This is a genomic window from Paraburkholderia steynii (assembly GCF_900100565.1).
Classification (GTDB): Bacteria; Pseudomonadota; Gammaproteobacteria; order Burkholderiales; family Burkholderiaceae; genus Paraburkholderia; species Paraburkholderia terrae.
This window is the reverse complement of sequence record NZ_FNDI01000005.1, coordinates 57672-113938: the sequence shown is the minus strand read 5'-3', so window position 1 is coordinate 113938 and position 56267 is coordinate 57672. Positions and strand designations below refer to the sequence as shown.

Sequence of the window (56267 nt, the reverse complement as noted above, 5' to 3'; positions counted from 1 at the left end):
CTCGGCGTGACCGAACTGTCCGTTGACCCCGTATCCGTGCCCGGCATCAAGGCGCGCGTACGCAAACTCGATTATCAGTTGTGCCGTCAGCGCGCCCAGGACGCTCTGGCGCTCGAATCGGCACAAGCGGTAAGAGCCCTGAGCCGCGAAATCTGGCCGCAAGACTGATGGCGCTTGCGTCGCAACCAGTCTGAAAAGCCAGATCCGTCAGCTCGACATTTCAACCAGCATGTAAAGCAATTACGCAACTACACGAGACAAAGGAGTGGAGGTATCAATGGATGGAAATCCGTTTCTGAAGATTCAGCGCCTTGGCCGCGCACTGATGCTGCCGATCGCGGTTTTGCCCGTCGCCGGCCTGTTGCTGCGCCTCGGCCAGCCCGATGTGTTCAACATCAAGATGATCGCCGACGCGGGCGGCGCGATCTTCGACAACCTGCCGCTCCTGTTCGCGATCGGCGTCGCTGTCGGCTTTGCGAAGGACAATAACGGCGTTGCGGCGCTGGCGGGCGCGATCGGTTATCTGATCGAAGTGGCCGTGATGAAGGACATCAACGACAAGCTCAACATGGGCGTGCTGTCCGGGATCATCGCCGGTATTGTCGCGGGGATGCTGTACAACAAGTACAAGGACATCAAGCTTCCCGATTACCTCGCGTTCTTCGGAGGGAAACGCTTCGTGCCGATTGTCACGGGGGTGGCGTGTCTGGTGTTAGGCATCGTGTTCGGCTACGCGTGGGCGCCCGTTCAGGCGGCCATCGACGCAGCCGGCCACTGGCTGACGACGGCGGGCGCAGTCGGCGCGTTCGTGTTCGGTCTGCTGAACCGTCTGCTGCTGGTGACGGGCCTGCATCACATCCTGAACTCGCTCGCGTGGTTCGTGTTCGGCTCGTTCACGCCGCCGGGCGGCGCCGCTGTAACGGGCGATCTGCACCGCTTCTTCGCGGGCGATCCGACGGCGGGCACGTTCATGACGGGCTTCTTCCCGGTCATGATGTTCGGTCTCCCCGCAGCGTGTCTTGCGATGTTCCACGAAGCGCCGAAGGAGCGCCGCGCGATGGTCGGCGGCCTGCTGTTCTCGATGGCGCTGACGTCGTTCCTGACGGGCGTGACGGAGCCGATCGAATTCAGCTTCATGTTCCTCGCGCCTGTGCTGTACGCGATCCACGCGGTGCTGACGGGTCTGTCGCTCGCGATCTGCTCGGCGCTCGGCATCAAGCTCGGCTTCACGTTCTCGGCGGGCGCGATCGACTACGTACTGAACTACGGCCTGTCGACGAAGGGCTGGGAAGCGATTCCCATCGGCATTGCGTATTCCATCGTCTACTACGGTCTGTTCCGCTTCTTCATCCGCAAGTTCAACATGGCAACGCCTGGCCGTGAGGCGGAAACGCCGGAAGTGGCCAATGAGTCGTACGCGTCTGCTGGTTATGTAGCACCTGTCGAAGGTGCGGCGGCAGCGTCGGGCACGCGCGCGCAGCGTTATATCGCGGCGCTGGGCGGTGCGGCGAATCTGTCGGTGGTTGATGCTTGCACGACGCGTCTGCGTCTGTCGGTGGTGGATTCGGAGAAGGTGTCGGAGAACGAGCTGAAGTCGATCGGCGCGCGTGGTGTGTTGAAGCGCGGTGGCGGCAACGTGCAGGTGATCATCGGACCGGAAGCGGACATGATCGCCGATGAAATCCGTACGACGATCGCGAGCGGCGGTGCGGTGGCGGCTGTTTCGCCTGCTGCTGTGTCGGCCAAGCCGGCTGCTGCTGCCGCTTCGACTCCCGCTGCGGCAACGGGCAACGGCCCGCTCGATCCGGACCCGCTGCGTTGGCTCGCCGTGTTCGGCGGCGCGACGAATGTCGTTTCGCTCGAAGCCGTCGCGGCGACGCGTCTGCGTATCGTCGTGCGCGATGCGTCGGCCGTCGATCGCCAGCGTCTCGACACGCTGAGCGTCGCGTGGGTGTCGACGGATACGTTCCACATCGTCGTCGGCGACGATGCGCAGCGTTACGCGCAGCAGTTGTCGACGCGCCTGACGGCAACGGCGTGACGTTCGTCTAAGCCTGAGCCTTTGGCAAAGGAAATCGGCGCCCCGCGGGGCGCCGATTTTCGTTTACCCGCCTACCGTTTATCCGGATCGGCGTCCGGGTCGACGGCGTTGTTCGCTTCGAGCCACATCACGTTGATGATGCCGAGCGCGAGCGCAAGTCCAATACCGAGAATCCAGCTGAAGTACCACATGGTTCGTTCCCTCTTGCGCGCGGCGTGTCAGTACATCGAATGATGGTTCTGTTCGATCGTGTCGGCCGTCACTTTGCCGCGCATCACGCGATACACCCAGCTCGTGTAGATGAGTATCAGCGGCAGAAAGATGATCACCGCGATCAGCATGATCTGCAGCGTCATCCGGCTCGACGTCGAATCCCAGACGGTGAGGCTGCTGCGTCCATCGAGCGACGACGGCATGATGAACGGAAACATTGAAAAGCCCGCCGTCAGGATCACGCCGATCACCATCAGCGACGTCGATAGAAACGCGCTGCGCTCGAAACGCGAACTCGCCAGCAGGAGCGCGAGCACACCGCCCACGACGCCCGCAATGGGCGCGGCGACCATCCACGGATACATCGCATAGTTCGTGAGCCACAGGCCCGGCGCACCGATCACGTTTTTCAGCAGCGGATTCGCGACGGTATCGAATGGCGCGGGTTCGGTGATCTGATAGCCGCCGACCAGCGTCGCGACCAGCACGCCGCCGATCAGAAACAGCGCGACCGCGACCAGCGACGCAATGCGCAGCGCAATCGATGCGCGCCGCGCGACGACGCCATCCGCCTTCATCTTGACGAACGCCGCGCCGTGCGCGACCAGCATCGACACGCTCAAGACGCCGCACAGCAAGGCGAACGGATTGAGCAATTCGAAGAAGCTGCCTTGATAGGTGACTCGCAGATCCTGATCGAACTGGAACGGCACGCCTTGCAGCAGATTGCCGAACGCGACGCCGAACACCAGCGCCGGCACGAAGCCGCCGACGAACAGCGCCCAGTCCCACGCAGTGCGCCAGCGCGGATCATCGCGCTTGCCGCGATAGTCGAAGCCGACCGGGCGGAAGAACAGCGCGAACAGCACGAGCAGCATCGCGAAGTAAAAGCCCGAGAACGACGCGGCGTAAACAAGCGGCCACGCGGCGAACATCGCGCCGCCCGCGGTGATCAGCCAGACCTGATTGCCTTCCCACGTCGCGCCGACGGTGTTGACGACAATGCGCCGCTCCGCATCCGTTTTGCCGATGAACGGCAGCAGGATTGCTGCGCCCATGTCGAAGCCGTCGGTGAGCGCGAAGCCGATCAGCAGCACGCCGATGAGCACCCACCAGATCACTTTGAGGGTTGCGTAATCCATAGCGATGTTTCCTCGTGTTTTCCTGCGACGGCAAGGGTGTCACTGTCGATGCTGCTCATGCCGCCGTGTTCGCGCCGACCGCCGGCTTCGCGGTCTGCTCGTGGTGGTAACGCCCTGTATGCAGCGACGAAGGCCCGAGCCGCGCGTACTTGAACATCAGCGTGATCTCGATGATGAAAAGCGCGGTGTAGAACACGACGAAGCCCGCGAGGCTCAGATACAGATCGCCCGCTGTCAGGCTCGACGCCGATAGCGAAGTCGGCAGAATGCCCGCGATAGTCCACGGCTGGCGCCCGACTTCCGCGACGATCCAGCCGAACTCCGCCGCGAGCCACGGCAGTGGAATCGCCCACACGGCCCAGCGCAGGAACCAGCGACGGTTGTCGCGCAGCAGCGAGCGTTGCGCGCAGAAGAAGAACGCGAGCACGAAGGTCGCGAGGAACAGGATGCCAAGGCCGACCATCAACCGGAACGACCAGAACACGGGCAGAACGGGCGGCACGGTTTTCTTTGCGGCCTGTTTGATCTGTTCGGCGGAGGCGTCGGTGACGTTCGGCGTGAACTGCTTGAGCAACAGGCCGTAGCCGAGGTCCTGCTTGTGCTGGTCGAAGGCGGCGTGTGTTGCGTCGCTGGCGTCGCCTTGCTTGATCTTTTGCAGCGCGTCGTACGCGAGCATGCCGTTGCGGATGCGTGTCTCGTTGCGCGCCATCAGTTCTTTCAGACCAATGACAGGCTCGTCGAGCGAACGCGTCGCGATGATGCCGAGCGCGTACGGCACGCGCAACGCGTAGTCGGTGCGCTCTGCCTGCTGGTTCGGAATGCCGACAATCGTGAACGGCGCGGGCGGCGGCGCGGTTTCCCATTCGGATTCGATCGCGGCGAGCTTCATCCGCTGCACTTCGCCCGTGGTGTAGCCCGATTCGTCCCCGAGCACGATCACGCATAACGTGGACGCCAGCCCGAAGCCGGCCGCGACGGCGAACGAGCGCAGCGCGAAGTCGATGTCGCGGCGCTTGAGCAGATACCACGACGACAGCCCGAGCACGAACATCGACGCCGTCACATAGCCCGCCGACACCGTATGCACGAACTTCACCTGCGCGACGGGATTGAAGATCACGGCGAACAGGCTCGACAGCTCCATGCGCATCGTTTCGTAGTTGAACTCCGCGCCGACCGGGTTGTTCATCCAGCCGTTCGCGATCAGGATCCACAGCGCGGACAGGTTCGAGCCGAGCGCGACGAGAAACGTGACCATCAGATGCTGGATGCGCGACAGCCGGTTCCAGCCGAAGAAGAACAGCCCGACGAAGGTCGATTCGAGAAAGAACGCCATCAGCCCTTCGACGGCCAGCGGCACGCCGAAAATATCGCCGACATAGTGCGAGTAGTACGACCAGTTGGTGCCGAACTGGAACTCCAGCGTGAGACCCGTGGTGACGCCCATCGCGAAGTTGATGCCGAACAGCTTGCCCCAGAACTGCGTCATGTCCTTGTAGATCGGCTTGCCCGTCATCACGTAGACGCTTTCCATGATGACGAGCAGCCACGACAGCCCGAGCGTCAGCGGCACGAATAGAAAGTGATACAGCGCCGTGACGGCGAATTGCAGGCGAGAGAGATCGACGACGTCGCTAGCGGGCATGGTTGGCACCTTGATTCGAAGGCGGCGCTGGGACGGATACGGGCACCGACAGCAGCGCCTGGGCGACCTGCGCAGGCGGTAGCGACATGTTCTGCGCCTGCGGGTGATTGAAGAACGCGAACTTGAGCGCGAACAGAAGCGCGAATTTGATCGCGAGCACGATCACGATGTCGCGGGCGAAGGTCGGACCGCGAGCCCACGCGACGATGCGGCTGGCGAGCGTGCGGCGGGTGGCATTCCTGTGATTGAGCGTTATGGCCATGTTTTATGGGCAACGACATCGCGCCGGTTGACCCGGCAGGACACAGTGCGCATCACTCGCGGCACTGGCGCATGCACAACCATTGTAGGAATGGGATGGCGGACGGGGCCGCGTCATCGTGTCGCGAGGTGGTCCGTCTCTATCACTAATAATTTACGTACTGCGCGAGGTCAAGGCAATGTCTCGACAATGACGCGTATCTGCGCAATATTTGACGACGCGCAAGAAAAAGCCCCGCCTTCGTGCGAAGAGCGGGGCTCTGTTTCGAAACGGGGGCGGCCGGTAACTGGCGCGCGCCCGCTGCTTCTCTGAGGTTACGCGTACTCGGCCAGCGCGGTGCGCATTTTCTTCATCGCGCTTGCTTCGATCTGGCGAATCCGCTCCGCCGATACGCCGAACTCGTCGGCCAGTTCGTGCAGCGTCGAGCCGCCCGAACCGTCGTCTTCCACCTGCAGCCAGCGTGCTTCGATGATGCGGCGGCTGCGCGGATCGAGCGATTCCAGCGCGCTTGCGATGCCGTCGCTATGCAGACGGTCACGCTGACGCGCGGCCAGCACGGCTGTCGGCTCGCTGTGCGAATCGGCGAGATAGGCGATCGGGGCGAATGCTTCTTCGCCGTCTTCGACCTGGCCTTCGAGCGCGATATCGCCGCCCGACAGCCGCGTTTCCATCTCGGACACTTCCTCGCGCTTCACGTTCAGCTCTTTGGCCAGGCCCTCGATCTCGTCCGGCGTGAAGGACTGCAACCCTTGCTTGTGGCTGCGCAGGTTGAAGAACAGCTTGCGTTGCGCCTTGGTCGTCGCCACTTTCACCATGCGCCAGTTGCGCAGGATGTACTCGTGGATTTCGGCCTTGATCCAATGCATTGCATAGGACACGAGGCGCACGTTCTGCGTCGGGTCGAAGCGCTTCACGGCCTTCATCAGGCCGATGTTGCCTTCCTGGATCAGGTCGGCATGCGGCAGACCATAACCGAGGTAATTACGCGCGATCGACACGACCAGTCGCAGGTGCGACAGGACTAGCTTGCGCGCCGAGCCGAGATTGTTTTGCTCGCGGTACTCGGTGGCGTACTGGCGCTCTTCCGCCGGCGTCAGCATCGGAATCCGGTTTACGGCCTGGATGTAGGCGTCGATGTTGCCCAGCTGGCCGGGCAGAAGAGAAGCGTGCGAGAGCGCCAGTGCACCTGCCGGAGCGGCCTTAGCCGACGACGGGCTCAGAGTACTCGGGAGGGTCAATGTGTTGCTCACGTAGCAGACTCCTTTATTCAGACAAATGTCCGCCAAAGCGGACCACGATGGATGTTAGCACTCTCATTTACCGAGTGCTAATACTTAGAAGCCATAGGGGCATGCAAGTTCCCTCTTTCCTATCGAAAATGCACGTTCAATAGCATCGTACCTCATCTGCGGGTTTGGCACCGAACGCTTAGCATTCCTCGGCTGCGGCATGATTCTGAAATCGTCGGTAAGATTTTTTCGGAAACAGAAGCAGTGATTTGTGAGTTTTCAGTTGTTATTAAAGGGTCAGATAGTTGCTTCTGTCTCTAGAATGTCGCTGCACGTTGCCCCTGCTAAACCTCGTACTCGGTGGACGCACGATGGAAAAAAAGAACAATTCCTCGTCTAATCTGGCACTTAAATGTGCCGTCGCTGCAGCGCTTTTCGGCGTATCGGGTCTGGCTTCGGCGGACCAGTTCGGCGTTCAGATCGCGGGCGGTCTCGCCGAGCACCACGTTCGAAAGCTCGACCTGGGCTTCGTCTGGGACCCTAATCTGACCTGGTGGGAAATCGGCGACTGGCATTTCGCGCTGATCGGCGAGGCGCACGCCGCGTGGTGGCATACGGACGAAGGCAACGATCACGACAATATCGGTGAATTCGGCGTGACGCCGGTCGTGCGGTTCATCAAGGGCTCGGGCGCGATCCGTCCATTCATCGAGGCGGGCATTGGTGTACGGGTTTTGACCCATCCGAGTATCGCGTCGAGTTACACGCTCAGTTCCGCATTCCAGTTCGCCGACATGGTGGGCGTCGGAGCGCAATTCGGCTCGCGTCAGCAGTACCAATTTGGCTACCGCTTTCAGCACATCTCCAATGCAAGTATCAAAGAGCCGAATCCTGGTATAAATTTCCAGCAGATTTACGTGCAGTACAACTTCTGACGACCGCTGCCGTTGTCGGCGCCGTCGTCGATAGGGGCGAACGCGATGCCGGCAAAAGTGATTGAAGCGATTCGCGGGCTCGAGCGCGATCGCTTTCGCGCGATGGTGGAAGGAAACGGACAGCAGCTCGACGCGCTGCTGTCGGATAGCGTCATTTACGTCCACACGAACGGCAAGCGCGAGTCGAAGCAGCAGTTCATCGACGCCATCACGGCCGGGCGCCGCCGCTACCGCCAGATCGAGGTGCAGTCGCAGGACGTGCTGCCTGTCGGCCGCGAGACTTGCGTCGTCACGGGGCGCGCGCTGATCGAGATGGAAGCGAATAGCGGCGCGCTGCTCTTTCCGATCGCCTACATGGCGATTCAGGCGCAGGAAGACGGCAAATGGCAACTGATCGCGTGGCAGGCGACGCGTTGCGCAATCGAGTGAAGCGGATCGCACCATCACTCTTTATCTGACGGAAGCCGCCTCGTGAGCGGTCCGTGCGTGCCGGCGACGGTTGAATCGCCGGCGTTTGCGCTTCTGCGGTCTTGTCTGTTCGTTTTTGCCTTGCCTCGGTTCGCCGTTACGTGACTGCTTGCCGTTACGCCGCGACGCGCCGGTCGACAGCCGCCCAACCCGCGCGATTGACGCCGCTGACTACGGCATCGACGACAGCCGTCATTTCATCCTCCGCTACGCCGATGCCGTGACGCATCGGCTGCTCGCCCACGCGGCTGGCGACGAACACGACCGTGCGGCCGTCCGTGGTGCGCGCCGTCTCGAACGATGTAATTTCGATGGTTTGCTTCGAAGCCGTCGCCATTTCTTGCGCAACGGCCTTCGCATACGCTTCATGACCGTCGACGCTCGCCGCCGCCGTCGCGGGCACGGCAATCTCGCGCTTGTTCCAGCGCACCGTCGATCCGCTGACGCGCTGCGCCGGACCGTCCGCCTCGAAATATTCGCGGGTAAAGAGCGCGCAGATCGCGTCGCCCGTCACTTCCTCGCCTGACTGATCCGCCACCGTCTGCACCGCGTGGCTGAATTCGATCTGCACGCGCCGCGGCAACACGAAGCCCATGCCGCGCTCGACCAGATACGTCGCGCCTCCTTTGCCCGACTGGCTGTTCACGCGGATCACGGCGTCGTAGCTGCGGCCGACGTCGGCGGGATCGATGGGCAGATACGGCACTTCCCAGACGGCATCGGGCTGTTGCTGCGCGAAGCCCTTGCGGATCGCGTCCTGATGCGAGCCGGAGAACGCCGTGTAGACGAGATCGCCCGCATACGGATGACGCGGATGCACGGGTATCTGGTTGCAGCACTCGACCACGCGGCGCACGGCATCGATGTCCGAGAAATCGAGGCCGGGATCGATGCCCTGCGTATAGAGATTCATCGCAAGCGTCACGATATCGACGTTGCCCGTGCGCTCGCCGTTGCCGAACAGACACCCTTCGATACGGTCCGCGCCCGCCATCAACGCGAGTTCGGCTGCGGCGACGGCCGTGCCGCGGTCGTTATGCGGATGCACCGACAACACGATGCTGTCGCGATAGCCGAGATTGCGGTCCATCCACTCGATCTGGTCGGCGTACACGTTCGGCGTCGCGGCTTCGACGGTGGCGGGCAGGTTCACGATCATCTTGTGATCGCGCGTCGGGCGCCACGTCTGCGCGACGGCGTCGCAGACTTCGCGCGCGAACGGCAACTCGGTCATGCTGAAGGTTTCGGGCGAATACTGGTAGGTCCAGTGCGTCTGCGGACGGGCGTCGGCATGTTCGCGGATGATCCGCGTGCCTTCCACTGCCAGCGCCTTCACCTCTTCCTGCGACAGCCCGAACACGATCTTGCGGAACGACGGCGCGATCGCGTTGTACAGATGGACGATCGCGCGCGGCACGCCTTCGAGCGCCTCGAACGTGCGCGCGATCAGGTCGGCGCGCGACTGCACGAGCACTTCGATGGTCACGTCGTCAGGAATGCGCTTTTCGTCGATCAGCTTGCGGACGAAATCGAAGTCGGTTTGCGACGCCGACGGAAAACCGACTTCGATCTCCTTGAAACCGATCGCGACGAGCATCTCGAAGAACTCCGTCTTCTGCGCGATGCTCAACGGCTCGATCAGCGACTGGTTGCCGTCGCGCAGATCGGTGCTCATCCAGATCGGCGCGTGCTCGATCGTACGGGTGGGCCACTTGCGGCCGGTCAAACGGACGGTGGGGAAAGGGCGGTACTTCTCGGCAGGGTTGCGCAACATGTTGAGGCCTCGTTCGATTCGTCTAGTCGTGTGCTGGGTGAGGTGGCGTCGAGCGGCTGGCGGGATGCCACAGATGCACGTCCCGCAAGCCGGGCGCTAGCGGGAGCAACGAACGGGCGCGAACAAACAGCGTCGTCTGAACGACGACGAAAGCAACGATCGGAACGGACGCCCATGCAACGTGCATTTGACCCTCGCGATTCGTCCGAGTGGTAAACGGACGAATACGGACGACTACAGGTTTTGAAGGAACTACGGATTGGGGTGAAACTGGAACTGCTTTTGAGGACCGCCGCGAGCCGCTGTGGCGACTGCGTGCGGCGCTACGCCTTGCTTACGCTAGACGTAGCGATAGGGGCCGCGCTAGGCGGCCGAGGGTAATTCGGAGGGTGTTCGGAATGGAACGCATTTTTACAAGATAAGCGAGGCGGTGGGGGGCTGTCAACCCGCCATTCGCTGCGATGCGTTCCCGGGAGCGTTCGCCGAGGAGAGCGGAAGGCTGTCAGCCCTTGTCAGGCGGCCTTCCGCGCGATGTCGACAATCAGTTCGACCTGACGCGTGATCGCGGCCGGCACGGGCGCTTCACCGTTCAGCGCGGCTGCGATCCAGGCAGCCGTGGTCGGCGCGTCGCGACCTTCGGGCAAGTCGACCTCGGGCGCATCCGGCGACGAGCGCTCGGCCGAAACGCGTGTCTCGCAGATGCCGTCATGCAGCCAGTCGATCTGCACCTGGCGGCGTGTGTCGGCGACAGCCTCGCCTTCGGTGCCGCGCGCGAGCAGCGCGCCGCCGACAGCCATGTCCGGATGCGAGACGAACAGCTGGGTCAGGCTCTCGCGATACGGCGGGTGCGTGTAGTTCACGAGCCGCAGGCCCGCCGGCGCGAAGGGTTGAAGAATCTTCACGAGCGTGTGGGTCGAATTGCGCACGCCCATCCGCCGGCGTAGCGATAGAAGCCGCGCCAGCTTCGGCGCGAGTGTTCCGATGGGTGCGAACGCGACCTGCTGGTTTGCGAGGCTCGTTTCGATATCCGCGTGCGTCTGCGCGGGCGCGACGTTCAGATGCGCAAAAATTTCGGCGCTCGTCACGCGGCCCGGATCTTCCGTCACGCCATGCACCAGTACGGGCACGCCTTCGCGTGCGAGCAGCAACGCCAGCAGCGGCACGAGGTTCGGCTGCTTGCGCGCGCCGTTGTAGCTCGGAATCGACACGGCCTGATACGCACCGTGCTTCACGTTGACGGGCGCGAACGAAGCGTGGGCGGCCGCGAGCATCGCGGCCAGCTCGTCGGCGGATTCGCCTTTCACACGGTACGCCAGCAGGATCGCGCCCAGTTCCAGGTCGGAGACGCGGCCGTCGAGCATCGCGCTGTACAGCGCGTGCGTGTCCTCCGGCGTGAGCGCGCGCGCGCCGTTGGGGCCGCGGCCGATTTCCTTGATGAATCGGGCGCAGGGAAAGGGAGTGGTGTCGGTGAGATCGGTCATCGGGCAAATCGGTATGTGGGGGACGGCGGGCAACGACGCTTTGCACGCGCCGCGAGCGCTGCTACGGCGCGCTACGTTTCCTTTCGAGTATCGCACGCCGGGTGTACCTGCAGAATGCGAGCAAATTCATGGCCTGCCATGAACCTTACGGGACGGCTTCAGCGCGCGCCACCTGGCCGTTCGGCCAGGCTACGCGGGAATCGGCGCCGCGTTACACTCAATGCTTCGCCGCGTCGGAGCGGCTCAACAAAAGACGGAGAACGGAATGGGTTACGTGTTTGCGCCAGCGCCGGTGACGGCAGTGCCAGTCGTCGGATCGGACGATCAATTCGCGGTGCGACGCATTTACTGCGTCGGTCGCAATTACGAGGCGCACGCGCGCGAAATGGGCCATGATCCCGATCGCGAACCGCCGTTCTTCTTCGCCAAGCCCGCCGATGCCGTGCTGTATGTCGCTCCCGGAGCAACGGGCGAATTTCCGTATCCCGCGCAGTCGAAGAACGTTCACTTTGAGATGGAACTCGTCGCGGCAATCGGCAAGGCAGGCAAGAACATCTCGGCGGACAACGCGCTTGATCACGTCTACGGCTACGCGCTCGGTCTCGACATGACCCGCCGCGACCTGCAGGCGGAAGCGAAGAAGCTGGGCCGTCCGTGGGACACCGCAAAGGGCTTCGACCATTCGGCGCCGCTCGGCCCGATCCATCCCGTTTCGAAAGTCGGTCAGGTCGGCAAGGGCGCGATCTGGCTGACCGTCAACGGTGAGGAAAAGCAGCGTTCGGACGTGTCGCAACTGATCTGGTCCGTCGCCGAGACAATCGCTTATCTGTCGACGCTGTTTGAACTGCAACCGGGCGACCTGATTTTCACGGGCACGCCGGAAGGTGTCGGCGCGGTCGTTCAGGGCGATCTGATGAAGGGTGGCGTGGACGGGCTGGGCGAGTTCAGCGTGCGCGTTGTCTGATATCGCCAGCGCCATTCAGGGGGAGTACAAGACAATGAAGCTGTACAGTTATTTTCGCAGTTCAGCGTCGTATCGCGTGCGGATCGCGCTGAACCTGAAGAACCTGCCTTACGAGTACCTGCCCGTGCACCTGTTGCGCGACGGCGGCGAGCAGTTCAAGCCCGAATACCGCAAGCTCAATCACGATGCCATCGTTCCCACGCTGGTGGACGGCGACCAGGTGATCACGCAGTCGCTCGCGATCATCGAGTATCTCGAAGAGACGCATCCCGAGCCGCCGCTGCTGCCGTCGAAGCCCGTCGATCGTGCGTATGTCCGCTCGATCGTTCAGCAGCTCGCGTGCGAGATTCATCCGTTGAACAATCTGCGCGTGCTGAAGTATCTGAAGCGCACCGTGGGCGTGAACGACGAGGTAAAGGACGCGTGGTATCTCCATTGGATCAGCTCGGGCTTTGCCGCGCTCGAAGAATATCTCGTCGCGGATGGCCGCGCGGGCAAGCTGTGCTTCGGCGATACGCCCACCATCGCCGATATCTGCCTCGTGCCGCAGGTGTTCAACGCGAACCGCTTCAATGTCGATATGAGTCCGTATCCGACCATCCGGCGCATCTGCGAGCACGCGAACACACTCGACGGGTTCGCGCGCGCGGAACCCGGCGTGCAGCCTGATGCCGAGTGAAGCGCTGAAGCAATGAAAAAAGGGCGTCATGCGGATGCATGACGCCCTTTTTATTTCACCCGCTGTCAGCCCTAAAAGGGCAAGACATCAACCCAGCAACGCATCCGAAAACTCTTCGGCGCTGAACGGCTGCAAATCTTCGACCTTCTCGCCTACGCCGATAAAGTACACAGGCACGGGACGTTGCCGCGCGATCGCCGCGAGAATGCCACCCTTCGCCGTGCCGTCGAGCTTCGTCACGATCAGGCCAGTCAGGCCGAGCGCATCGTCGAAAGCCTTCACTTGCGCGAGCGCGTTCTGACCAGTGTTGGCATCGATCACGAGCAGCACTTCATGCGGCGCGCCGTCCATCGCCTTGCCGACCACGCGCTTCACCTTGCGCAGTTCTTCCATCAGATGAAGCTGCGTCGGCAGACGGCCGGCCGTGTCCGCCATCACCACGTTGATCTTGCGGGCGCGCGCGGCACCGACGGCGTCGAAAATCACCGCGGCGGGGTCGCCGCTTTCCTGCTGCACGACCGTCACGTTGTTGCGCTGGCCCCAGATCGCGAGCTGTTCGCGCGCGGCGGCGCGGAACGTGTCGCCCGCAGCCAGCAGCACCGACTGGTTGAAGTGCTGCATATGCTTCGCGAGCTTGCCGATGCTGGTGGTTTTGCCCGCGCCGTTGACGCCCGCGATCATCATCACGGTCGGCTGGTAGTGGCCGAGCGTCAGCGACTTTTCCAGCGGTTTCAGCAGATCGACCAGCAGCGTGCGCAGCGCGCCCTTGACCTGCTGCGGATCGGTGAGTCGCTCGGCGCGCACTTTCTCGCGCAGTGCTTCGAGCAGAAACTCGGTCGCGTCGACGCCCGCGTCGGACATCAGCAGCGCCGTTTCCAGTTCTTCGTACAGGTCTTCGTCGATCTTCGCGCCGACGAAGATGCCCGTGATGCTCGAACTGGTTTTCGACAGGCCGCTGCGAAGGCGCGTCAGCCACGAACGCTTTTCGGCTGCTTCGGGCACCGGCGGCGGGATGATTTCGGCGGCTTCGTCGTCCGCATCTTCGAAGTCGGCGGCGTCAGGGACGTAATTGGGATCGAATTCAGGCGCATCGGCCGAGTCAGGGACGGCTTGCGAGCGCGCGGCGGCGGGTGCTTCCGGCTCAGCCACGTCCTGCATGTCGACGTCGGCGCCGGAATCGGCCTGCGGCGCTTCAGGCGTGTCGTCGGGCGCCTTGGAACCCTTGAATCGTTTGAAAAAGCTGAACATGGTCTGGACTGGAGTGAGATTGCGCCGGATTCCTGCTTTGGCCCGGCAACGCGTGGCGACGAACGGCGGCGAGCCACGCGACAGTTCGGCGGCGTCCGCATGGCAGCGAATGATGCGAAGCGCTGGAAGCCGCACATTTTATCAGGCGCGTCAGGCGGCGTCGTGAGCGCCGGCACGAGTACACAGCCGTAGTGAACTTTGGCGAAGGCGGCTGCGCGCGTGTGGTAACGTTGGCGCTCCGGCCCCCCGATCGATGTATTTATCGACGATCGGCGGGCGCACGCTCAATACACGAATCGCATGTCCCGTACTTCCCCTTCACGCGCGAAGCCCGCTGCAAAAACCGGCGCAAAAAGCGCGCCTTCCGGCCGTGGCCAACCGCACACTATCCGCATTATCGGCGGCGACTGGAAGCGTACGCCGCTGCCCGTGATCGATCTCGACGGGCTGCGGCCGACACCCGATCGCGTCCGCGAAACGCTGTTCAACTGGCTCGGCCAGCGGCTCGACGGCCAGCGCTGTCTCGATCTTTTCGCCGGGAGCGGCGCGCTTGGCTTCGAGGCCGCGTCGCGCGGCGCGGCGCGCGTACTGATGGTCGAGCGCAATGCGCGCGCGGCGGCGCAACTGCGGGCGAATCAGGCCAAACTGGCGGCGGGCGCAATCGAAGTTGCCGAAGCCGATGGGTTGCGTCTTGCGGCGAGCCTCGCGCCCGGCTCGTTCGACGTCGTGTTCCTCGATCCGCCGTTCGACGAAGATCTGCTCGACCGCGCCCTCGAACTCGCCACGCCGCTGATCAGCGCGGATGGCTTCCTGTATGTCGAGTCGGGCGAATTGCTCGATGCCGCCGGACATGCGGCGTTGGAAGGCTGGTCCGTGGTACGGCAGGGCAAGGCAGGCGCCGTCCACTATCATTTGCTGCAGCGCGAAAATGAGGAATAATGCGCGTTCCATAACAAGCGCCGGGCGGCTCGCCGTTACGCGCGCGGTATCGTCGTCAGACGAGTCCTGCGGGGCGTGTTCCGGCACGCCTTCTAGTCTGTAGAGAGGAGAAATCCCATGGTTGTCGCCGTGTATCCGGGTACGTTCGATCCGCTCACGCGCGGTCACGAAGACCTCGTGCGTCGCGCATCGAGCATTTTCGACACGCTGGTGGTGGGGGTAGCGGATAGCCGCAACAAGCGGCCATTCTTTAACCTCGAAGAGCGGCTCGAGATTGCGAACGAAGTGCTCGGCCACTATCCGAACGTTCAGGTGATGAGCTTCAAGGGGCTATTGAAGGATTTCGTCCGCGTCAACAACGCGCGCGTGATCGTGCGCGGGCTACGCGCCGTGTCGGACTTCGAGTACGAGTTTCAGATGGCCGGCATGAACCGCTATCTGCTGCCCGACGTCGAGACCATGTTCATGACGCCGTCGGATCAATATCAGTTCATCTCGGGCACGATCGTCCGCGAAATCGCGCAACTCGGTGGGGACGTGAGCAAGTTCGTGTTCCCGTCCGTCGAAAAGCGGCTGCAGGACAAAGTCGCCGTGCTAGAAGAGGCGCGAGCCGCCGCCAAACCGTGATCCTGGCCACGCCTGACGGCGTGGTACGTACGTTGTCCGCGATAACCGGATGCTCAACGTGGTCTATCCGTCAGGCGTAAAATTGCGGATTACGGAACGTTAGCCGGCATGCAGAGCACGCGTGCCGGCATGAAGTGAGAACAGCATGGCCCTGATGATTACCGACGAGTGTATCAATTGCGACGTTTGCGAGCCCGAGTGCCCGAACGACGCGATTTCGATGGGCCCGGAAATCTATGTGATCGACCCGAAGAAGTGTACCGAATGCGTTGGCCATTTCGATGAGCCGCAATGCGTGCAGGTGTGTCCCGTCGAATGTATTCCGCGCAATCCGGAACATCTGGAGACGCCGGACCAGTTGATGGAGAAGTACAACGGGTTGCAGGCTGCGAAGGGCGACTGATTCATCTGAAGGCGGCGCGCCGTACGTGTCATTCACGGCGCGCCGTTTGTATCGTTGCCGGCGCTTTAGCCGACGTACCCGCCGAGAATATCCTTCAATGCATCCAGCAGCGTGTTGCACTCGGCATCGGTGCCGATCGAGATGCGCAGATGCTGATCAATGCGCGGCAGCTTGAAGTGCCGCACGAAGATTTCCCTTTCCCTGAGCTGCGCGGCCAACGTTGCTGCGTCATAGCCCTCGTGACGCGCGAACACGAAATTCGCCGCCGACGGCACCACTTCGAAGCCCAGCGCCGTCAGTTGCGCCGTCATTCGTTCGCGGCTCGCGATGACCTTTTCGGTGCATTCGCGGAACCACACGTCGTCCTTGTATGCCGCGGTCGCAGCGGCCTGCGCGAGACGGTCTAGCGGATACGAATTGAAGCTGTCCTTCACGCGGTTCAACGCATCGATCAACGCGGCATCGCCGAACGCAAAGCCCACACGCATCCCGGCAAGCGAGCGCGACTTCGACGTCGTATGCACGACGAGAAGATTCGGATACTTGCCGATCAGTGAGATCGCAGATTGCGCGCCGAAGTCCACATACGCCTCGTCGATAACGACGACTGAATTCGGATTCGATGCGACAAGTCGTTCGATATCCGAAAGTGGCAGTGCATGACCCGTTGGCGCGTTGGGATTGGGGAAGAGAACGCCGCCGTTTGGTTGCGTGTAGTCGTCGATGCAGATCTGAAAGGCATCGTCGAGAGGAATGGTCCGGTACGCGACGTCGTAGAGACGCGCGTAGGTCGGATAGAAGCTGTATGTGACGTCCGGAAAGAGAATCGGCTTGTCGTGCTTCAGAAGCGCCTGAAATACAGTGGCGAGCACTTCATCCGAACCGTTGCCGGCAAACACCTGATCCACCTTGAGCCCGTGATGCGCGGCGACAGTCTCGCGCAACACGCGTGCCGTCGGATCGGGATAACGGCGCAGCGACTCGGCGGTATCGCCAAGCTCGTTGCGAATCGCGCTCACGACGGCGGGCGAGGGCGGATACGGGTTCTCGTTGGTGTTCAGCTTCACGGGATGCGCGAGCGCGGGCTGCTCGCCCGGCACGTACGGCGTCAACCGGTGAACGATATCGCTCCAGTAGCGGCTCAAGTTCTGCTCCTCTTTTAGCTGTCGCAACCTGCAGTCAGGGATTGCGATGCAACTGCATCATCGCGCGTTCGAGTTCGCCCTTGACGACGGTCGGCATCACCGCGAGCGCGCGTTCGATCGATTCATCGATGACGTCCTGCTCTTCCCGGCGCGGCGGCTTCAGCACGAAGTTCGCGACGTCGGGCTTCGCGCCCGCGCGTGCGCTTTCGGGAATCAGGTCGCGCGGATGCCCGATGCCGATGCGCAAGCGCCAGTATTGCTGCGTCGACAGATGCGCGGAAATGTCCTTCAGGCCATTGTGCCCGCCGCTTCCGCCGCCGAGCTTCAGCTTCACGGTGCCAGGCGGCAGATCGAGTTCGTCATGCGCGACGAGGATCTGGTCCGGCAGGACCTTGAAGAAATGCGCGAGCGCAACGACCGATTGACCCGAGCGGTTCATGTACGTCTGCGGCTCCAGCAGATGCACTTCCTCGCCATACAGACGCGCTTTCGCATAGAAACCGTGAAAGCGCCGCTCGTCGCGCAACGTCGCGCCGGCTTCACGCGCCAGTTGGTCGACGAGCCAGAAACCGGCGTTGTGACGCGTCGCGGTGTATTCGGCGCCCGGATTGCCGAGCCCGACGATCAGCTTGATCATGTTCGAGTGGGCCACGCGGCATGCCGCGCAACCTGAAAAAAACGAAAAAAAACCCGCCGGGGCGAACCGCGGCGGGTTACGTCGACCGTTCCATTGAAACGGATCGAGAGGATAGCGGTCTTATTCGGCAGCCGGCTTTTCGCCTTCAGCCGACGCTTCTTCCGACTGGGCACCAGCAGGAACCGGCGCCGAAACGATCACCGGGTTTTCTGCGACGAGGTGCGAAACCAGTGCGACGCCAGCCGGCAGAACGATGTCCGTTGCGTGCAGCGATTGACCCGCTTCGATCTTCACCAGATCGACTTCGATGAATTCCGGCAGAGCGGCCGGCAGGCATTCGATTTCGATTTCGTTGATGACGTGCGAGATGATCGCGCCACCCGTCTTCACAGCCGGGTTGGTTTCCTGATTCATGAAGTGGAGCGGCACCTTCGTGTGCAGCTTCTTCTTCGCGTCGACGCGCTGGAAGTCCACGTGCAGGATGATCTGACGGAAGGGGTGGTATTGCACGTCGCGCAGCAGAACCTGTTGCGACTTGCCTGCCACTTCCAGTTCGAGGATCGACGAGTGGAATGCTTCTTTCTTCAGAGCGTGCCACAGCGCGTTGTGATCGAGTTCGATCAGTTGCGGTTCGCCAGCGCCGTACACGATGCCCGGGGCCTTGCCCGAGTTACGCAGGCGGCGGCTCGCACCCGTACCTTGCAAATTACGCTCGAAAGCGACTACTTTCATTTGAATCTCCATTATCTGCCCGCGACCAGGCAGTAAAACGGGCCTTGTTGAAGACCCCAGACAAACCGGCATGAACCTTCGTTCGTTCACGCCGAATGCAAAAGCGCCGCATTCATCATGCGGCGCCTTCGCGAATACTTTAGCCTTCCGCGAACAGCGACATCACCGAGTCGCCGCGTCGGATACGCGAGAACGTTTCAGCTAGCAGACCGGCGCTCGTCAGCGAGCGGATCTTCGTGCATGAGCGGGCTTCTTCGCTGAGCGGGATCGTGTCGGTGACGACGAGTTCGTCGAGTGCCGATGCCGCGATGCGCGGACCAGCGCCACCCGACAGAACCGGGTGAGTCGCGTAAGCGAACACCTTCGTTGCGCCGCGTTCTTTCAGCACTTGCGCTGCCTTGCAGAGCGTACCGGCCGTGTCGACCATGTCGTCCATGATCACGCAGGTGCGGCCGTCGACTTCACCGATGATGTTCATCACTTCGGCGACGTTCGCCTTCGGGCGACGCTTGTCGATGATGGCGAGATCGCAGTTCAGCTGCTTGGCCAGCGCACGGGCGCGAACCACACCGCCGACGTCCGGTGACACGACCAGCAGGTTCTCGTGATTCTGCTTGCGCAGATCGCCGAGCAGAACGGGCGTAGCGTAGATGTTGTCGACGGGAATGTCGAAGAAACCTTGAATCTGGTCAGCGTGCAGATCCATCGTGATGATCCGCTCGACGCCAGCGATTTCCAGCATGTTCGCCACGACCTTCGCCGAGATGGCAACGCGCGCCGAACGCGGGCGTCGATCCTGACGGGCATAGCCGAAGTAGGGGATGGCTGCAGTGATCCGGCCAGCGGATGCGCGCTTGAGCGCATCGACCATGATCATCAGTTCCATCAGATTGTCGTTGGTCGGCGCGCAGGTGGACTGGAGGACGAAGACGTCCTTGCCACGTACGTTTTCCTGAATCTCGACCTGGATCTCACCGTCGGAGAAACGGGAGACCATTGCTTTGCCGAGGGGAATACCGAGGATCTTGACGACTTCCTGTGCAAGCGCTGGATTTGCGTTGCCAGTAAAAACCATCAGGCCGTCATGGCTGCTCATCATGCACCTGCTTCAGGCTGTGGGAGGCGAGGAACTGCGAGAATTTTTGGCAGGGGAGGAAGGACTCGAACCCTCGAATGCCGGAATCAAAATCCGGTGCCTTAACCAACTTGGCGACTCCCCTACACTAACTTTGAGCTTCACTGAACGTGTAGGCCGTTCAGTGCCGCGAAACTTATGCCGCGAAAGCAAAGAGTGGATGCGTATCCAGACTTGCCGTTACTGCGCTGTTCCATTCGACTGGCAGTTTGGCTTGCGCCGCGACTGCTTGATCTCTACTACGGAACGCTGCAAAAACGCTTGCGCCTGATCCCGTCATCCGCGCCGGCGCGATGTTATCAAACCATCTAAGCACCTGCGCAACTTCCGCGTATTTTCCCACGACAACTTGCTGCATGTCATTCCGGCCGAAGCTATCAGGCCATTCTGCGCTGCAACTTTGCTGTGCAAGAAAGTCCGTAATTATGAGAGCCTTTGTATCTCTTGTCAACGCTTTTTCTGAAAAAATTGCTGACGTTGGAACGTGAACCCTCGGTGTCACCACCAGAAAGTGGCGCGGCGGCAATTGTACATGCTCGAGTGCTTCGCCGACACCCTCTGCGAATGCATTTTTTCCAAAAACAAAAAATGGCACGTCTGCGCCGAGCTTCAATGCGAGCGCTTGCAACTCCGCGCGCGGCAGATCGAGCTTCCACAGACGGTTCAGCGCAAGCAGCGTCGTCGCGGCATCCGAGCTGCCGCCGCCAAGGCCCGCGCCCATCGGCAGTACTTTGTCGATCTCGATGTTCACGCCCAGGCGCGTGCCTGTGTGTTCCTTCAGCAGCTTCGCCGCGCGAACGGTGAGGTCGGTCTCGGCGGGAACGTCGGCGATGTCGGTGCCGCGCGTGATCGCGCCGTCGTCGCGACGCGTGAAGTGCAGCGTGTCGCCCCAGTCGAGCAACTGGAATACCGTCTGCAGTGCGTGATATCCGTTCGGCAGACGGCCGGTGATATGCAGGAAGAGGTTCAGCTTCGCTGGAGCGAGGCAGTCGCGCAGCGAGTCGTTCGTTTCGATCATGAGTCTTTGCAAGGCGCGCGTGCGGGTTACTGGTCGAGCACGAGCTTGATGTCGAGCGGTGGTTCGGTGCGCGCGAGATTCACGCGCTTCACGCCGGTTGCAGGCGCATCGGCATAGGCGATGTAGTCGATCGTCCAGCCGTCCTGTTGAATCTCCTTCAGACGCGTATCCTGCTGTGGATCTTTCTCGGTCTTCGCCTTCGATGTCGGCGCAACCGACGGCTGCAGCCAATAGCGCAGCCCTTCGACAGGCAGCGCGAAGCCCAGCGCGTTCTGCATCAGCGTGGAGACGTTATCGGCCGTCAGCGGCTGACGGTTCGGCAGTTCGAGCGTGGCGGCCGATGGCGACGACGTGACGATCGCCATTGTCTGTCCGAGCGGGTTGCGCAGTTGCAGCGTCACGGTGTCGCCGCGTTCCTGCCAGTCGAAATTGCCATACGCATTGCGCTGCTGCCCGTTCTGGTCGACGTACTGAACTGCAAAGCGGCCGTGATACGCGCGGGTGGTCTGCGCGGTGACGGCCGTTGCTGCATTCGACGTGGACGGACCTTGCGGCTGTACGGACGCGCAGCCCGACAAGGCGACGATGGCTGCGGCTGCGAGACCCAGCGCCGCGCGGCGCGGCGCTGGAAAGGAAAACACAGGAAAAGAAAAGTGCATCAGAGATCGTTCACCTGAAAACGTTTGAGCGTTTTGACGAGCGTATCGTTGTCGGGTTCGAGCTTGCGGGCATCGCGCCATGCCGCGCGCGCCTGGTCCTGGTCGCCGCTCTTCCACAGCACTTCGCCGAGATGCGCGCCGATTTCGGCGTTCGGTTGCAGATCGTAGGCCTTGCGCAGCACCTTGATCGCATCGTTGGTATCGCCGAGCCGGTACTTGACCCAACCGACGCTGTCCATGATGAACGCATCGTTCGGCGACAACGCCAGCGCCTTCTCGACCAGCTTGTCCGCTTCCTGCAGACGCTGGTTGCGGTCCGCGAGCGAATAGCCGAGCGCGTTGTACGCCTGCGCGTTGTCTGGTTGCGTACGCATCAGCTTGCGCAACTGCGTTTCCATCACGTCGAAATGGCCGTTCTTTTCCGCAGCCATCGCGTAGTCGTACGTGAGATCGGGGTCGTCGGGGAAATCGGTGGTGGCCTGGGCAAGACGCGCTTCGGCCTCCGGGTAGCGCTTCGCGTCGAACAGGATCGCGGCGTCGGTGCGTGCGATCAGCGCCTGCTCATGCGGGTCCTGCGTGCGAATGCCGGCGAGCAGCTTGCGCGCGTCATCGGATTTGCCGTCTCTTTGCAGCAATTGCGCGCGCGTGATCTGCGCGGGAATGTACTGCGTGCTCGTGGCGGGAATCTTATCCAGCCAGCGGTTCGCGCCTGCCGTATCTTTCTGTTCCAGCGACAACTGCGCGAGATAGATATACGCCTGCCCCGGATCGGCGCCCGGCGTCTTCTCGGCCTTTTGCGCATATTGCTGCAGATAGTTCTGCGCTTCCGGCAAGTTCTTCTGCTGGATCTTGATGAGCGCGAGCGCCATCAACGGCGTCAGATCGTTCGGGTTGTCCTTCTGCATGAACTCGAACTGCTTCTGCGCGTCGTCGAGGCGGTCGCTGGCCAGATACATTTGCGCGAGCGCAAGCCGAGCCTCGTGCGACTTCGGATTCGCCTGCACGTACTTCTCGATCGACGCGATGCCTTCCTTGCGCTCTTCCGGTCCCATCTGCGACAGCATCAACGCTGCGGGCAGATAGTCGGGCTTCAGCTTCAGCGCCTGTTCGAGCGATTTGCGCGCGCCGGGTGCATCGTCGGAAATGAGCTGCTGACGCGCGATTGCGAATTGCGCTTCGGGGCGGTTCAGGTCGTTCGCGACCAGATCCTGCAGCACGTGCAGGCCGCCGATACGATTCGGCCCGCGCGAGATCAGCAGTTGCAGCGCGAGAATGCCGTTGCCGCGGTTTTCAGGCGGAATCTTCGCGAGTTCTTTCGCGAGCATCGGCTTCGCGTCGTCAGGCTTGCCCGACAGCACGAGCAGCGACGCATCCAGTTGCGCGGCGCGTTCCGATTGCGGCGCATACTGTTGCCACAATTGCGCAGCCGTCAGCGCATCCGACGGGCTCTGCGCGGCGAGCGCGATTTCCGTCGCGCGCTGCGCCATGCGCGGATCGTGCGTGTCGCGCGCGAGCGAGAGATAGGTTTGATACGCGGGCGCGGGCTGGTTGCGTTGCAGCGCGACTTCCGCCGCGAGCACCTGGAACACGATCTGGCTCGTCAACGCTACGCTGGGCAGATTGGCTTTTTCGTCGGCGGAATCGGGGCCGAAAGCATCTTGCACGGAGACGGTGTTGTCATCCGTATCGGGCGATGGGTCCTGCGCATGCGCGGGCAATGCGCCGAGCGCCCAGACAGCCAGCGCGGCCACACCCAGCAGCCGGCGTGCGGAAACAGCGTGCGGCACGCCATTCGCACCGGTCCGGCGCTTCAAAAACTGCTTAACGATGGACAGGTTCATACATATCCGTTCAATGTTTCAGTCGATTGTAACGCGCTCGCTACAATAAGCGCATAACCGCGGACGCAAGTTGCAGACCAGTCGTGCGCGTCCGCGCCAATAACGGGCTTGCGGCCGCAAAGGCGCGATCCGCCGATTGCAAAATCCTTTATGCGGCTGGCCGCCGGAAGGGCCATTCGCGCGTCATGTTCCTTGTGGATACGTCCGGTATCCACTTCGTTCCATTTTTTGCGCCCGGCCATTCGGACGTCGAGCGCAAGCCCGTTGTTAGCGATAACAGGCCTAAACATGCCAGAGTTACCAGAAGTCGAGGTTACCCGACGCGGAATCGAACCGTACGTGGCCGGACATCGTGTCAAGCGCGTCGAAGTGCGCACGCCAACGCTGCGCTGGCCGATTCCGCCCGGTTTCGCACGTCTGCTGCAGGGCCGGCTGGTCCACAAGGTGGCGCGGCGCGGCAAGTACCTGCTGTTCGAGATCGACGAAGGCTGGTTCATCGTGCATCTCGGCATGACGGGGACGCTCAGGGTCCTGCGCAACGTGCCGCATCCGCCGGCCGCTGCGAAGCACGATCACGTCGACTGGGTTTTCGACGACTTCATTTTGCGCTTCCGCGATCCGCGCCGCTTTGGCGCTGTGTTATGGCACACGCGCTCGGCAGGCGACGTGCTCGAACATCCGCTGCTGGCGGACCTCGGAGTCGAGCCGTTCGCGCCTTCGTTCTCCGGTGCGCTGTTGCATCGAAAGACGCGCGGCCGGAAGATTTCGGTGAAGCAGGCGCTGCTTGCAGGCGACATCGTCGTCGGCGTGGGCAACATTTACGCATCTGAAAGCCTCTTTCGCGCGGGTATCCGGCCGACCACAGCCGCCGGGCGCATCTCGCTGGTACGTTACGGTCTGCTTGCAGACGCCGTGCGCGTCACGCTTGCCGCCGCAATCGAGAAGGGCGGTAGCACGTTGCGCGATTTCGTCGGCAGTAATGGCGAGAGCGGCTACTTCCAGCTCGACTATTTCGTCTATGATCGCGCGGGTCTGCCATGCCGCGTGTGCGGCACGCCGATCAAACAGATCGTGCAGGGGCAACGCTCCACTTACTACTGTCCGACCTGTCAGCGCTGATCCGTTCATGTCCGTTCCCGCTTCCACGACTGTTTTTCCTACGATACCCACGCTGTCCGATTTCTCTGTGCGCCTGATCGCATGGCAGCGCGAACACGGCCGTCACGACCTGCCGTGGCAGAACACGCGCGACCCGTACCGCATCTGGCTGTCCGAAATCATGTTGCAGCAGACCCAGGTGTCGACGGTGATTCCGTACTACGGGCGTTTTCTCGCGCGTTTTCCGGATGTCGCCGCACTCGCCGCCGCGCCCGCCGACGACGTGATGACGCTTTGGGCCGGCCTCGGCTACTACACGCGCGCGCGCAATCTGCATCGCTGCGCGCAGGTCGTCGTCGAGCAGCATGGCGGGCGCTTTCCTGGGAGCGTGGAAGCGCTCGCGGAGTTGCCGGGTATCGGACGATCGACGGCGGCCGCGATTGCATCATTCGCATTCGGCGCCCGTGCGACGATTCTCGACGGCAACGTGAAGCGCGTGCTTGCGCGCGTGTTCGGTGTCGAAGGTTTTCCGGGCGAGAAGAAAGTCGAGAACGGTATGTGGCTGCTGGCGGAATCGCTGCTGCCCGTGAATGCGACCGACGACGACATCAGCGCCTACACGCAGGGTCTGATGGATTTCGGCGCGACGCTGTGTGCGCGCGGCAAGCCGGATTGCGTGCGCTGTCCGTTCGCCGCCGATTGCGTGGCGAATGTGACGGGCCGTCAGCGCGAACTACCGGCGGCGCGCCCGAAGAAAACGGTGCCGACGCGCCGCACGTGGATGCTGCTTCTACGCGACGGTGACACGGTGATGCTCGAAAAGCGCCCGCCGTCTGGCATCTGGGGCGGCTTGTGGAGTCTGCCGGAAGCGGCGGATGAAGCGGCGCTCGCGCAACTCGCGCGCGACTTCGGCGCGACAGCGGATGTGTCGCCGCTCGCGCCGCTCACGCACGTGTTCACGCACTTCAAGCTCGACATCGAGCCGCGCATTGCGGAGTTCGATCATGCGTCGAAAGCCGTGAGCGTTCGCGATGCCGATACGGTATGGATGTCGCTGAACGAACTGGACGCGTATGGCGTGCCCGCGCCCGTGCGCAGGCTGCTCGAAGGCCTGCAGGGTTCGCTGATCTGAACGGCGGCGCTACAGCAGCTGATGCTGCTGCATGTAGTGATGCACGATGTCGATCCGTGCGCCGGCGTCCTGCAGCTCCATCAGCTTTTGCCGTGCCTTCAGGGCGATAGGCAGCACTTCGGACAGGCGGTTCGACACCCAGGTCGGATCGTCGAGCTTGAACGGCTCGAGGAACGGCAGGCTCTCGGCATCGCGCTCGCGGATCGTCGCGATGATGCGCTCCAGCACTTCCGCACACGCGCCGAACTTTTCCATGTAATGGGTGCCTTCGAGCGGCACGTCGCTGCCGATCAACTCGGCCATCCCGACGAGCAGGCCGCCTTGTTCGACACGATGCGACAGCAGCCGGAACCGCGCGGTGCCGCGCGCGCGAATCAGCAGCATGCCGAACTCGTCGACATCGCACACGTCAATTTCCGCGAGGCAACCGACGTGCTCCGGCACGGACGGCTCATCGGGCTGCGCGACTTCCCCGCCGCTTTTCAGCAGACACACGCCGAACGATGTGTTGTCGCGCAGACAGTCGCGCGCCATGTCGAGATAGCGTGCCTCGAAGATCTTCAGCGGCAGCAGTCCATCGGGAAAAAGAACGGTGTGCAAAGGAAACAGCGGCACATCGGCAAGCACGGACGGTGTAGAGGACATGGCGCAACGCTTCGGTTAGGGCCGCCGCTGCGAGCGACGGCCGGTCGGGCCACCATCGGATAACTCAGGCGACCAGTTTCGATGAGTCGTCGACGTTGATCGGCGCATCGCGATGCCGCACTAGCACGTTTGCTTCGCTCGCGAAACGCGCGGCAAGCGTTTCGGCGATGAATACCGAGCGGTGCTGTCCGCCCGTACAACCAATTGCAACGGTGAGATAACTGCGATTGTCGTCGCGGAAATGCGGCAGCCATTTCTGCAGGAACGACTCGATGTCGCCGATCATCTGCTGAACCACGGGCAGTGCATCGAGGAAATCGATGACGGGCTTGTCGAGTCCTGTCAGCGGACGCAGTTCGCGGTCGTAATAGGGATTCGGCAGCGTGCGCACGTCGAACACGAAGTCGGCGTCGAGCGGTACGCCGCGCTTGAAGCCGAACGACTCGAACATCAGCGCGAGGCCCGTGTGCTCTTGCTCGATGAAACGCTTGACCCACGCGCGTAAAACGTTTGCCCGCAAGTTGCTGGTATCGATCTGGTGGCCGAATTCGGCCAGGCCCGCGACGAGTTCGCGCTCGCGCTCGATCGCTTCGGCAAGCGACGTCAGCACGCCGACGTCGGCATCGTGTGCGGGCGAGCCCGACAGCGGATGGCGGCGGCGTGTTTCGGAAAAGCGTTGGATCAGCGCCTGCGTGCTGGCGTTCAGGAACAAAACGCGTACGTCGTGCTGGCCGGCGAGATCGCGGATCATTTGCGGCATGTCGTCGAGCGAGGCGCCCGAGCGCGCGTCGATCGCCACGGCGAGCCGGTCCTGGCCGTCGCCCGCGAGGTACGCGGCGAGATCGGGCAGAAAGCGCGGCGGCAAATTGTCGACGCAGTAGTAGCCCGCGTCTTCGAGCGCGTTCAAAGCGACAGACTTGCCGGAGCCGGAGATACCGGTGATCAGGATAATGCGCATGGAGTCGTGGAATCCGTTGGGTTCATCATAGCATCCGGTGTCACCCGCTGTGCCGCCGCGGCTTCGCGCGCATTGCGTCAGATCAGCTTGCCAGGAAACTGGCTGTCAGGATCTTGCATGGCGAGGCGCTGGCGGTCCATGAAGTCGCGGAGCGTGTCGATGCCGCGCAGTTGCAGGATCGTGTTGCGCACGGCCGCCTCGACCAGCACGGCGAGGTTTCGGCCGGCAGCCACCTGGATCGTGACCTTGCTGATGGGCAGGCCGAGCACGTCGACGGTCTGGCTTTCGAGCGGCAGGCGCTGGAATTCGCCGTCCGGCCGGCGTACCAGCTGGACGATCAGCTTCAGCTTCATTTTCCGGCGCACGGCCGTTTCACCGAAGATCGTCTTGATGTCGAGCAGGCCGAGGCCGCGCACTTCAAGCAGATTCTGCAGCAGCGGCGGGCAGCGTCCTTCGACGAAATCCGGGCCGAGGCGCACGAAGTCGACGGCGTCGTCGGCGACCAGACCGTGGCCGCGCGAGATCAGTTCAAGGCCAAGCTCGCTCTTGCCGAGGCCCGAGTCGCCCGTGAGCAGCACGCCCATGCCGAGAATGTCGAGAAACACGCCGTGCAGCGTTGCACGCGGCGCAAGGATGCGCGACATGTACAGGCGCAGGCTGTCGATCACGGCAGCGGGCGACATTGGCGTCGTGAAGAGCGGCGTCGACGAGCGCGTGCAGCGCAGGACCAGTTCCGGCGGCGCGGCGACGCCGCCCGCGACAACCAGGAACGGCGGCTCGAGCGCGATCAGCTCGGCCATGTGGCGCGAGCGGTCTTCGTCGGATTGACGCTGGTAGTAGTTGGTTTCGGCTTCGCCGAGCACCTGGATCCGGTTCGGGTGGATCAGGTTAAGGTGGCCCACGAGGTCGGCGCTGGACGTTGCAGTCGCAACCGTTTCCGCCGAGAAGCCGCGCTCCCAGCCCTCATGCCCCGTCAGCCAGCTGAGTTTCAGCGCGGCGGCGTTGTCGTCGAAAATGCTTTGGGCGTTGATGCTGGACGTATCCATGAATCCCTGACTCCCTGACCTCGTGTGTGCCGCTAGGGTGCTGCTGGGCTGCTAATGTTCGCCACCTGCTCGCTGCGCTCCGGCTGTTGCCAGTGTTGCGACGCCGTGCATTGAACATGTTCGGCTTGCGGCGACGCCGGCTTGCCGGACTTCGCCGCAAGCCTCGAATCAAACGCGGTGCTCCGGCGCCGTGGCTCCTACGTTTTCAGCCGCGAAATGCCGCCGATACGTCAAGGTTGCCACTGAGTCAGCAGGCGATGCAACGCCTCGCGGTCCTCTTCTGTGTGCAACCGTTCGCGCGCTTCGCGATCCGACAACAGTTGGGCGATCTCCGACAGGATTTCAAGGTGCTGCTGCGTCGCCTGTTCGGGGACCAGCAGGAAGATGAGCAGCGACACGGGCTGGCCGTCCGGCGATTCGAACGGGATCGGATCGGCAAGGCGCACGAACGCGGCAAGCGGCTGCTTGAGGCCCTTGATGCGGCCGTGCGGGATCGCGACGCCTTCGCCGAGCCCCGTTGAACCGAGGCGCTCGCGCGCGAACAGGTTGTCAGTCACTGTGCTGCGGGCGATGCCGTTCTGGTTTTCGAAGATCAGGCCCGCTTGCTCGAATACGCGCTTCTTGCTTGTAACCGCGAGACCGACGACGACGTTTTCGAGGGGAAGATATTTGGCTAAACGATTCATGTTGACAGGCGCAAAGGTCGCCTGGATTCTCCTCGCTGTGGCGATTGAAAAGCGTTCCATGCCTCGCAGCTGCTCATGGCGAATCCAGCGACGCGCGATGAACCCTGCTCTTGAGACCCGCAATGATCCCTTTGTGCAGGGCTCGGGCTGGACAAAGACCCCGAAGGTAACCGATTTATTATAGAACAGGGTTGCTACCGATGGTGCGCCGCGCCATGACTCAAAATTGGCGTGCCCTGCGGATCGTGCGGGACTGCGAACCACGCACATGAAACACCACGCGCCGCAGGCAACATGCGCCTAAACAAAAACCGCCCGATATCGGGCGGTTCGCGGGGCTAAGTAAAAGCCTCTACTGGCTTATTGCGGTGGCACTTCGGGTTGTGCCGCCAGTGGCTGATACTTGATCGCGTCATGTTGATGACCCTGCAGGCGATCCTTGTGACGAATGACTTGCCGGTCCAGCTTGTCGATCATCAGGTCAATCGCGGCGTACAGGTCGCCATCACAGCTTTCGACAAAAATGTCCTTACCCTTCAGATGCAGGTTGATTTCAACCTTTTGCCTCTTTTCCTTTTCCTTGTGGTTGTCGACCGAGAGGACCACACTGCCATCGATCACCTGATCGAAATGTCTTAGCACCCTGTCAAGTTTGGTGATCACGTATTCTCGCAACGCTGGCGTTACATCGAGATGGTGTCCACTGATCTTCAGATTCATAGTGCTTCTCCAAGCTAGTGGCCGCCTGGTCCGCATGAATCGCGCGAGCGCCGGTCGATTCCCTCGATCTGCCACGCCGTCCCCCGTTTGACAGGCTGCTGGCAGGTCGCATCGGCCAGCCTGCTCCGCCAAACAGCGGCGCGGCCGGAAAATACCCGCCACAGGACGTAGCGGGCTAAAGAGACTTGCGCAGATTGACTGCCGGGATCTTCAGTGCTTCGCGGTATTTCGCAACGGTACGGCGAGCGACGACGAAACCCTGTTCCGCCAGCAGTTCGGCAATGCGGCTGTCTGAAAGAGGAGATTTGGTGTCTTCCGCTCCTATCAGTTGCTTGATGAGTGCGCGAATGGCCGTTGAAGAGGCCGCGCCCCCCGTGTCGGTGGATACGTGCGATCCGAAGAAGTACTTAAATTCAAGCGTCCCGAATGGGGTGAGCATGTACTTGCCGGTTGTCACACGTGAGACCGTCGACTCGTGTAAACCCAGCGTATCAGCTATTTCCCGCAAAACCAAGGGGCGCATGGCAATTTCGCCGTGGGCGAAAAAGTTCTTTTGACGCTCCACAATTGCCTGTGCGACACGCAGGATCGTCTCGAACCGCTGCTGGATATTCTTGATCAGCCAACGCGCTTCCTGCAGTTGCTGCCGCAGCGAACCACTGCCCGGATCGCCGCGATTGTTGCGCAGGATATTCGCGTACAGATGGTTGATACGCAGTTTCGGCACGACTTCGGGATTCAGTTCCGCCTGCCATCCCTGTGCCGTTTTGCGCACCATGATGTCGGGCACGACGTAGTCCGCTTCGGCCTTACCGTAGGCCGCGCCGGGGAATGGCTCCAGCGAGCGGATCAGCGCATGCGCTTCGCGCAGATCGTCGTCGCTTGCCTTCAGGTATTTGCGCAGACGCGTGAAGTCGCGCGCGGCGAGCAGTTCCAGATGATGCGCGACGATGTCGAGCGCGAGCGTGCGCGTGGGCGAGGGATCGAGCCGGCACAACTGCAAACGCAGGCATTCGGACGCCGAACGCGCGCCGACACCCGCTGGGTCGAAGCTGTGGAGTAAGGCGAGGGCCGCGTTGAGTTCGTCGGTATCGACTTCCAGTTCTTCGGGGAGATCGGTGAGGATTTCGTCGAAGGTGGCAGTCAGATAGCCGTCGTCGTCGAGTGATTCGATCAGGAACGTGATGAGCGCGCGGTCGCGTGCGCTTGCTCCCGTGACACGAAGTTGAGCAGTCAAGTGATCGCGCAGCGTCGTGGTCGATTCGTGGATTTGCAGCGGCGGCAGATCGTCGTCGTCCGATGCGTTGCCCGAACGGCCGTAGTCGTCGAGATTCCACTGGTTGGCATCCGAGTTCGAGTCCGAACCCATGCCGTTGTATTCGTCGACGCCCTGGGGTTCGCCGTTCTCCTGGCTTTCGCCGGAGGAAGTGGACGACGACGAGGACGGCGGCGAACTCGACATCCCTTCCGGCGAGGTGTTCTGCGACGTCTGCGAGATGACCGTGCCGTCGGCGGCGACGCGCAACGGACTGGCGATCCAGTCGTCTTCCGTTTCGAGCAGCGGATTCTGGGAGATCGCCATCGACACTTCCTGCTGCAGTTCAAGCGTAGACAGCTGCAGCAGTCGGATGGACTGTTGCAGTTGTGGTGTCAGCGCAAGATGCTGCGACAGGCGGAGTTGGAGGCTGGCTTTCATGGCAATGTGTGATTCATTGTAGAGAGTTTGCCACGACCGCGATACCTTGCGACACCCGCAAAAACGCGTGTGCCCCAGATTTTGGCGCGGACGGCCGATTACGCGAGCGATACCCGAGCGATACCGCGCGCGGCAACACTCCAGCGTAGCCCGTCAAAATTACTGAACCCGTGTTTTGAAACGGCCTGGGATCAGGCCGGGAGGGCGCTGCACGCGGCGTCCACGAGCCGCGTGCGCGTATTACATGCGGAAGTGTTCGCCCAGATAGACGCGGCGCACGTTCTCGTTTTCAATGATGTCGCCGGGCGCGCCGGCCGCGAGCACGCTGCCGTCGCTGATGATATATGCGTGATCGCAGATCCCGAGTGTCTCGCGGACGTTGTGATCGGTGATGAGCACGCCGATGTTGCGCTGCTTCAGGAACTTCACGATCTTCTGGATTTCCAGCACCGCGATGGGGTCGACGCCCGCGAACGGTTCGTCGAGCAGAATGAAGCTCGGATTGGTGGCGAGGGCGCGCGCGATCTCAACGCGGCGGCGCTCGCCGCCCGACAGCGACAGCGCGGGGTTCTCCCGCAAGTGCGCGATCTGCAGTTCGTCGAGCAACGCTTCCGTGCGCGACGCGATCGCGTCTTTCGACAGACGCTTGCCGTCCTCGCCGAACTGCAGCTCCAGCACGGCGCGGATGTTTTCCTCGACGGAGAGCTTGCGGAACACGGACGCTTCCTGCGGCAGATACGACAGGCCGAGCGACGCGCGCTTGTGGATGGGCAGAAGGCTGATCGACTTGCCGTCGAGATCGATCTCGCCGGCATCGAGCGGCACGAGGCCGACGATCATGTAGAACGACGTCGTCTTGCCGGCGCCGTTCGGGCCCAGCAGGCCGACCACTTCGCCGCTCTTCACGTCGAGCGAGACGTCCTTGACGACCGTGCGCGAGCCATAGCGCTTCTTCAGATTGCGGACGACGAGCGAACTGCTGGTGCCTGCCGGCTTTCGATGGGGAAGGGCGGGGGCGCTCACGGCTTCGTCGTTCCTTGTCCCTGGAATTGGTTGGTCGGTTGCAGCGTCGCCGACGGCCCGCTGATCGGCTGGGCGCCGCCATTGCGCGGCGACAGCATTGCGCGCACACGGCCGTTCGGATTGCCTGGACCAGCGACGTCCTTGCCTGCCTTCGCCGTGTAGAAGTCGTTCTGGCCGTCGTACGTGATGACGCTGCCGTGTACTTCGTCCATGATCGTGTTCAGGCCTTGCAGGCGGCGCACGGTTGCGCGCGTCGTCAGCGTGGTGAGGTCCTGTTTGCCGTCGTAGTCGATGCGTTCGGCATCGCCGTCGATGTATTCATCGACGCCGTCGCGCTTCTGGCGGAAGTACGCGAGGTTCTTGCCCGTCGACGTGCCCGTTGCATATTGATAGCCCTGCGGGTCCTGCGTCACTTCGACGCGGTCCGCCTTGATCACGATCGTGCCTTTGGTCGCGACCACGTGGCCGGTGAAGATGTTGACCTGCTTGAGGTCGTCATACGTCATGTTGTCCGCTTCGATATTGAGCGGTTTGTCCTTGTCGGCACGTTCGGCGTGCGCAAGCGGCGCAAAACCGGCAAGCGGCAAGGCGATCAACAGTGCCGCAAGCCCGGCGCGGCTCGTGCGATACGCGCGCATGCGGCCGGACTCAAAACGGGGGAACGATTCGTTCATGCAGTCACGCTGGAATTGGATTTACCCGGGTTGCTTCTGGGAACTGCCGGAGTCGACGGGGGCGATGGCGCCACGCACGTTGCCGAATAGCTGGATGACCCGGGTGACATTGTTGTAGTTCATACCGCTGGCCGTCATGATCGACTGGCCGCGCTGAAGTTTAACCGGCTTTTCCGTCTCGATGACATCGTCGTTCACGAGCACGCGGAAATGCGAAGAATCAGCCTGCATTCTCGGGTCGCCGAAACCCGCGTCGCGCACGATGCGCGCGTTGTCGTACAGATCGACGATCGACGCGTCGCCGTTCACCGTGCCGCGGTCGCCCGTTGCCGTGACGACGGGTTTGGCAGGCTGGAATGCGCGGATCGCGGGCATCGTCAGGTTGCTCACTTCGTCGTCTTCATAGTGGATGAGCTTCGACGCGGTGAGCCGGTATTGCGTTGCGCCTGACTGATCGAGTTCGGAAATCGAAAAGTTGTCCGCGAAATAGTCGGGCGTGTGCTGTTTCGGCCTGACCACGCCTTCGTCCTGGCGCGGCAGCGTAGCTTGCAGCAGCCAGTATGTGATGCCGGCGAGCGCCGCCATCGCGACAAGCGGGATCAGCGAGGTCCAGCGAAACTGGTTCATCCGACGAGGCCCCGCTGCACCGCGCCGCTGCATGCGGCTGCGAGCAGCGCGTCATAGCGCCCTTGCGCGCGCAACAGCGCGTCGCACACTTCACGCACCGCGCCATGGCCGCCGCGCGCTTCGCTGACCCAATGCGCACGGGCGATCACTTCGGGATGCGAGTTTGCCGGTGCGGCCGCGAAGCCGACTTTCAGCATCACGGCGAGATCGACCCAGTCGTCGCCCATGTAGCCGCATTCTTCGGGTGTGCGGCCCGTTTCCTTCAGCAGTTGCTCAAATGCCGCGAGCTTGTGCTCGACGCCCTGATACACATGCGTGATGCGCAGATTCTCTGCGCGCTTCTCGACGATGCCCGACTTGCGCCCCGTGATGATCGCCGTGTCGATGCCTGCCTCGCGCAGCAGCTTGGCGCCGTGACCGTCCATCGAGTTGAACGCCTTCATCGTGTCGCCTTCGGCCGTAAACAGCAGGCTGCCGTCGGTGAGGACGCCATCGACGTCGAATATCATCAGCTTCACGCGGCTTGCGCGTTCGGCTGCGGTCAGGGCGGGGGCCATCAGATCACCTTCTTCGAAAACAGATCGTGCATGTTGAGCGCGCCGATCAGCTTGCCTGCTTCATCGACGACTAGCATCTGATTGATCCGGTGGCGCTCCATCAGTTCCACGGCTTCGACAGCGAGCCGGTCGGGACCGATCGTGCGCGGGCCGTGTGTCATCACGGAATCGATCGACAGTGCGCGGAAATCGCCGTCGCGCTCGAGCACGCGGCGCAGGTCGCCATCGGTGAAGATGCCCTTGACCCGCTCGTTTTCATCGACGATGGCCGTCATGCCCATGCGTTTGGCCGTAAGCTGGAACAGCGCGTCGCGGACGGTCGCGTCCGAAAGAACCTTCGGCACCTGGTCGCCCGTGCGCATCACGTCGCGCACATAAGTGAGCAGACGCCGGCCAAGCGCGCCGCCGGGATGCGAGCGCGCGAAATCGTCGGCACCGAAGCCGCGCGCTTCGAGCACGGCGACCGCGAGCGCGTCGCCGAGTGCGAGCGCGGCCGTGGTGCTGGCCGTCGGCGCGAGATTCATCGGACACGCTTCCTTTTCGACGCCGCAATATAGATGCACGTCGGCGATCCTGGCGAGGCTCGAACCGGGGCGGCCCGTCATCGCGATCATCTTCGCGCCGAGGCGCTTGACGAGCGGCAGGATCGCAACCAGTTCTTCCGATTCACCGGAATTCGACATGCCGATGAATACGTCGTCGGCCGTCACCATGCCGAGGTCGCCGTGGCTGGCTTCCGCGGGATGCACGAAAAACGCGGGCGTGCCCGTGCTCGCGAGCGTCGCTGCGAGCTTGCGCGCGATATGACCAGATTTGCCGATGCCGGAGACGACCACACGCCCACGGCAGCCGAGAATGAAGTCGATTGCTTCGAGGAACGCGTCATCGAGATGATCGCGAAGGGAGCGCACGGCGTCCGCTTCGATGTCCAGCACGTCGCGAGCGAGCGCAAGTGCCCGGTCGCCATTGATTTTCGCTATCATCCGGAGAGTATAGCAAAGGCGCTTGTTCGCCGCGCCGGGAACGACCTTTCCGGACATTGCCTTCACGGGCCCCTGAACCTTGCTGCGCGGGCGTTTGCGCGTGGCTCCGCCGACGAACCAGGATGCTCTTTTCCATGCGCTTTTGCCGATGATTTCCCCGCTCGAAATGACGCTGTTCCTGCTGCTGGCTTCAGTGGTGGGCGTCGTCGTGTTCCGCTATCTGAACCTGCCGCCGATGCTCGGCTATCTGTCCGTCGGGATCGTGGTGGGGCCGCACGCGCTCGGCATCGTTCCGGATTCGGTCGGCGCGCAGAACCTCGCCGAATTCGGCGTCGTGTTCCTGATGTTCTCGATCGGGCTGGAGTTCTCGCTGGCGAAATTGCGCTCGATGCGCCGGCTCGTTTTCGGGCTCGGCTTGTTGCAGGTGCTCGGTACGATTGCCGTCGCGGTGTCGCTCGGCTTCGTGCTGGAGCGCTGGGTGCATATCTCGTGGCAGGCGAGCGTCGCGCTGGGCGGCGCGCTCGCGATGTCGTCGACGGCGATTGTCAGCAAGATGCTCGCGGAGCGGCTCGAAATCGAAACCGAGCATGGCCGCAACATCTTCGGCGTGCTGCTGTTCCAGGATCTGGCCGTGGTGCCGCTATTGATCATCATCGCGGCGCTCGGCGGCAAGTCGGAAGACTTGATGGCGGCACTCGGCATCGCGTCGATCAAGATCGTGATCGCACTGGCGCTGCTGTTAATCGTCGGTCAGAAGTTCATGACGCGCTGGTTCAACGTGGTCGCACGGCGGCGCTCGCAGGAACTGTTCATTCTGAACCTGCTGCTGGTGACGCTCGGCGCCGCGTTCATCACCGATAAATTCGGCCTGTCGCTCGCGCTCGGCGCGTTCATCGCGGGCATGCTGATCGCCGAGACGCCTTACCGGCATCAGGTGGAAGAGGACATCAAGCCGTTTCGCGACGTGCTGCTCGGTCTCTTCTTCGTGACGACGGGCATGCTGCTGAATCCGATGGTGATCTGGCAGCATCCGTTGATCGTGCTCGCGTTCCTGATCGGCCCGGTGCTGCTGAAAGCGGTGATGATCACGGGCCTCGCGCGCCTCTTCGGCGCGACGCCGGGCGTGGCGATGCGCACGGGCATCGGGCTCGCGCAGGCGGGCGAATTCGGTTTCGTGCTGCTCAATCTGATTCTCGATAAACATCTGGTCGACGCGACGCTGTTGCAGGCGATTCTCGCTGCGATGCTGCTGTCGATGCTTGCCGCGCCGTTCATGATCCAGAACGCGGATCGTCTCGTGCTGCGCGTGTCATCGACGGAATGGATGATGCAATCGTTGCAGATGACGCGTATCGCGACGCAGAGCCTGAAGCAGAGCGGCCACGTGATCATTTGCGGCTACGGCCGCGCCGGGCAGAACCTCGCGCGCATGCTGGAGCACGAAGGGCTCTCGTATGTCGCACTGGACCTCGATCCAGACCGCGTCGCCGCTGCAGCAGCGGCTGGGGAATCAGTCGTGTTCGGCGACGCCGGGCGGCGCGAGTCGTTGCTCGCGGCGGGTATCCATCGCGCGGCGACTGTTGCGATCACCTATGCGAACACGCCGTCCGCGCTGCGCGTGCTGCACAACATCCATGAACTGGAACCGACGCTGCCCGTGATCGTGCGCACCGTCGATGACTCCGACCTCGAAAAACTGCTCGCCGCGGGCGCGACGGAAGTGATTCCGGAGATCGTCGAAGGCAGCCTGATGCTTGCGTCGCACACGCTAGTCGTGATGGGTGTTCCGATGCGGCGCGTCGTGCGGCGTGTCGAGGAGCTTCGCGACGAGCGCTATAGTCTGTTGCGCGGCTACTTCCACGGCGCTGACGACGTCGAGGACGACGACGGTCACGAGCAGGTGCGGCTACAATCGGTGCCCGTCGACGAAAAGGCGGATGCCGTCGGGCGCACGCTCGAAGAGCTCGGGCTGTTCGATCTCGGCGTCGAAGTCACGGCGATTCGCCGGCACGGCATTCGCGGCGTCGAGCCCGATCCGTCGACCAAGCTGCGCGCCAGCGACATCGTCGTGCTGCGCGGCCTGCCCGAAGCGCTGTCCGAAGCGGAAGAACGTCTGTCGAAGCATCGGCGCGCGGGCGCGGCGGCGGCCTGACGCTTGCTGTCATTCATCACCGTAGATCACGCAGCGCCGTTCCCCACGTTTGACGAACGCGCGCTGCATTCACGCAATTCACTGGAAATATCTGGGTCTTCACGGACCCGTCTGGAGTCATCATGTCCAACGCGCCTGCGAATCAGCCTTTCGATCCGGCCGATTACATCAACAGCCAGATCCGCACGGTGTCCGACTGGCCGCAGCCCGGCGTGCAGTTCCGCGACATCACGCCGCTTCTGCAAAAGCCGAAGACGCTGCGCGTGCTGATCGATCTGTTCGTGCAGCGCTATATCGACCAGAAGCTCGACTATGTCGCGGGGCTCGATGCGCGCGGCTTCATCATCGGGCCGATTCTCGCGTACGAGCTGAACCTCGGTTTCATCCCGATCCGCAAGATCGGCAAGCTGCCGTACAAGACGGTGTCGGAATCGTACGAACTCGAATACGGCACGGCGACTGTCGAGATTCACGAGGACGCCTGCAAGCCCGGCGACCGCGTCGTGATCGTCGACGATCTGATCGCGACGGGAGGCACGATGATGGCGGGCAAGAAGCTGCTCGAGCGTCTCGGGGCGACGGTGATCGAAGGCGCGGCAATCGTCGATCTGCCCGATCTCGGCGGCTCGAAGCTGCTGCGCGAAGCGGGCCTGCCGCTTTTCACCGTCACGACGTTCGGCGGCCATTGATTGCTTTGAACATTCTTTGAACGGAGCGTAAGCGCGATGCCCAACTTCCTGCTGTTCCTCGCGACGTCGATAGCGATCACGTTCGCGCCCGGTCCCGACAATCTGCAGGTTCTCGCGCGCGGCATTTCGCAGGGACGCGCGGCGGGCTTCGTCGCGGCGCTCGGTTTCGCGGCCGGCATTTCGTTTCACACGACGCTTGCCGCGCTCGGCATCGCGGCCGTGCTGCGTTCGTCGCCCGTTGCGTTCGAGGTCCTCAAGCTCGCGGGCGCGGCGTATCTGATCTGGATCGGCATCAAGGCCCTGCGCAGCAAGGGTCTCGCGACGGCGCACGAGCGTCCGCCGCAACCGCTCGCGTCGATCTTCCGTCAGAGCGTGATCGGCAACATGCTCAATCCGAAGGTGACGTTGTTCTTCGTCGTGTTCCTGCCGCAATTCGTCGATCCGCATGGCGCGCAGAGCGTCACGTTGCAGATGCTCGAACTGGGCGTGCTGTTCATGTTGCAAACGGTCGTTGTGTTCTCGCTGTTCGGCGTGTGCGCGGGCATGATCGGCGGATGGCTCAAGCGCCGGCCGCGCGCGGGCGTGTGGCTCGACCGGCTCGCGGGCGCGACGTTTATCGCAATCGGCATTCGCGTCGCGTTGCGCGACTGATTTATCGCGCTTCATCCATCACGCTGTCTGGAGTTTTCATGTCTTTGCCTTGCATCGTCGCCGCACGCCGTTTCGATCCCGCCTTGCATGTTCCGTTTGTGATCGACGGCGAGCGCGTCGGTTGGGTTCGTGCAAGCGATGTGCCGTTGCTCCAGCGTTGGCCCGACGTGTTCGATATCGACGCGCAGCAGGTCACGCTTTCGCCGCGGTTCAGCACCGTCGATCTGCGCAGCGCGGCGCTTGGTTCCGTGATCGGCGCGCTTGCCGCCGAGGGCTGCATTCCCGGTTGGCGGGACGAAACCTATGCGATCCGCAATGCATTCGATGCGCCGCCGCTCGCTTATATCGAGCGTGCGGCATCGCGCTTTTTCGGCACGATGACGTACGCGGTGCATCTGAACGGCGTCGTAGAATATGCGGATCGCGCGCCGCAGCTGTGGATCGCGCGCCGCAGCGACACCAAGGCAACCGATCCCGGCATGCTCGACAATGTCGTCGCCGGCGGGATCGGCTGGGGCTTCAGTCTTGCAGAGACGATCGTCAAGGAGTGCTGGGAGGAAGCGGGCATTCCGGAAGAGATCGCCGCGCGCGCTGTCGCCGGACGCACCGCGCATGTGCTGCAGTCGTTGCCCGAAGGCACGCAGGCCGAGCAGATTTTCATCTACGACCTCGCGTTGCCTGAAGACTTTGCGCCGCGCAATCAGGACGGCGAAGTCGGCGAGCATCGGCTGGCGCGCATCGAAGATGTTGCGCAGGCGATCGAAGAAGGCGCGATGACAGTCGACGCAAGCCTCGCGACGCTCGATTGCCTGTTGCGCCGCCGCTGGATCGACGAAGATGCATGCGAAGGCATCGAAGCGCTATTCGCACCGCCTGTTCTCGGCTGACGACGAGACGCGGCAAGACACACCACGAAACACGCACTGAAGAAGGGAGTCACCGAGGTCATGTCGACCGAACACAGCTTTATTCTCAAACTGTCGTGCGCCGATCGGCCCGGCATCGTTCACGCCGTGTCGGGTTTTCTGTTCGAGCGCGGCAGCAACATCCTCGACTCCGCGCAATTCGGCGACAGCCACACGGGTGAATTTTTCATGCGCGTCCACTTCCAGCAGGTGGGCGGCGATCCGGGTCTCGACGCGCTACGCACTGCGTTCACGACGCTCGCCGAGCAGTTCGGCATGCGTTGGGAGCTGCATGATGCGAACGAAAAGCCGCGCGTCGTGCTCATGGTGTCGAAGATCGGCCACTGTCTGAACGATCTGCTGTTCCGCTATCGCACGGGGCAACTGAACATCGAGATTCCGGCGATCATTTCGAATCACAAGGAGTTCTATCAGCTCGCCGCAAGCTACGACATTCCGTTCCATCACTTCCCGCTGACGTCGAAGGACGCGAAGGCGCAGCAGGAAGCACGTGTGCTCGAAGTGATCGACGAGTGCAAGGCGGACCTCGTGGTGCTCGCGCGTTATATGCAGATTCTGTCGCCGGAACTGTGCGAGCGGCTGGCCGGGCGCGCGATCAACATCCATCACTCGTTCTTGCCGAGCTTCAAGGGCGCGAAGCCGTATTACCAGGCGTTCGATCGCGGCGTGAAGCTGATCGGCGCGACCGCGCACTACGTGACGACGGATCTCGACGAAGGCCCGATCATCGAACAGGAAGTGGAGCGCGTCGATCACAGCATGACGCCGGATCAATTGACGGCGATTGGCCGCGACGTCGAATGCGTGACGCTGGCGCGCGCGGTGAAGTGGCACGTCGAGCACCGTATCGTGCTGAACGGCAGCAAGACGGTCGTGTTCCGCTGATTCGTTTTGTTTTGTTTGAAACCGGCGCGTGTCGTGATCGGCAGCGCCGGTTTTTTATTTGACGAAACGGGTGATGCGTTAGCGCGAAGCCGCGCTTTCCGTCTGCGTCTGAACGACGCGCGTCTTTGTCTTGCGTGCGGTCGATGCCTGGCGGCGCGCGTTCAGCTTCTTCAGCCAGATCAAGAGACCGGTTGCGCTCAGCACGGCGACCATCACGCCGACACAGCTGATCAGGATTCGCCCGCCGACGCCGAGAATGCGCCCCGAATGCAGCGGGAATTGCGCCTGCATGAAGAGGTCGCCTGCTGTTCCCTTGCCGGGAATCTGCGCGCCTAGCGGCTGGCCATTCTGCGCGTTCCAGTACGTCCACGCGTTGCCGAGACCGCCGTCGCCGTGATCGTCGCCGGCGCCGAAATAGCCGATGCCGTACACATGGAACATCGGCGCGTAGTAGATCGCGCCCGGCGGCGCTTCGATGTGCTTGTCCGCGCGCGCCTGGATCGCTTGCTTCAGGATCGCTTCGCGCGCGATCGGTGCTTCGTTCGGCTTCGCGTTGGGCAGCAACGACGCATCGGTGAACGGCGTCGGCGTGAGCGTCGAGAAGAACTTGACGACGGGCTGCACGACAGGCGTCGACAGGTTCATCGACACCGATGTTACCGCCATCATCAGCAGCAATCCCCAGATCCAGACACCGCCCGAGCGATGCAAGTCGAATGTGAGCGCGTAGCCGCCGCGCCGCACACGAAACGCGAACGACTTCTTCCACGCCTTCACGCTCGGGAACGACAGCACGAGCGCGATCACGCTATCGAAAATCCACACTATCCCGACGATACCCATCAGCCACGTACCGATGTCGATGCCCCCCGTGAACGGCAGGAACAGCGTGTAGTGCAGCTTGTAGATGAACGGCATCAGATTCAGCCGCGCGACAGACAGCGCGCCCCATTCACGGCGGCTCTGAATTGCGCCCGTCGCGGGATCGACGGCGATCTGGTTGAAGTCGAGCGAGTACGGCTGGTTCGTTTTCGGATCGACGCGCGGCAGCACCATCATCTGCAACGCGTGCCCCGGTTCGACGGATAGCGGCAGATAGGTCACCTGAAGGCGCGGATCGCCTGCTTCGACACGGCGCGCGAGTTCCAGCGACGGCAGCGGCTGCGCGTCGCTGCGCGCATAGAAGAAGGTGGGATTGAGCATCGCGTCGAGTTCGTGATCCCACGCGATCAGCGCACCCGTCAGTCCCGCGACGAACAGAAACAGCGCGATGCCGATGCCGAACCAGCGATGCAAACGCACGAGCACGGGTCTCATGCGCAGATCCCGTCAAAGGCGACGGCCGTGGGCGGTGGAAAAATGGCGGACATGACGGCGTGATGCCTTGCGAATAAGAACGATTCGCATCTTATGGGGCGAATGAGGATGCCGCAAGAGTTTCGTAAGAACGGAAGACGTCTATTTCTGTGCGAAGCGGCATTCGGCGCGGTGCCGCAATCTAAATCATTCGGGGTGCGGCAAAATGTCGCGGTTACGTTTTCAAGGCGCTATCGTCGCGTCGCGGATATGAAAAAGGCGACCTCAGGTCGCCTTTTGTGTTCGCGTACACGCCGTTCGTCGCGTTAAACGAGCCGTAAATAGATCAGTTCGCGCTTGATGTACGCATAGAAGATTGGCGCGGCAATCACGCCCGGAATGCCGAACGCGGCTTCCATCACGAGCATCGCGATCAGCAGTTCCCACGCGCGCGCCTCGATCTGCCCGCCGATGATGCGCGCGTTCAGGAAATACTCGAGCTTGTGGATCAGGATCAGGAAGATCAGCGCCGTCACGGCAGCCGGAAAGCTCACCGAGAGCGCCACAGCCACGATCAGCGTATTCGAGATCAGATTGCCGATCACGGGCAGCAGGCCAACGATGAACGTGATCATGACAAGCGTCTTCGCCATCGGCAGCGGCGCGTGAAAGAGCGGCAACAGCAGCAACAGGAAAATGCCCGTAAACACCGTGTTGATCGCCGAGATCTTCACCTGCGCGAACACGATGCGGCGGAACGCATCGGCGAAACGGCTGACGCGCGTGATGAACGCTGTGGACAGAGGCAGCCGCTGTATATGCCGGGTCGCGCCGACCGCGATAATCGCACCGATGATCATGCCGATCAGCACATGCGTGAAGATGCGGGCTGCGTTCTTGCCACCTTGCGACAGCGTGCTCGCATGCGTCTGCATCAGCACGGTGGCTTTTTCCTTCATCTGCTCGGTGGAAACGGGCAGGTTCTGCGCGACGAATTGCGGCAGACGGCCGCGCGCCTGATCGATCAGCGACATTGCCTGATCGAGCAGCTTCTGCACGCTGGGCACGTCCTTCTCGAAGTGGTCGATGACGGCGACAGTGAAGCCCGTCAGCGCGCCGACTATCACTGCGGAGAGAATCACCACCGAGAGCCAGCGCGCGCGCCCGCTCGACATGTGTTTTTCGATGCGCGGCGCTAGCGTATGGACGAGCTGGAACACGAGCATGCCGGCGAGCAGCGCGCCCAGCAGCTTGAGTTCGAGCACCGCCCACATCGCGAGGAGCGCGACGATGTAGCTGCCGACTTCGACCGCAGACAGTTTCGGCAGGCTCATGTCGCTGGTCAGCCTGACCGGGCGAGGGCGCAGATCCTGCACCTGCCCGTCATCACGGGCCGGATTACGCTTGGCCATGGCTTTGTATAGTCTCCAACCTCAGGTTTTGACGCTCGGCTTGCCGGCCTTCGCCGGTGCCTTGCCCGTTGCTCTTGCTGTTCCTGCCGCTGGTTTCGCTGTCGATTTCGATGCCGGTTTCGGCGCATCTGCGGCAACGGCCTTTTTCGACCTTGCCGGTTTTACGGCCGGTTTCGCCGATTCTGCAGCGCCTTCGATGACAGTTGCCTCCGCTTCCTCGTCAGATTCTTCGCTGTCCACCTGCTTCGCATAGTCCGCGCCTGCTGCCGCTTCGTCTGCCGCCTTGTCGCGCTGTAACAGCGGCGCGAGATACCGCCCGGTAAAACTTGCCTTCGACTTCGCAATCTGCTCCGGCGTGCCTTGCGCGATGATCTGACCGCCGCCGGCACCGCCTTCGGGGCCGAGATCGATGACCCAGTCGGCAGTTTTTATCACATCGAGATTATGCTCGATGATGACCACGGTATTTCCTTGATCGCGCAACCGATGGATCACTTCGAGCAACAGCGCGATATCGTGGAAGTGCAAACCCGTGGTCGGCTCGTCGAGGATATACAGTGTGCGACCCGTATCGCGCTTGCTCAGTTCCAGCGAAAGCTTCACGCGCTGCGCCTCGCCACCCGACAACGTGGTTGCCGACTGGCCAAGACGGATATAGCCGAGACCCACGTCCAGCAACGTTTTCAGCTTGCGCGCGACGACGGGCACCGCCTTGAAAAAGTCGTATGCGTGCTCGACCGTCATCTCCAGCACTTCGCTGATGTTCTTGCTCTTGTACTGGATATCGAGCGTTTCGCGGTTGTAGCGCTTGCCGTGACACACGTCGCACGGCACGTACACGTCCGGCAGGAAGTGCATTTCGACCTTCAGCACGCCGTCGCCCTGGCACGATTCGCAGCGCCCGCCCTTCACGTTGAACGAGAAGCGGCCCGGATCGTAGCCGCGTTCCTTCGCGGCGGGCACACCCGCGAACAGCTCGCGGATCGGCGTGAAGAGGCCCGTGTACGTGGCGGGATTCGAGCGCGGCGTGCGGCCGATCGGCGACTGGTCGACGTTGATGACCTTGTCGAAATGCTCGAGCCCTTCGATCGCCTCGAACGGCGACGGCTCGGCCGATGACCCATACAGGTGCTGCGCGACCGCGTGATACAGCGTGTCGTTGATCAGCGTCGACTTGCCCGAACCCGACACGCCCGTTACGCAGGTCAGAAGACCGACGGGCAGATCGAGCGTCACGTGTCGCAGGTTGTTGCCGTATGCCTCGATGATGCGCAGATGGCGCTCGTCGGGCGCCTTGCGGTCATCGGGGAATTCGATGCGGCGCGCGCCCGCGAGATACTGGCCCGTCATCGACGCCGGGTCCGCCTGAACTTCGTCAGGCGTGCCTTCGGCGATCACCATGCCGCCATGCTCGCCCGCGCCCGGCCCCATATCGACGACGTAGTCGGCCATACGGATCATGTCTTCGTCGTGCTCGACGACGATCACCGAGTTGCCGAGATCGCGCAGATGCTTGAGCGTCGAAATGAGGCGGTCGTTGTCGCGCTGATGCAGGCCGATCGACGGCTCATCGAGCACGTACATCACGCCCGTCAACCCCGAGCCGATCTGCGACGCGAGACGGATGCGCTGCGCCTCGCCGCCCGACAGCGTTTCGGCGCTGCGTTCCAGCGACAGGTAATCGAGCCCGACGTTATTCAGGAACATCAGACGCGCAACGATTTCCTTGACGACCTTGTCGGCGATTTCGCGCTTCGAGCCTTCGAGCCGCAGCGTCTGGAAATAGCCGAGCGTGTCGCGCAGCGGCCAGCCGCTCACTTCGAAGATGCCGCGCGCGTCGCCGTCCGTGCCGATGCGCACGAAGCGGGCTTCGCGGCGCAAACGCGTGCCTTCGCACGACGGACACGCCTGGTTGTTCTGATACTTCGCCAGTTCCTCGCGCACCGCGACCGAGTCGGTCTCGCGATAACGCCGTTCCAGATTCGGAATGATCCCTTCGAACACATGCTCGCGCACAGACGTGCGGCCGCGCTCGTTGATGTACGAGAACGGCACTGTCTGCTTGCCCGAGCCGTACAGCAGGATTTGGCGCACCTTTTCCGGCAGATCTTCGAACGCGGTGTCGATGTCGAATTCGAAGAACGCCGCAAGGCTTTGCAGCATCTGGAAGTAAAACTGGTTGCGCCGGTCCCAGCCCTTCACCGCGCCCGCCGCAAGCGACAGCGACGGATGCGCGACCACGCGCTTCGGATCGAAGAACGTGATCTGGCCGAGGCCGTCACACTCCGGGCACGCGCCCATCGGATTGTTGAACGAAAAGAGGCGCGGCTCCAGTTCCTGCAGCGAATACGAGCAGATCGGACACGCGAACTTCGAGCTGAACAGATGCTCTTTGTCAGTGTCCATTTCGAGCGCAATCGCGCGGCCGTCAGCGAGACGCAGCGCGGTTTCGAACGATTCGGCCAGACGCTGCTTCGCGTCGGCGCGCACCTTCAGACGGTCGACGACGACGTCGATCGTGTGCTTGTCGTTCTTTTTCAGCTGCGGCAGCGACTCCACTTCGTAGATCTTCGCGACGCCTTCGTTCGCCGTACCGCCGCCCGAGCGCACGCGAAAACGGATGAAGCCTTGCGCCTGCATGTCTTCGAACAGCTCGGTGTGCTCGCCCTTGCGGTTCGCGACGACGGGCGCGAGGATCATCAGCCTCGTGTCTTCGGGCAGCGCGAGCGCGGCATCCACCATCTGCGAGACGCTTTGCGCCTCCAGCGGAATTTCGTGGTCCGGGCAATACGGCGTGCCGACACGTGCGTAAAGAAGTCGCAGGTAGTCGTGGATTTCGGTGACGGTGCCGACTGTCGAGCGCGGGTTGTGCGAGGTCGCTTTCTGCTCGATCGAAATGGCGGGCGACAGACCCTCGATCAGATCGACGTCCGGCTTTTCCATCAATTGCAGGAATTGCCGGGCGTACGCGGACAGGCTCTCCACATAGCGGCGCTGGCCTTCGGCATAGAGCGTGTCGAAGGCGAGCGACGATTTGCCCGAGCCGGACAAGCCGGTAATCACGACCAGCTTGTGACGCGGCAAGTCGAGATTGACGTTCTTCAGGTTGTGGGTCCGAGCCCCACGGATACGGATTTGTTCCATGAACCGGCGGGAAGAGGAGAAGGCTAAACCTGCTACTATAACGACTTTTCCAGACCGCCGTTACGGCTTCCTGACAGTGCGCAAACGGCGTGCTGACAAAGACGAAAGCGTCGTTTTTTCGCGGTTCAGCGTTGCGGGGAATGGCTCGTAGGTAAGGGCGATTTCTGCCTTCTGCAAGGCACCAGGCACCCGTTGTAAGCTCGGTCAGCGTCGGAGGCTGCGCGTGCGTCGTGCATGCGGGCTACCGCGCGTTCGCTGTCCGTTCATTCAATAATCGTTCCCGATGTCCAATCCGTCCGCCACCTCCACACGCATGAGCGCGCCCGAGTTGCGCGCGACCGTGTCGCTTGCCGCGATCTTCGCGCTGCGCATGCTGGGTCTCTTCATGATCATGCCCGTCTTCTCGATCTACGCGAAGACGATTCCGGGCGGCGACAACGTGTTGCTGGTCGGCATTGCGCTTGGCGCGTATGGCGTGACGCAATCGCTGCTGTACATCTTCTACGGCTGGGTTTCCGACATGATCGGCCGCAAGCCGGTCATCGCGATGGGTCTGCTGATCTTCGCGCTCGGCAGCTTCGTTGCCGCGTTCGCGCACGATATGACATGGATCATCGTCGGCCGCGTGATTCAGGGGATGGGCGCGGTGTCGTCGGCGGTGATCGCGTTCATCGCGGATCTGACGGCGGAAGAGCATCGCACCAAGGCGATGGCGATGGTGGGCGGCTCGATCGGCGTGTCGTTTGCGGTGGCGATCGTCGGCGCGCCGATCGTGTTCCACTACCTCGGCATGAGCGGCCTGTTCACGCTGGTCGGCATTTTCTCGATTCTCGCGATCGGCGTCGTGCTGTGGATCGTGCCCGATGCGCCGAAGCCCGTGCATGTGCCCGCGCCGTTCCACGAAGTCCTGCACAACAAGGAACTGCTGCGTCTGAACTTCGGCGTGCTGGTGCTGCACGCGACGCAGACGGCGCTGTTTCTCGTGGTGCCGCGCATTCTGGAAGCGGGCGGCCTGCCCGTTTCGTCGCACTGGAAGATTTACCTGCCCGTGATGGGCCTCGCGTTCGTGATGATGGTCCCGGCGATCATCGCCGCCGAAAAGCGCGGCAAGATGAAGCCGGTGCTACTGGGTGCGATTGGTCTTATCCTGATCGGACAGTTACTTCTCGGCATCGCACCGCATACCATTCTGACTGTGGCAGCGATTCTGTTCGTCTACTTTCTCGGCTTCAATATTCTCGAGGCTTCGCAGCCTTCGCTGGTGTCGAAGCTGGCGCCGGGCACCCGCAAGGGCGCGGCCGCCGGCGTCTACAACACCACGCAGTCGATCGGCCTTGCAATGGGCGGCGTGATCGGCGGCTGGCTCTTGAAAGTTGATGGACAGAGCGCCGTGTTTTTTGCATGCTCAGGGCTTGTCGCTTGCTGGCTTATAATCGCGGCCAGCATGAAACAGCCGCCACGCAAGGCATAAAGCTTTTTTACGGCACGAATTTACAAGGCGGCGGTCAATCGGGGCGCAGCGGCGCGCTTTCCGTTCACTGACACAGGCGGCTGGGGCGCGAAGCGCCATCGGCGCCGCGTCGCCTGCAACGGAATCAACAGGAGAAACTCATGGCATCCGTGAACAAGGTCATTCTCGTCGGCAATCTGGGTGCCGATCCGGAAGTCCGTTATCTGCCGAGCGGCGACGCAGTGGCGAACATTCGCCTTGCCACGACCGATCGCTACAAGGACAAGCAGTCGGGCGAATTCAAGGAAATGACGGAATGGCACCGCATTTCGTTTTTCGGACGTCTTGCTGAAATTGTGTCGGAATACCTGAAGAAGGGCTCCGCGGTGTATATCGAAGGCCGCATCCGCACGCGCAAGTATCAGGCGCAGGACGGCACTGACCGCTACTCGACAGAAATCGTCGCTGAACAGATGCAGATGCTCGGTGGCCGTGGTGGCGCGGGCGGCGCCGGTGGTGGCGATGACGGCGGCTATAGCCGCGGCGAATCGATGGAGCGCGGCGGTGGCGGTGGTGGCCGCATGTCGGGCGGTGGCGGCGGTGGTGGTGGCCGTGCGTCGGGCGGCGGTGGCGGCGGTCAGAGCCGTCCGAGCGCGCCGGCCGGCGGCGGGTTCGATGAGATGGATGACGATATTCCGTTCTAAGCCGTCCCAGACCGCAAGCGTCGACGAACGAACACAAAAACACCCCGCCATCGAGCGGGGTGTTTTTTTACATGCTGACGTTTCGGCCGAATCGCAAACGCAAATCAGGTGTAAAGCGCCAGGCGCCGGGCCTCAAGCCACCCCGCCATTCGCCCGCAAAATCTGCCCATTCACCCACGCGCCATCCGCCCCTGCGAGAAACGCGACCACGGAAGCAATATCCTCAGGCTGTCCCAGACGTTGCAGCGGCGGCATCTTCGCGAACGTCTGAATCTGCTCTTCCGTCTTGCCGTCGAGGAACAGCGAAGTCGCTACCGGCCCTGGCGCCACGGCATTGACCGTGATATTCCGCCCACGCAGCTCCTTCGCGAACACATGCGTGAACGATTCGACGGCCGCTTTGGTGGCGTTGTAGATCGCGTATCCCGGCATGTTCAGCGCGAGTGTCGTGCTCGAAAAGTTGACGATGCGTCCGCCGTTGTTCATCCGCGTCGCTGCTTCGCGCAGCGTGTTGAAGGTGCCGCGGACGTTGATATCGAAGGTTTGCGCGAACAGCGCGTCGCTGGTTTCGGCGAGCGGCACCGTCTTCAGGATGCCCGCGTTGTTGACGAGCACATCGACCTTGCCGAGCTGCTGTTCCGTCGCTTCGAACATGCGACGCACGTCGTCGGCGTTGGAGACGTCTGCCTTCACCGCAATGGCCGCAGCGCCGTCTGCCTTCAGTTCAGCGACGAGCGCATCCGCTTCCTTCGAGCTTGCCGCGTAGTTCACGACGACCGCGAACCCGTCGCTGGCGAGCCGCCGCGCGATTGCCGCGCCGATACCCCGCGACGCGCCCGTGACGATCGCAACCTGTGCATTCTTGACGTTGTTCATGATCCGATTCCTTGAAGTGGTGAGTGGATGAGAAGGATGATCGGATATCTCGGCGAAGAGATAATCAGCCGAAAGTTGTTATCATCATTCCATTCACTTCAACAATGGCGCGGAAGCCAGCCGCCGTGTACAGCCATGGACCGTTTTCAGGAAATGCAGGTGTTCGTCCGCATCGCCGAGCGGCAGAGCTTCACGCGTGCCGCCGACGATCTACAGATTCCGCGCGCCACCGTCACGAATCTGATGAAGCGGATGGAGCAACGGCTCGGCGCGCGGCTGCTCGAACGCACGACACGCACCGTGCGTCTCACGCACGACGGCGAAGCGTACTACCGCCGCTGCGTACGTCTGCTCGCGGACATGGAAGAAGCGGAAGGTTCGTTTCGCGACGCCGCGCCGAAAGGTCTGCTGCGCGTGAATCTGCAAGGCACGCTCGCGCGGCATTTCATCGTGCCCGCGCTGCCAGATTTTCTGGCGCGCTATCCGGGCATCGAGTTGCATATCGGCGAAGACGACCGTCTGGTCGATCTGGTGCGCGAGGGTGTCGATTGCGTGCTGCGCGCAGGGAATTTGCAGGATTCGTCGATGGTCGGGCGGCGCGTTGCGCGACTCGAACAGGTGACGGTCGCAAGCCCCGCGTATCTGGAACGGCACGGCGTGCCCGACGATCTCGCCGCGCTCACTACGCATCGCGCGGTCAATTACATGTCGAGCGCGACGGGCAACGCGCTGCCGCTCGAATTCACCGTCGATGATCGCATCGTCGAGGTGAATCTGGAGGCGGTCGTTTCCGTGACGGGCACCGATCTGTACACGGGTGCGTCCGTCGCTGGGCTCGGTCTTGTGCAGGTGCCGCGCTATCGCGTGGAGAGCGAACTCGCTGCGGGCCGCCTCGTCGTCGTACTGCCGCAGTTTCCGCCGCCGCCGATGCCCGTCACCGTGCTCTATCCGCAAAGCCGTCAGTTGTCGTCACGCGTGCGGGTGTTCGCACAATGGCTGCGCGAGATCTTCGACGCGGCGGGCGGGCTGAACGTCGGCTAATGGTCGCCTGAGGGTTGCGCTAAAGCGCGGTCGAGATGCGCGAGCGCATCGCGCATCGGCAGGCTGGAGGAAACGATCGGTCCCGTCAGCGGCGTGTCGAGATCGACGATCACATACACGGCCGATGCAATCGACACCGCGCCCAGCATGACCATCACGAGCGCCAGCGCGTTGCGAGGCGCGACGATGCCGAAGCATAGAAAGATGATCATCAGCCAGAAGGTGAGCGTGGTGAGAAAGGGCTTCGAAATCGAGCTATGCGCTTCTTCGATCAACGTCCAGCGCGCCTGGATGACGCGCTCGAAACGCGCGATGCATTCGGCCTGCGTGTGCTGCTGGTAGCTGTCGACGGGCTGCAGCTTGCGCACGGCGACGAACGCGTCATTCAGCATTTGGCCGAGCCCGATGCCTTCGAGCTTCTCGTGGCTCAGATCGCTCTTGAACCTTGGATAGTCGCCCGACGGCGGGCTCTCCCCGGGCCACGTCGCGGCGATCGCCGCCGCCGTGTACGCGCGCAGCAGCGTGCGCGGGTATTGCGCCTCGGGACCGTACTGGCGCAGCGCCATGTCCAGCTGGATCAGTTCGGCGGCATAAGAGCGGAAGTCGTTACCGACGGTATCGAAGCTGCTTTTCGCGGATGCCGTGAGCAAGCCCAGCACCAGCGCCGCGAACGTCACGAGCATCGTCATCACGAGCTGGATTAGCTGAAGCGTCTCGTGCCTGCGATGCTCTTCAGGCAGATAAGCCTTGCCGAAAAAGCCGACGCCTGTTCCCGCCAGAAGCAGGGCGAACACCACGAGCGCTGACAAGGTCTCTTGCATGAGCATGGTCCGCGTAGCCGTCGCTTCGCTACTGTCCAACAACTTCGAAGCGCGGGCAAGTGTCGATCGGAATTGTTAAATCACGTACGCCAAACCCAAATAGCGAGAAGAAATATTTAGCAAGACGACGCATGTCTATGCGCCAGATCAATTAGCGAGCGTTTCGGCCGAAAGCGACCTGACAGGCCATAAAGTTTTCCTCGAATCAGCCGTAACTGAAAATGTGGTGCGTTTGCTTAATTTTTAATCGGGTTGCGGACCTTGCCTATCGGCCTGGGCGCAGCAAGCCTGCTGTGGAACCGGAAGATTCCCGTCAGGCGGCCATAGGAGACATGCTTCATGTTGAAAGGTCTTTCGATTCGCGCATACCTCACGTTGATGGTCGTGCTGTTCGGCGTGGTATTGCTGATCGGCGCGGCGGCGGGCCTGTTATCGCTGCGTGAAAGCAATGCGTCGTTGCAACAGATGTACACCGTCGACACGCCCGCGGTGGCGGATCTCGAAGGCAGCGCTGGCCAACTGCTGCGCCTGCGTCTGGCGCTGGCAACCTACTCGTCGCTGATCGAGCTGAACGATCAGGAAGGCGCCGATGCGGTGCTGAAGCGTTTCGATACGTATCAGAAGGTGTCGAACGAACGTCTTGCGCACTACATCAGCAAGGCCAGCAACGACGCCGACGAACAGCGTCTCATCAAGGACATGCAGGACAAGCGCGATGCGTTCCTGCACGATGGCGCCGAGCCTGCGCTCGCCGCGCTCAAGTCCGGCGACAAGGCGGCCTTCCAGCAACTTCAGGCGCACAAGCTGTCGCCGCTCTACAGCGCTTATGAAAAGGCGATGCTGACGCTCGAAAAGCTGCAGCTCGATCACGCCGAGCAACGTTACCAGGAAGCACAGCAACTCTTCTACACGATCAGTGTCGCGGTCGCGATCGGCATGGCGGCGACGCTGATCTTCGCGTGGCTTGGACGCATGATGATGGTTCGCGCAATCGTGCATCCCGTCGATGCCACCATCGAGCAATTCCAGCGCATCGCAAACGGTGATCTGACGGGCCGTATCGACAACGTTAGCGACAACGAAATGGGACGTCTCGCGGCGGCGCTGCGCAAGATGCAGGAGTCGCTGATCGCGACGGTGAACACCGTGCGTCACGGCACCGATTCGATCGATACGGGCGTGAGCGAAATCGCCGCGGGCAATACGAACCTGTCGCAGCGCACGGAAGAGCAGGCCGCATCGCTCGAAGAAACGGCGGCGAGCATCGAGGAACTGACGTCGACCGTCAAGCAGACGGCCGATAACGCCAAGCAGGCGAGTTCGCTCGCGCAGGGCGCATCGACACTCGCAGCGCAGGGCGGCGATCTCACGCAGCAGGTGGTCGGCACGATGCAGAAGATCGTCGACGACTCGCGGCGTATCGCGGATATCGTCGGCGTGATCGAAGGTATCGCGTTCCAGACCAACATTCTCGCGTTGAACGCGGCTGTCGAGGCGGCGCGCGCAGGCGAGCAGGGCCGCGGCTTTGCGGTGGTGGCGAGTGAGGTGCGCTCGCTTGCGCAGCGCAGCGCGGCAGCGGCGAAGGAGATCAAAGGTCTGATCGGTGAATCGAACGAACGCGTGACGGCGGGCGCAGACCTTGTGCAGCGCTCAGGTTCGACGATGACGGACATCGTCGATGCAATCGCGCGTGTCAGCGCGATCATGAGCGAGATCGCCGAGGCCGCGACCGAGCAGAGCACGGGCATCGATCAGGTGAATCTCGCCGTCGCGCAGATGGACGAAGTGACGCAGCAGAACGCGGCGCTCGTCGAGCAGGCGGCGGCAGCGGCGAGTTCGCTCGAAGAGCAGGCGCGCCGGCTGACGACAGCGGTGGCCGTGTTCAGGACGGATAGCGGGCAGGCTTCGACGTCGCGGGGTGCTGCGCGCCGGGTTGTGTCGCAGAAGCAGGGAGTGGCGATGCAGATGGAGGCGGTGGAAGCGGTTTGATCGCGTTGGGCAAGGCGTGAGTGAATCGCGAAGTGCGATTCACTTGCGGCACAGAACTACACGACCGCACAACAAAACGGCGGTGCAAGCATTCACGCTTGCACCGCCGCTTTTCTTTCAGCGTATCGCCCTAAGGCTGCCTTTCAGCGTAATACTTCGCGACCCCGTCGATCTCCTCCGGCGTCATATTCCGCGCGACGTTGCGCATCTGTTCGTTGATGTCGTTATGCCGGTTGCCGTCCGCGAACGCGCGCAGTTGCGCCGCCATATACACCGACGACTGCCCGCCCAACCACGGCGCGGCGCCCTTGCGGTCACGATCGCCGTGACAGGCCGCGCATGGGGCGATGTTGCGCATCGGTGAGCCTTCGTTGACGAACTTGCGGATGGTCGCGTCTTCGGTCGTCGCCTGTTCGACGGCGGCGGGGCGCGGCAGCGTCGAATAGTAATTCGCGAGATCGTGCAGATCGCGATCATTCAGACGAGCGATGATGGGCGGCATGATCGCGTTTGCGCGCTGGCCGCTCTGGTAGTCGCGCAACTGCTTGTAGACCACGTCCGCATATTGTCCCGCGAGCACGGGCGCCGTGACCTGGATCAGGCTTTCGACGCCATGACACATCGAGCAGTTCTGCGCGAGCGTAGCGCCACGACCAATCGACTCAGCGCTGGGACGCGTGCGGCCCCACGGCGGCAGAGGCGGCAGCACGAGCACGTTGCTCGGCGCGGGGCCGGCTACGTTGTCGGCTTGCGTGAACCAACTTGACGGTGCGCCCGCTGCGCTGCAGATCGTCGCCCACAACCCGCGCTGCGTGAAGTCGGGATGCTTCGACGGCAGCCAGATAAAGCCGATCAGAATCGCCACGATGGCGATCACGATCACGCCGCCGACGCTCGACGTGAACCATCGGTTGCTGAGGCTGAAGACGCGTTCTTCGTTCATGACCGCGCTCCCACCGATACGGCCGGCACCGAAGTCTGCTGCAAGCCGAGCAGTTGCGCGATGGGCACGCTGTAGTTGACGATCGTCAGTCCGATCATCAGCGCGACCCACAGGCCGAAGCTGTTCAACGCAGCGGGCACGCGCTCGACGGGATGCACGGGCGCGCTGAAGCGGAACTGCTTCGGCTGCTCGATTGCGCCGAACTGCGCCTTCGCGAGAATGTAGAGAAACAGGAACCCCGAGATCACCAGAATCAATCCGCCGAATGCCGACACGGCAACCCAGACCGCTTGCGGCGCAATCGCGGGATTGCTGTAGTCGTAGTACGCCATGCGGCGCGGCGCGCCCAGCAAACCGACGTAATGCCACGGCAGGGTAACCACCATCATGCCGATGAACCACAGCCACAGCTGCCAGCGGATCAGGCGCAGCGAGCCGATCGCGCGGCCCGTCAGTTGCGGCCACAACTCATACGCAATCGCGAAGTACATGATGACGATCGCGCCGCCGAAGATCAGATGGAAGTGCCCCGTGACCCACTGCGTGTTGTGGATGGTTTCGTTCAGCTGATAGCTCATGTTGATGAGCCCGCCCGCGCCGCCGAAGCCGAGCATGATGAACGAGAACGCGATGACGAGCATCATCGGGTTGTCCCATGGCAGCGCTTTCAGCCAGCCGAATGCGCCCTTGCCGCCGCGCAGTCGCCCGGCGATTTCCACCGATGCGCAGATCGTGAACACCGTGAGCAGCGTCGGCACCGACACCATGCCCGTGAACACCGCGTGAACGAACTTGAAGCCCGCACCGACCTGTGGATCGGCGAACAGATGGTGAATGCCGATCGGCATCGCGAACACGAGGAACAGGATGAACGACACGCGCGCCATCGAATCGCTGTAGAGCCTGCCGCCAATCGCGCGCGGCACCAGCGTGTAGTACGCGATATACGACGGCACCAGCCAGAAATAGACGATCGCGTGCAGCGTCCACGAGAACAGCACGCGCGCGAGGCCCGCGTCGATGGTCGACTTCAGGCCGAGCGCGACGGGCAGAATCTGGAACAGGATTTCGAGCGCCGCGCCCACGGCCGTCCACGCCCACAGATACGCGCCCGCCACGTTCGCGTACATCGCGAGCGGCACCGGTTTGCCGGGATTCGCGCGTTTCCAGACGTGCAGGTTGACGCCCATCAGCGCGACCCAGATCCACGAGCCGACCACCACCAGCACGACGCCGAGGTAATAGAACGGGCTGCCGATCATCGGCGGATAGAACGTGAAGAGCACCGACGCCTGGCCAGCCGCAACGGGCACCATTGCCATCACCGCGCCGACCACGAGCAGGATGAAGGCGGCCCACGCCCACTTCAGGCCGACGAGCACCTGTTGTAGCGCCAGCTCGACGATCGCGTAGCCGAAGCCCATTGCGACGAGCGTCGGCAGCACGTAGGCCATCACCGTGCCATGCGCCGTCACCGAGCGGTAGTACAGCTCCGGGTCACCGATCCACGGATGCAGCGGACTGCGCACGAGCATCTGCCATGCGCCCAGCAGCAGCGCGATTCCGAACGCGATGAACGCGAGCCAGAAGTGCGCGAGAACGAGTCGCTTAGCGTGAAACACAGCTGAGCCTCCGATGTTGTTTTGCCTGTTCGAAGAAGGCAGCCTTGTCGATCACCTTCACATGCGCCCACATCGTCTGATGGCCGAAGCCGCAGAACTCGTGGCAGGGCATCAGGTGATCGGCGGGTTTGTCGAAGGAGGAGGAAAACGTCGCGACGTAGCCCGGCACGACCATCGTGTTGATGTTCGTATCCGTGACGAGCAGGCCATGCACGACGTCGGCGCTCGTCGTGCGGAAGGTGATGTCGGTGCCGGCGGGGACGACGAGGCATTGCGGCGTGAACGAGTATTGCTGCGCGATGAAGCGCACGACGACCGTACCGTCGGGATCGACGCCTGTACCCAGATTGCTTTCGACGAATTCACCCGACATCTGCAGCCGCGACGGGTCGATGGTTTCGACGCGCGACGGCGGCATCATCGCGTAGTGCAGCCCTGAGTACACGACGACCACGAGCATGAACAGGACGATCGCGATGACGAAGTACGCCCAGCGCTTTTCGGAGCGCTCGGCGATGCCATGGCCGTTATCGGGGGAATGGGAAGGTTGGGTCGACATGATCAGTGAATGACGCCGCGCGGCACGAATACGAGAAAGTAGAAG

General features: G+C 62.4%; 56 protein-coding genes and 1 tRNA gene (2 of these 57 cut by a window edge). 20 read left to right on the top strand and 37 right to left on the bottom strand.

The window, feature by feature from the left end; translation table 11 throughout:
• Positions 1-168 carry the end of a phosphoenolpyruvate--protein phosphotransferase gene (ptsP, locus tag BLT65_RS11470; protein ID WP_091778142.1) on the top strand. 2421 nt of this gene lie to the left of the window's left edge, so the window shows 168 of its 2589 coding nt (coding positions 2422-2589); the start codon falls outside the window, past its left edge; the stop codon is at positions 166-168.
• A 109-nt stretch (positions 169-277) separates the two neighbouring features.
• On the top strand, positions 278-2041 hold the full coding sequence (gene nagE / locus BLT65_RS11465) for an N-acetylglucosamine-specific PTS transporter subunit IIBC (protein ID WP_091777820.1): 1764 nt from the start codon (positions 278-280) through the stop codon (positions 2039-2041).
• A 71-nt stretch (positions 2042-2112) separates the two neighbouring features.
• On the opposite strand, the gene cydX is transcribed toward nagE, so the two are convergent.
• From cydX to rpoH, 5 genes are all read right to left on the bottom strand, one after another.
• Positions 2113-2232: a cytochrome bd-I oxidase subunit CydX gene (cydX, locus tag BLT65_RS11460; protein ID WP_042306330.1), complete on the bottom strand. Its 120-nt coding sequence runs from the start codon at positions 2230-2232 to the stop codon at positions 2113-2115.
• A 27-nt stretch (positions 2233-2259) separates the two neighbouring features.
• Entirely contained in the window at positions 2260-3396 is a 1137-nt protein-coding gene (gene cydB, locus BLT65_RS11455) for a cytochrome d ubiquinol oxidase subunit II (RefSeq protein ID WP_091777818.1), read from the bottom strand.
• A gap of 55 nt (positions 3397-3451) precedes the next feature.
• Positions 3452-5041: a cytochrome ubiquinol oxidase subunit I gene (locus tag BLT65_RS11450; protein WP_042306328.1), complete on the bottom strand. Its 1590-nt coding sequence runs from the start codon at positions 5039-5041 to the stop codon at positions 3452-3454.
• Positions 5031-5303 carry a cytochrome oxidase putative small subunit CydP gene (gene cydP, locus BLT65_RS11445; protein WP_091777816.1) on the bottom strand — a complete coding sequence of 91 codons (273 nt, stop codon included), beginning with the start codon at positions 5301-5303 and terminating at the stop codon, positions 5031-5033. The genes BLT65_RS11450 and cydP overlap by 11 nt, the downstream gene beginning before the upstream one ends.
• A gap of 314 nt (positions 5304-5617) precedes the next feature.
• Positions 5618-6553: an RNA polymerase sigma factor RpoH gene (gene rpoH / locus BLT65_RS11440; RefSeq protein WP_042306326.1), complete on the bottom strand. Its 936-nt coding sequence runs from the start codon at positions 6551-6553 to the stop codon at positions 5618-5620.
• Positions 6554-6903: 350 nt separating this feature from the next.
• On the opposite strand from rpoH, the gene BLT65_RS11435 reads away from it, so the two are divergent.
• Together BLT65_RS11435 and BLT65_RS11430 are read left to right on the top strand one after the other, a co-directional pair.
• Entirely contained in the window at positions 6904-7467 is a 564-nt protein-coding gene (locus tag BLT65_RS11435; RefSeq protein ID WP_091777814.1) for an acyloxyacyl hydrolase, read from the top strand.
• Positions 7468-7512: 45 nt separating this feature from the next.
• The gene (locus BLT65_RS11430) at positions 7513-7896 is read left to right on the top strand and encodes a nuclear transport factor 2 family protein (protein WP_091777812.1); all 384 of its coding nucleotides are present in this window, start codon (positions 7513-7515) and stop codon (positions 7894-7896) included.
• Between the two features lie 154 nt (positions 7897-8050).
• On the opposite strand, the gene leuA is transcribed toward BLT65_RS11430, so the two are convergent.
• Both leuA and ybiB read right to left on the bottom strand, forming a co-directional pair.
• A complete protein-coding gene (leuA, locus tag BLT65_RS11425) occupies positions 8051-9709 on the bottom strand; it encodes a 2-isopropylmalate synthase (RefSeq protein ID WP_091777810.1) in 1659 nt (552 codons plus the stop codon).
• 512 nt (positions 9710-10221) lie between these two features.
• On the bottom strand, positions 10222-11190 hold the full coding sequence (gene ybiB / locus BLT65_RS11420; protein ID WP_091777808.1) for a DNA-binding protein YbiB: 969 nt from the start codon (positions 11188-11190) through the stop codon (positions 10222-10224).
• Positions 11191-11455: 265 nt separating this feature from the next.
• On the opposite strand from ybiB, the gene BLT65_RS11415 reads away from it, so the two are divergent.
• Positions 11456-12154, top strand: coding sequence for a fumarylacetoacetate hydrolase family protein (locus tag BLT65_RS11415; protein ID WP_042306363.1), 699 nt, complete (start codon positions 11456-11458; stop codon positions 12152-12154).
• Between the two features lie 34 nt (positions 12155-12188).
• Positions 12189-12833: a maleylacetoacetate isomerase gene (maiA, locus tag BLT65_RS11410; RefSeq protein ID WP_091777806.1), complete on the top strand. Its 645-nt coding sequence runs from the start codon at positions 12189-12191 to the stop codon at positions 12831-12833.
• Positions 12834-12920: 87 nt separating this feature from the next.
• On the opposite strand, the gene ftsY is transcribed toward maiA, so the two are convergent.
• The gene (gene ftsY, locus BLT65_RS11405) at positions 12921-14081 is read right to left on the bottom strand and encodes a signal recognition particle-docking protein FtsY (RefSeq protein WP_091777804.1); all 1161 of its coding nucleotides are present in this window, start codon (positions 14079-14081) and stop codon (positions 12921-12923) included.
• Between the two features lie 300 nt (positions 14082-14381).
• Between ftsY and rsmD the strand changes: the two genes are divergently transcribed.
• The 3 genes from rsmD to BLT65_RS11390 all read left to right on the top strand — a co-directional run bounded on the left by rsmD (position 14382) and on the right by BLT65_RS11390 (position 16050).
• Positions 14382-15020: a 16S rRNA (guanine(966)-N(2))-methyltransferase RsmD gene (gene rsmD / locus BLT65_RS11400; RefSeq protein WP_091777801.1), complete on the top strand. Its 639-nt coding sequence runs from the start codon at positions 14382-14384 to the stop codon at positions 15018-15020.
• A 117-nt stretch (positions 15021-15137) separates the two neighbouring features.
• The gene (gene coaD / locus BLT65_RS11395) at positions 15138-15647 is read left to right on the top strand and encodes a pantetheine-phosphate adenylyltransferase (RefSeq protein ID WP_007579686.1); all 510 of its coding nucleotides are present in this window, start codon (positions 15138-15140) and stop codon (positions 15645-15647) included.
• 145 nt (positions 15648-15792) lie between these two features.
• Positions 15793-16050, top strand: coding sequence for a YfhL family 4Fe-4S dicluster ferredoxin (locus tag BLT65_RS11390; protein WP_042306319.1), 258 nt, complete (start codon positions 15793-15795; stop codon positions 16048-16050).
• Positions 16051-16115: 65 nt separating this feature from the next.
• Here BLT65_RS11390 and hisC read toward each other — a convergent pair whose 3' ends face one another.
• From hisC to BLT65_RS46420, 9 genes are all read right to left on the bottom strand, one after another.
• Complete coding sequence (gene hisC / locus BLT65_RS11385) at positions 16116-17195, bottom strand: histidinol-phosphate transaminase (RefSeq protein WP_091777799.1); 1080 nt, start codon at positions 17193-17195, stop codon at positions 16116-16118.
• Positions 17196-17229: 34 nt separating this feature from the next.
• A complete protein-coding gene (pth, locus tag BLT65_RS11380) occupies positions 17230-17832 on the bottom strand; it encodes an aminoacyl-tRNA hydrolase (protein ID WP_007579689.1) in 603 nt (200 codons plus the stop codon).
• 120 nt (positions 17833-17952) lie between these two features.
• Positions 17953-18564, bottom strand: a complete 612-nt coding sequence (locus BLT65_RS11375) for a 50S ribosomal protein L25/general stress protein Ctc (protein WP_042306317.1) — start codon at positions 18562-18564, stop codon at positions 17953-17955.
• Between the two features lie 139 nt (positions 18565-18703).
• Positions 18704-19660, bottom strand: a complete 957-nt coding sequence (locus BLT65_RS11370; protein WP_007579691.1) for a ribose-phosphate pyrophosphokinase — start codon at positions 19658-19660, stop codon at positions 18704-18706.
• 47 nt (positions 19661-19707) lie between these two features.
• Positions 19708-19784 (bottom strand) — tRNA-Gln (locus BLT65_RS11365).
• Between the two features lie 51 nt (positions 19785-19835).
• A complete protein-coding gene (gene ispE / locus BLT65_RS11360; protein ID WP_091777797.1) occupies positions 19836-20717 on the bottom strand; it encodes a 4-(cytidine 5'-diphospho)-2-C-methyl-D-erythritol kinase in 882 nt (293 codons plus the stop codon).
• 26 nt (positions 20718-20743) lie between these two features.
• Complete coding sequence (lolB, locus tag BLT65_RS11355; protein ID WP_091777794.1) at positions 20744-21376, bottom strand: lipoprotein insertase outer membrane protein LolB; 633 nt, start codon at positions 21374-21376, stop codon at positions 20744-20746.
• Positions 21376-23217 (bottom strand): tetratricopeptide repeat protein, encoded by a 1842-nt coding sequence (locus tag BLT65_RS11350; protein ID WP_042306314.1) that lies wholly within the window; start codon positions 23215-23217, stop codon positions 21376-21378. Before BLT65_RS11350 ends, lolB begins: the two co-directional genes overlap by 1 nt.
• Entirely contained in the window at positions 23214-23459 is a 246-nt protein-coding gene (locus tag BLT65_RS46420; RefSeq protein ID WP_156132275.1) for a hypothetical protein, read from the bottom strand. Before BLT65_RS46420 ends, BLT65_RS11350 begins: the two co-directional genes overlap by 4 nt.
• 46 nt (positions 23460-23505) lie before the next feature.
• Here BLT65_RS46420 and mutM point away from each other — a divergent pair, with 46 nt between their 5' ends.
• Together mutM and mutY are read left to right on the top strand one after the other, a co-directional pair.
• The gene (gene mutM / locus BLT65_RS11345; RefSeq protein WP_091777792.1) at positions 23506-24336 is read left to right on the top strand and encodes a bifunctional DNA-formamidopyrimidine glycosylase/DNA-(apurinic or apyrimidinic site) lyase; all 831 of its coding nucleotides are present in this window, start codon (positions 23506-23508) and stop codon (positions 24334-24336) included.
• A gap of 7 nt (positions 24337-24343) precedes the next feature.
• On the top strand, positions 24344-25447 hold the full coding sequence (gene mutY / locus BLT65_RS11340; protein WP_091777790.1) for an A/G-specific adenine glycosylase: 1104 nt from the start codon (positions 24344-24346) through the stop codon (positions 25445-25447).
• Between the two features lie 9 nt (positions 25448-25456).
• On the opposite strand, the gene BLT65_RS11335 is transcribed toward mutY, so the two are convergent.
• The 11 genes from BLT65_RS11335 to kdsD form a co-directional block, all read right to left on the bottom strand.
• Positions 25457-26092, bottom strand: coding sequence for an LON peptidase substrate-binding domain-containing protein (locus BLT65_RS11335; protein WP_042306311.1), 636 nt, complete (start codon positions 26090-26092; stop codon positions 25457-25459).
• 64 nt (positions 26093-26156) lie between these two features.
• Positions 26157-27050 (bottom strand): RNase adapter RapZ, encoded by an 894-nt coding sequence (gene rapZ, locus BLT65_RS11330; RefSeq protein WP_091777788.1) that lies wholly within the window; start codon positions 27048-27050, stop codon positions 26157-26159.
• A gap of 77 nt (positions 27051-27127) precedes the next feature.
• On the bottom strand, positions 27128-28096 hold the full coding sequence (gene hprK / locus BLT65_RS11325; protein ID WP_007579699.1) for an HPr(Ser) kinase/phosphatase: 969 nt from the start codon (positions 28094-28096) through the stop codon (positions 27128-27130).
• Positions 28097-28326: 230 nt separating this feature from the next.
• Positions 28327-28842: a PTS sugar transporter subunit IIA gene (locus BLT65_RS11320; protein WP_035538101.1), complete on the bottom strand. Its 516-nt coding sequence runs from the start codon at positions 28840-28842 to the stop codon at positions 28327-28329.
• A 300-nt stretch (positions 28843-29142) separates the two neighbouring features.
• Complete coding sequence (gene hpf, locus BLT65_RS11315; RefSeq protein ID WP_007579701.1) at positions 29143-29502, bottom strand: ribosome hibernation-promoting factor, HPF/YfiA family; 360 nt, start codon at positions 29500-29502, stop codon at positions 29143-29145.
• Between the two features lie 175 nt (positions 29503-29677).
• A complete protein-coding gene (locus BLT65_RS11310; RefSeq protein ID WP_091777786.1) occupies positions 29678-31198 on the bottom strand; it encodes an RNA polymerase factor sigma-54 in 1521 nt (506 codons plus the stop codon).
• A gap of 240 nt (positions 31199-31438) precedes the next feature.
• Complete coding sequence (lptB, locus tag BLT65_RS11305) at positions 31439-32221, bottom strand: LPS export ABC transporter ATP-binding protein (protein ID WP_091777784.1); 783 nt, start codon at positions 32219-32221, stop codon at positions 31439-31441.
• On the bottom strand, positions 32218-32895 hold the full coding sequence (gene lptA, locus BLT65_RS11300; RefSeq protein ID WP_091777781.1) for a lipopolysaccharide transport periplasmic protein LptA: 678 nt from the start codon (positions 32893-32895) through the stop codon (positions 32218-32220). Before lptA ends, lptB begins: the two co-directional genes overlap by 4 nt.
• A 21-nt stretch (positions 32896-32916) precedes the next feature.
• Positions 32917-33522, bottom strand: a complete 606-nt coding sequence (gene lptC / locus BLT65_RS11295; protein ID WP_091777779.1) for an LPS export ABC transporter periplasmic protein LptC — start codon at positions 33520-33522, stop codon at positions 32917-32919.
• Positions 33519-34079 (bottom strand): KdsC family phosphatase, encoded by a 561-nt coding sequence (locus BLT65_RS11290; protein WP_091777777.1) that lies wholly within the window; start codon positions 34077-34079, stop codon positions 33519-33521. The genes lptC and BLT65_RS11290 overlap by 4 nt, the downstream gene beginning before the upstream one ends.
• Complete coding sequence (gene kdsD / locus BLT65_RS11285; protein ID WP_007579707.1) at positions 34079-35062, bottom strand: arabinose 5-phosphate isomerase KdsD; 984 nt, start codon at positions 35060-35062, stop codon at positions 34079-34081. The genes BLT65_RS11290 and kdsD overlap by 1 nt, the downstream gene beginning before the upstream one ends.
• A 148-nt stretch (positions 35063-35210) precedes the next feature.
• On the opposite strand from kdsD, the gene BLT65_RS11280 reads away from it, so the two are divergent.
• The 5 genes from BLT65_RS11280 (at position 35211) to purU (ending at position 40365) form a co-directional block, all read left to right on the top strand.
• Positions 35211-37214, top strand: coding sequence for a monovalent cation:proton antiporter family protein (locus tag BLT65_RS11280; protein WP_042306362.1), 2004 nt, complete (start codon positions 35211-35213; stop codon positions 37212-37214).
• 122 nt (positions 37215-37336) lie between these two features.
• On the top strand, positions 37337-37903 hold the full coding sequence (locus tag BLT65_RS11275; RefSeq protein ID WP_007579709.1) for an adenine phosphoribosyltransferase: 567 nt from the start codon (positions 37337-37339) through the stop codon (positions 37901-37903).
• A 36-nt stretch (positions 37904-37939) separates the two neighbouring features.
• Positions 37940-38554, top strand: coding sequence for a LysE family translocator (locus BLT65_RS11270; RefSeq protein WP_007579710.1), 615 nt, complete (start codon positions 37940-37942; stop codon positions 38552-38554).
• 38 nt (positions 38555-38592) lie between these two features.
• Entirely contained in the window at positions 38593-39441 is an 849-nt protein-coding gene (locus tag BLT65_RS11265; RefSeq protein ID WP_091777775.1) for an NUDIX hydrolase, read from the top strand.
• Between the two features lie 60 nt (positions 39442-39501).
• Complete coding sequence (purU, locus tag BLT65_RS11260; protein WP_007743389.1) at positions 39502-40365, top strand: formyltetrahydrofolate deformylase; 864 nt, start codon at positions 39502-39504, stop codon at positions 40363-40365.
• Between the two features lie 78 nt (positions 40366-40443).
• Here the strand turns inward: purU and BLT65_RS11255 are convergent, their stop codons facing one another.
• The 3 genes from BLT65_RS11255 to uvrA form a co-directional block, all read right to left on the bottom strand.
• Entirely contained in the window at positions 40444-41682 is a 1239-nt protein-coding gene (locus BLT65_RS11255) for a PepSY-associated TM helix domain-containing protein (protein ID WP_091777773.1), read from the bottom strand.
• Positions 41683-41987: 305 nt separating this feature from the next.
• Entirely contained in the window at positions 41988-43073 is a 1086-nt protein-coding gene (locus BLT65_RS11250) for an AI-2E family transporter (protein WP_042306301.1), read from the bottom strand.
• Between the two features lie 21 nt (positions 43074-43094).
• Positions 43095-46217 (bottom strand): excinuclease ABC subunit UvrA, encoded by a 3123-nt coding sequence (gene uvrA / locus BLT65_RS11245; protein ID WP_091777771.1) that lies wholly within the window; start codon positions 46215-46217, stop codon positions 43095-43097.
• A 283-nt stretch (positions 46218-46500) separates the two neighbouring features.
• Between uvrA and BLT65_RS11240 the strand changes: the two genes are divergently transcribed.
• On the top strand, positions 46501-47688 hold the full coding sequence (locus tag BLT65_RS11240) for an MFS transporter (protein WP_042306299.1): 1188 nt from the start codon (positions 46501-46503) through the stop codon (positions 47686-47688).
• A 140-nt stretch (positions 47689-47828) separates the two neighbouring features.
• Positions 47829-48371: a single-stranded DNA-binding protein gene (locus BLT65_RS11235; RefSeq protein ID WP_091777769.1), complete on the top strand. Its 543-nt coding sequence runs from the start codon at positions 47829-47831 to the stop codon at positions 48369-48371.
• Between the two features lie 132 nt (positions 48372-48503).
• Here BLT65_RS11235 and BLT65_RS11230 read toward each other — a convergent pair whose 3' ends face one another.
• On the bottom strand, positions 48504-49247 hold the full coding sequence (locus tag BLT65_RS11230; protein WP_091777767.1) for an SDR family oxidoreductase: 744 nt from the start codon (positions 49245-49247) through the stop codon (positions 48504-48506).
• A gap of 135 nt (positions 49248-49382) precedes the next feature.
• Here BLT65_RS11230 and BLT65_RS11225 point away from each other — a divergent pair, with 135 nt between their 5' ends.
• Positions 49383-50288, top strand: coding sequence for a LysR family transcriptional regulator (locus BLT65_RS11225; protein ID WP_091777765.1), 906 nt, complete (start codon positions 49383-49385; stop codon positions 50286-50288).
• Here the strand turns inward: BLT65_RS11225 and BLT65_RS11220 are convergent.
• On the bottom strand, positions 50285-51109 hold the full coding sequence (locus BLT65_RS11220; protein WP_091778140.1) for a bestrophin-like domain: 825 nt from the start codon (positions 51107-51109) through the stop codon (positions 50285-50287). The two genes, BLT65_RS11225 and BLT65_RS11220, sit on opposite strands and share 4 nt — an antisense overlap.
• 339 nt (positions 51110-51448) lie before the next feature.
• On the opposite strand from BLT65_RS11220, the gene BLT65_RS11215 reads away from it, so the two are divergent.
• Positions 51449-53098, top strand: coding sequence for a methyl-accepting chemotaxis protein (locus BLT65_RS11215; RefSeq protein WP_091777763.1), 1650 nt, complete (start codon positions 51449-51451; stop codon positions 53096-53098).
• Positions 53099-53228: 130 nt separating this feature from the next.
• Here the strand turns inward: BLT65_RS11215 and BLT65_RS11210 are convergent, their stop codons facing one another.
• The 4 genes in view from BLT65_RS11210 to BLT65_RS11195 are tightly spaced (at most 2 nt apart) and all read right to left on the bottom strand, a layout consistent with a single transcriptional unit that may run on beyond the window.
• Positions 53229-54041: a c-type cytochrome gene (locus tag BLT65_RS11210; protein WP_091777760.1), complete on the bottom strand. Its 813-nt coding sequence runs from the start codon at positions 54039-54041 to the stop codon at positions 53229-53231.
• Positions 54038-55663 (bottom strand): b(o/a)3-type cytochrome-c oxidase subunit 1, encoded by a 1626-nt coding sequence (locus tag BLT65_RS11205; protein ID WP_091777758.1) that lies wholly within the window; start codon positions 55661-55663, stop codon positions 54038-54040. The genes BLT65_RS11210 and BLT65_RS11205 overlap by 4 nt, the downstream gene beginning before the upstream one ends.
• Positions 55650-56222, bottom strand: coding sequence for a cupredoxin domain-containing protein (locus BLT65_RS11200; RefSeq protein WP_042306290.1), 573 nt, complete (start codon positions 56220-56222; stop codon positions 55650-55652). Before BLT65_RS11200 ends, BLT65_RS11205 begins: the two co-directional genes overlap by 14 nt.
• A gap of 2 nt (positions 56223-56224) precedes the next feature.
• On the bottom strand, positions 56225-56267 hold the 3' end of the coding sequence (locus BLT65_RS11195; RefSeq protein ID WP_042306289.1) for a hypothetical protein. It continues 140 nt past the right edge of the window; only the last 43 of its 183 coding nucleotides appear in the window; the start codon falls outside the window, past its right edge; its stop codon occupies positions 56225-56227.

Excerpts from the sequence above, each read along its gene's own strand:
- BLT65_RS11235 (WP_091777769.1), top strand. The coding sequence starts at position 47,829 with ATGGCATCCGTGAACAAGGTCATTCTCGTCGGCAATCTGGGTGCCGAT.
- lptC (WP_091777779.1), bottom strand. The coding sequence starts at position 33,522 with ATGAACCAGTTTCGCTGGACCTCGCTGATCCCGCTTGTCGCGATGGCG.
- ispE (WP_091777797.1), bottom strand. The coding sequence starts at position 20,717 with ATGATCGAAACGAACGACTCGCTGCGCGACTGCCTCGCTCCAGCGAAG.
- BLT65_RS11390 (WP_042306319.1), top strand. The coding sequence starts at position 15,793 with ATGGCCCTGATGATTACCGACGAGTGTATCAATTGCGACGTTTGCGAG.
- BLT65_RS11240 (WP_042306299.1), top strand. The coding sequence starts at position 46,501 with ATGTCCAATCCGTCCGCCACCTCCACACGCATGAGCGCGCCCGAGTTG.
- BLT65_RS11215 (WP_091777763.1), top strand. The coding sequence starts at position 51,449 with ATGTTGAAAGGTCTTTCGATTCGCGCATACCTCACGTTGATGGTCGTG.
- ftsY (WP_091777804.1), bottom strand. The coding sequence starts at position 14,081 with ATGTTCAGCTTTTTCAAACGATTCAAGGGTTCCAAGGCGCCCGACGAC.
- rapZ (WP_091777788.1), bottom strand. The coding sequence starts at position 27,050 with ATGCGCATTATCCTGATCACCGGTATCTCCGGCTCCGGCAAGTCTGTC.
- rsmD (WP_091777801.1), top strand. The coding sequence starts at position 14,382 with ATGTCCCGTACTTCCCCTTCACGCGCGAAGCCCGCTGCAAAAACCGGC.
- cydP (WP_091777816.1), bottom strand. The coding sequence starts at position 5,303 with ATGGCCATAACGCTCAATCACAGGAATGCCACCCGCCGCACGCTCGCC.
- BLT65_RS11350 (WP_042306314.1), bottom strand. The coding sequence starts at position 23,217 with ATGAACCTGTCCATCGTTAAGCAGTTTTTGAAGCGCCGGACCGGTGCG.
- BLT65_RS11200 (WP_042306290.1), bottom strand. The coding sequence starts at position 56,222 with ATGTCGACCCAACCTTCCCATTCCCCCGATAACGGCCATGGCATCGCC.
- pth (WP_007579689.1), bottom strand. The coding sequence starts at position 17,832 with ATGATCAAGCTGATCGTCGGGCTCGGCAATCCGGGCGCCGAATACACC.
- purU (WP_007743389.1), top strand. The coding sequence starts at position 39,502 with ATGTCGACCGAACACAGCTTTATTCTCAAACTGTCGTGCGCCGATCGG.
- mutM (WP_091777792.1), top strand. The coding sequence starts at position 23,506 with ATGCCAGAGTTACCAGAAGTCGAGGTTACCCGACGCGGAATCGAACCG.
- BLT65_RS11220 (WP_091778140.1), bottom strand. The coding sequence starts at position 51,109 with ATGCAAGAGACCTTGTCAGCGCTCGTGGTGTTCGCCCTGCTTCTGGCG.
- BLT65_RS11255 (WP_091777773.1), bottom strand. The coding sequence starts at position 41,682 with ATGAGACCCGTGCTCGTGCGTTTGCATCGCTGGTTCGGCATCGGCATC.
- BLT65_RS11335 (WP_042306311.1), bottom strand. The coding sequence starts at position 26,092 with ATGTCCTCTACACCGTCCGTGCTTGCCGATGTGCCGCTGTTTCCTTTG.
- cydX (WP_042306330.1), bottom strand. The coding sequence starts at position 2,232 with ATGTGGTACTTCAGCTGGATTCTCGGTATTGGACTTGCGCTCGCGCTC.
- BLT65_RS11290 (WP_091777777.1), bottom strand. The coding sequence starts at position 34,079 with ATGGCCCCCGCCCTGACCGCAGCCGAACGCGCAAGCCGCGTGAAGCTG.
- BLT65_RS11415 (WP_042306363.1), top strand. The coding sequence starts at position 11,456 with ATGGGTTACGTGTTTGCGCCAGCGCCGGTGACGGCAGTGCCAGTCGTC.
- BLT65_RS11320 (WP_035538101.1), bottom strand. The coding sequence starts at position 28,842 with ATGGAACGCTTTTCAATCGCCACAGCGAGGAGAATCCAGGCGACCTTT.
- maiA (WP_091777806.1), top strand. The coding sequence starts at position 12,189 with ATGAAGCTGTACAGTTATTTTCGCAGTTCAGCGTCGTATCGCGTGCGG.
- BLT65_RS11280 (WP_042306362.1), top strand. The coding sequence starts at position 35,211 with ATGATTTCCCCGCTCGAAATGACGCTGTTCCTGCTGCTGGCTTCAGTG.
- BLT65_RS46420 (WP_156132275.1), bottom strand. The coding sequence starts at position 23,459 with ATGGCCGGGCGCAAAAAATGGAACGAAGTGGATACCGGACGTATCCAC.
- nagE (WP_091777820.1), top strand. The coding sequence starts at position 278 with ATGGATGGAAATCCGTTTCTGAAGATTCAGCGCCTTGGCCGCGCACTG.
- hpf (WP_007579701.1), bottom strand. The coding sequence starts at position 29,502 with ATGAATCTGAAGATCAGTGGACACCATCTCGATGTAACGCCAGCGTTG.
- kdsD (WP_007579707.1), bottom strand. The coding sequence starts at position 35,062 with ATGATAGCGAAAATCAATGGCGACCGGGCACTTGCGCTCGCTCGCGAC.
- BLT65_RS11275 (WP_007579709.1), top strand. The coding sequence starts at position 37,337 with ATGTCCAACGCGCCTGCGAATCAGCCTTTCGATCCGGCCGATTACATC.
- coaD (WP_007579686.1), top strand. The coding sequence starts at position 15,138 with ATGGTTGTCGCCGTGTATCCGGGTACGTTCGATCCGCTCACGCGCGGT.
- BLT65_RS11370 (WP_007579691.1), bottom strand. The coding sequence starts at position 19,660 with ATGAGCAGCCATGACGGCCTGATGGTTTTTACTGGCAACGCAAATCCA.
- hprK (WP_007579699.1), bottom strand. The coding sequence starts at position 28,096 with ATGGATACGTCCAGCATCAACGCCCAAAGCATTTTCGACGACAACGCC.
- mutY (WP_091777790.1), top strand. The coding sequence starts at position 24,344 with ATGTCCGTTCCCGCTTCCACGACTGTTTTTCCTACGATACCCACGCTG.
- uvrA (WP_091777771.1), bottom strand. The coding sequence starts at position 46,217 with ATGGAACAAATCCGTATCCGTGGGGCTCGGACCCACAACCTGAAGAAC.
- BLT65_RS11435 (WP_091777814.1), top strand. The coding sequence starts at position 6,904 with ATGGAAAAAAAGAACAATTCCTCGTCTAATCTGGCACTTAAATGTGCC.
- BLT65_RS11250 (WP_042306301.1), bottom strand. The coding sequence starts at position 43,073 with ATGGCCAAGCGTAATCCGGCCCGTGATGACGGGCAGGTGCAGGATCTG.
- cydB (WP_091777818.1), bottom strand. The coding sequence starts at position 3,396 with ATGGATTACGCAACCCTCAAAGTGATCTGGTGGGTGCTCATCGGCGTG.
- lolB (WP_091777794.1), bottom strand. The coding sequence starts at position 21,376 with ATGCACTTTTCTTTTCCTGTGTTTTCCTTTCCAGCGCCGCGCCGCGCG.
- BLT65_RS11270 (WP_007579710.1), top strand. The coding sequence starts at position 37,940 with ATGCCCAACTTCCTGCTGTTCCTCGCGACGTCGATAGCGATCACGTTC.
- BLT65_RS11265 (WP_091777775.1), top strand. The coding sequence starts at position 38,593 with ATGTCTTTGCCTTGCATCGTCGCCGCACGCCGTTTCGATCCCGCCTTG.
- BLT65_RS11430 (WP_091777812.1), top strand. The coding sequence starts at position 7,513 with ATGCCGGCAAAAGTGATTGAAGCGATTCGCGGGCTCGAGCGCGATCGC.
- BLT65_RS11210 (WP_091777760.1), bottom strand. The coding sequence starts at position 54,041 with ATGAACGAAGAACGCGTCTTCAGCCTCAGCAACCGATGGTTCACGTCG.
- BLT65_RS11230 (WP_091777767.1), bottom strand. The coding sequence starts at position 49,247 with ATGAACAACGTCAAGAATGCACAGGTTGCGATCGTCACGGGCGCGTCG.
- leuA (WP_091777810.1), bottom strand. The coding sequence starts at position 9,709 with ATGTTGCGCAACCCTGCCGAGAAGTACCGCCCTTTCCCCACCGTCCGT.
- ybiB (WP_091777808.1), bottom strand. The coding sequence starts at position 11,190 with ATGACCGATCTCACCGACACCACTCCCTTTCCCTGCGCCCGATTCATC.
- BLT65_RS11225 (WP_091777765.1), top strand. The coding sequence starts at position 49,383 with ATGGACCGTTTTCAGGAAATGCAGGTGTTCGTCCGCATCGCCGAGCGG.
- BLT65_RS11450 (WP_042306328.1), bottom strand. The coding sequence starts at position 5,041 with ATGCCCGCTAGCGACGTCGTCGATCTCTCTCGCCTGCAATTCGCCGTC.
- lptA (WP_091777781.1), bottom strand. The coding sequence starts at position 32,895 with ATGAACGAATCGTTCCCCCGTTTTGAGTCCGGCCGCATGCGCGCGTAT.
- BLT65_RS11310 (WP_091777786.1), bottom strand. The coding sequence starts at position 31,198 with ATGAAAGCCAGCCTCCAACTCCGCCTGTCGCAGCATCTTGCGCTGACA.
- BLT65_RS11375 (WP_042306317.1), bottom strand. The coding sequence starts at position 18,564 with ATGAAAGTAGTCGCTTTCGAGCGTAATTTGCAAGGTACGGGTGCGAGC.